Source organism: Primorskyibacter aestuariivivens (assembly GCF_028023675.1).
In the GTDB taxonomy this organism is placed as follows: Bacteria; Pseudomonadota; Alphaproteobacteria; order Rhodobacterales; family Rhodobacteraceae; genus Marinovum; species Marinovum aestuariivivens.
Window position 1 is genome coordinate 167,989 of sequence record NZ_JAQIOZ010000007.1, and the last position, 55,645, is coordinate 223,633.

The 55,645-nt window shown below is 62.8% G+C and carries 55 protein-coding genes and 1 pseudogene (2 of these 56 running past the window's edge); 22 read left to right on the top strand and 34 right to left on the bottom strand.

Annotated features, from left to right (window positions below; genetic code table 11):
• The 3 genes in view from tatC to PGB28_RS09865 are tightly spaced (at most 19 nt apart) and all read left to right on the top strand, a layout consistent with a single transcriptional unit that may run on beyond the window.
• Positions 1-821: the 3' portion of a twin-arginine translocase subunit TatC gene (gene tatC, locus PGB28_RS09855; RefSeq protein WP_271421346.1), read on the top strand. Its footprint begins 112 nt before the window's first position; the window shows 821 of its 933 coding nt (coding positions 113-933); its start codon lies beyond the left edge, outside the window; it ends in the stop codon at positions 819-821.
• Positions 821-1,672, top strand: a complete 852-nt coding sequence (locus tag PGB28_RS09860; RefSeq protein WP_271421347.1) for an ATP-binding protein — start codon at positions 821-823, stop codon at positions 1,670-1,672. The genes tatC and PGB28_RS09860 overlap by 1 nt, the downstream gene beginning before the upstream one ends.
• A 19-nt stretch (positions 1,673-1,691) precedes the next feature.
• On the top strand, positions 1,692-2,177 hold the full coding sequence (locus PGB28_RS09865) for a GNAT family N-acetyltransferase (protein WP_271421348.1): 486 nt from the start codon (positions 1,692-1,694) through the stop codon (positions 2,175-2,177).
• A gap of 24 nt (positions 2,178-2,201) precedes the next feature.
• Here PGB28_RS09865 and PGB28_RS09870 read toward each other — a convergent pair whose 3' ends face one another.
• The 8 genes from PGB28_RS09870 to PGB28_RS09905 form a co-directional block, all read right to left on the bottom strand.
• The gene (locus PGB28_RS09870) at positions 2,202-3,095 is read right to left on the bottom strand and encodes a 2-oxo acid dehydrogenase subunit E2 (protein ID WP_271421349.1); all 894 of its coding nucleotides are present in this window, start codon (positions 3,093-3,095) and stop codon (positions 2,202-2,204) included.
• A gap of 5 nt (positions 3,096-3,100) precedes the next feature.
• Complete coding sequence (locus PGB28_RS09875; protein WP_271421350.1) at positions 3,101-4,525, bottom strand: NAD-dependent succinate-semialdehyde dehydrogenase; 1,425 nt, start codon at positions 4,523-4,525, stop codon at positions 3,101-3,103.
• Positions 4,526-4,540: 15 nt separating this feature from the next.
• Positions 4,541-5,869 (bottom strand): biotin/lipoyl-containing protein, encoded by a 1,329-nt coding sequence (locus PGB28_RS09880; protein WP_271421351.1) that lies wholly within the window; start codon positions 5,867-5,869, stop codon positions 4,541-4,543.
• A complete protein-coding gene (locus PGB28_RS09885; RefSeq protein WP_271421352.1) occupies positions 5,859-6,854 on the bottom strand; it encodes an alpha-ketoacid dehydrogenase subunit beta in 996 nt (331 codons plus the stop codon). Before PGB28_RS09885 ends, PGB28_RS09880 begins: the two co-directional genes overlap by 11 nt.
• 11 nt (positions 6,855-6,865) lie before the next feature.
• Positions 6,866-7,873, bottom strand: coding sequence for a thiamine pyrophosphate-dependent dehydrogenase E1 component subunit alpha (locus PGB28_RS09890; protein WP_271421353.1), 1,008 nt, complete (start codon positions 7,871-7,873; stop codon positions 6,866-6,868).
• Between the two features lie 87 nt (positions 7,874-7,960).
• The gene (locus tag PGB28_RS09895; protein WP_271421354.1) at positions 7,961-9,271 is read right to left on the bottom strand and encodes a M24 family metallopeptidase; all 1,311 of its coding nucleotides are present in this window, start codon (positions 9,269-9,271) and stop codon (positions 7,961-7,963) included.
• Positions 9,272-9,335: 64 nt separating this feature from the next.
• Positions 9,336-10,145 (bottom strand): SDR family NAD(P)-dependent oxidoreductase, encoded by an 810-nt coding sequence (locus tag PGB28_RS09900; protein WP_271421355.1) that lies wholly within the window; start codon positions 10,143-10,145, stop codon positions 9,336-9,338.
• A 17-nt stretch (positions 10,146-10,162) separates the two neighbouring features.
• Positions 10,163-11,911: an ABC transporter substrate-binding protein gene (locus PGB28_RS09905; protein WP_271421356.1), complete on the bottom strand. Its 1,749-nt coding sequence runs from the start codon at positions 11,909-11,911 to the stop codon at positions 10,163-10,165.
• 304 nt (positions 11,912-12,215) lie between these two features.
• Here PGB28_RS09905 and PGB28_RS09910 point away from each other — a divergent pair, with 304 nt between their 5' ends.
• The 7 genes from PGB28_RS09910 to PGB28_RS09940 all read left to right on the top strand — a co-directional run bounded on the left by PGB28_RS09910 (position 12,216) and on the right by PGB28_RS09940 (position 19,137).
• Positions 12,216-13,163, top strand: a complete 948-nt coding sequence (locus tag PGB28_RS09910; RefSeq protein ID WP_271421357.1) for a sugar ABC transporter substrate-binding protein — start codon at positions 12,216-12,218, stop codon at positions 13,161-13,163.
• 77 nt (positions 13,164-13,240) lie between these two features.
• Positions 13,241-14,038 (top strand): SDR family oxidoreductase, encoded by a 798-nt coding sequence (locus PGB28_RS09915; protein ID WP_271421358.1) that lies wholly within the window; start codon positions 13,241-13,243, stop codon positions 14,036-14,038.
• Between the two features lie 35 nt (positions 14,039-14,073).
• Positions 14,074-15,048, top strand: a complete 975-nt coding sequence (locus PGB28_RS09920) for an ABC transporter permease (RefSeq protein ID WP_271421359.1) — start codon at positions 14,074-14,076, stop codon at positions 15,046-15,048.
• Positions 15,049-15,060: 12 nt separating this feature from the next.
• The gene (locus PGB28_RS09925) at positions 15,061-16,062 is read left to right on the top strand and encodes an ABC transporter permease (protein ID WP_271421360.1); all 1,002 of its coding nucleotides are present in this window, start codon (positions 15,061-15,063) and stop codon (positions 16,060-16,062) included.
• Positions 16,059-17,570 (top strand): sugar ABC transporter ATP-binding protein, encoded by a 1,512-nt coding sequence (locus PGB28_RS09930; protein WP_271421361.1) that lies wholly within the window; start codon positions 16,059-16,061, stop codon positions 17,568-17,570. Before PGB28_RS09925 ends, PGB28_RS09930 begins: the two co-directional genes overlap by 4 nt.
• On the top strand, positions 17,570-18,436 hold the full coding sequence (locus PGB28_RS09935; RefSeq protein WP_271421362.1) for an NAD(P)-dependent oxidoreductase: 867 nt from the start codon (positions 17,570-17,572) through the stop codon (positions 18,434-18,436). Before PGB28_RS09930 ends, PGB28_RS09935 begins: the two co-directional genes overlap by 1 nt.
• Complete coding sequence (locus tag PGB28_RS09940; protein WP_271421363.1) at positions 18,433-19,137, top strand: ThuA domain-containing protein; 705 nt, start codon at positions 18,433-18,435, stop codon at positions 19,135-19,137. Before PGB28_RS09935 ends, PGB28_RS09940 begins: the two co-directional genes overlap by 4 nt.
• A 33-nt stretch (positions 19,138-19,170) precedes the next feature.
• Here the strand turns inward: PGB28_RS09940 and PGB28_RS09945 are convergent, their stop codons facing one another.
• From PGB28_RS09945 to surE, 3 genes are read right to left on the bottom strand one after another with little or no spacing between them, the layout of a single operon-like run.
• On the bottom strand, positions 19,171-20,352 hold the full coding sequence (locus PGB28_RS09945) for a LysM peptidoglycan-binding domain-containing M23 family metallopeptidase (protein WP_271421364.1): 1,182 nt from the start codon (positions 20,350-20,352) through the stop codon (positions 19,171-19,173).
• Between the two features lie 42 nt (positions 20,353-20,394).
• Positions 20,395-21,042, bottom strand: coding sequence for a protein-L-isoaspartate(D-aspartate) O-methyltransferase (locus PGB28_RS09950; protein WP_271421365.1), 648 nt, complete (start codon positions 21,040-21,042; stop codon positions 20,395-20,397).
• Positions 21,039-21,836, bottom strand: a complete 798-nt coding sequence (surE, locus tag PGB28_RS09955; RefSeq protein ID WP_271421366.1) for a 5'/3'-nucleotidase SurE — start codon at positions 21,834-21,836, stop codon at positions 21,039-21,041. Before surE ends, PGB28_RS09950 begins: the two co-directional genes overlap by 4 nt.
• A gap of 301 nt (positions 21,837-22,137) precedes the next feature.
• Between surE and PGB28_RS09960 the strand changes: the two genes are divergently transcribed.
• Positions 22,138-22,977, top strand: a complete 840-nt coding sequence (locus PGB28_RS09960) for a crotonase/enoyl-CoA hydratase family protein (protein ID WP_271421367.1) — start codon at positions 22,138-22,140, stop codon at positions 22,975-22,977.
• 269 nt (positions 22,978-23,246) lie between these two features.
• On the opposite strand, the gene PGB28_RS09965 is transcribed toward PGB28_RS09960, so the two are convergent.
• Positions 23,247-23,885 (bottom strand): SDR family NAD(P)-dependent oxidoreductase, encoded by a 639-nt coding sequence (locus PGB28_RS09965; RefSeq protein WP_271421368.1) that lies wholly within the window; start codon positions 23,883-23,885, stop codon positions 23,247-23,249.
• 121 nt (positions 23,886-24,006) lie between these two features.
• Here PGB28_RS09965 and PGB28_RS09970 point away from each other — a divergent pair, with 121 nt between their 5' ends.
• Complete coding sequence (locus tag PGB28_RS09970) at positions 24,007-24,228, top strand: tautomerase family protein (RefSeq protein ID WP_271421369.1); 222 nt, start codon at positions 24,007-24,009, stop codon at positions 24,226-24,228.
• A gap of 134 nt (positions 24,229-24,362) precedes the next feature.
• On the top strand, positions 24,363-24,956 hold the full coding sequence (locus PGB28_RS09975; protein ID WP_271421370.1) for a biotin transporter BioY: 594 nt from the start codon (positions 24,363-24,365) through the stop codon (positions 24,954-24,956).
• A 161-nt stretch (positions 24,957-25,117) separates the two neighbouring features.
• On the opposite strand, the gene PGB28_RS09980 is transcribed toward PGB28_RS09975, so the two are convergent.
• From PGB28_RS09980 to PGB28_RS09995, 4 genes are all read right to left on the bottom strand, one after another.
• Positions 25,118-25,519 carry a DUF1284 domain-containing protein gene (locus PGB28_RS09980; protein ID WP_271421371.1) on the bottom strand — a complete coding sequence of 134 codons (402 nt, stop codon included), beginning with the start codon at positions 25,517-25,519 and terminating at the stop codon, positions 25,118-25,120.
• Between the two features lie 32 nt (positions 25,520-25,551).
• Positions 25,552-25,815, bottom strand: a complete 264-nt coding sequence (locus tag PGB28_RS09985) for an amidophosphoribosyltransferase (RefSeq protein WP_271421372.1) — start codon at positions 25,813-25,815, stop codon at positions 25,552-25,554.
• Between the two features lie 161 nt (positions 25,816-25,976).
• The gene (purF, locus tag PGB28_RS09990) at positions 25,977-27,431 is read right to left on the bottom strand and encodes an amidophosphoribosyltransferase (protein ID WP_271421454.1); all 1,455 of its coding nucleotides are present in this window, start codon (positions 27,429-27,431) and stop codon (positions 25,977-25,979) included.
• Positions 27,432-27,679: 248 nt separating this feature from the next.
• Positions 27,680-27,856: a hypothetical protein gene (locus PGB28_RS09995; protein ID WP_271421373.1), complete on the bottom strand. Its 177-nt coding sequence runs from the start codon at positions 27,854-27,856 to the stop codon at positions 27,680-27,682.
• A gap of 144 nt (positions 27,857-28,000) precedes the next feature.
• Here PGB28_RS09995 and PGB28_RS10000 point away from each other — a divergent pair, with 144 nt between their 5' ends.
• Positions 28,001-29,176, top strand: a complete 1,176-nt coding sequence (locus PGB28_RS10000; protein ID WP_271421374.1) for an alpha/beta fold hydrolase — start codon at positions 28,001-28,003, stop codon at positions 29,174-29,176.
• A gap of 25 nt (positions 29,177-29,201) precedes the next feature.
• On the opposite strand, the gene PGB28_RS10005 is transcribed toward PGB28_RS10000, so the two are convergent.
• The 9 genes from PGB28_RS10005 to PGB28_RS10045 form a co-directional block, all read right to left on the bottom strand.
• Entirely contained in the window at positions 29,202-29,765 is a 564-nt protein-coding gene (locus PGB28_RS10005; RefSeq protein WP_271421375.1) for a CvpA family protein, read from the bottom strand.
• Positions 29,766-29,796: 31 nt separating this feature from the next.
• The gene (gene radA, locus PGB28_RS10010; RefSeq protein ID WP_271421376.1) at positions 29,797-31,161 is read right to left on the bottom strand and encodes a DNA repair protein RadA; all 1,365 of its coding nucleotides are present in this window, start codon (positions 31,159-31,161) and stop codon (positions 29,797-29,799) included.
• A gap of 3 nt (positions 31,162-31,164) precedes the next feature.
• Positions 31,165-31,614 carry a paraquat-inducible protein A gene (locus tag PGB28_RS10015; protein WP_271421377.1) on the bottom strand — a complete coding sequence of 150 codons (450 nt, stop codon included), beginning with the start codon at positions 31,612-31,614 and terminating at the stop codon, positions 31,165-31,167.
• Positions 31,615-31,701: 87 nt separating this feature from the next.
• Positions 31,702-32,097, bottom strand: a complete 396-nt coding sequence (locus tag PGB28_RS10020) for a hypothetical protein (RefSeq protein ID WP_271421378.1) — start codon at positions 32,095-32,097, stop codon at positions 31,702-31,704.
• Positions 32,094-32,840, bottom strand: a complete 747-nt coding sequence (locus PGB28_RS10025) for an ABC transporter ATP-binding protein (RefSeq protein WP_271421379.1) — start codon at positions 32,838-32,840, stop codon at positions 32,094-32,096. Before PGB28_RS10025 ends, PGB28_RS10020 begins: the two co-directional genes overlap by 4 nt.
• The gene (locus tag PGB28_RS10030) at positions 32,837-33,622 is read right to left on the bottom strand and encodes an MlaE family ABC transporter permease (protein WP_271421380.1); all 786 of its coding nucleotides are present in this window, start codon (positions 33,620-33,622) and stop codon (positions 32,837-32,839) included. The genes PGB28_RS10025 and PGB28_RS10030 overlap by 4 nt, the downstream gene beginning before the upstream one ends.
• Entirely contained in the window at positions 33,619-34,656 is a 1,038-nt protein-coding gene (gene alr / locus PGB28_RS10035; protein ID WP_271421381.1) for an alanine racemase, read from the bottom strand. Before alr ends, PGB28_RS10030 begins: the two co-directional genes overlap by 4 nt.
• A gap of 164 nt (positions 34,657-34,820) precedes the next feature.
• Positions 34,821-36,314, bottom strand: a complete 1,494-nt coding sequence (locus PGB28_RS10040; protein ID WP_271421382.1) for a replicative DNA helicase — start codon at positions 36,312-36,314, stop codon at positions 34,821-34,823.
• A gap of 203 nt (positions 36,315-36,517) precedes the next feature.
• Positions 36,518-37,198, bottom strand: a complete 681-nt coding sequence (locus tag PGB28_RS10045; protein WP_271421383.1) for an orotate phosphoribosyltransferase — start codon at positions 37,196-37,198, stop codon at positions 36,518-36,520.
• Positions 37,199-37,319: 121 nt separating this feature from the next.
• Between PGB28_RS10045 and PGB28_RS10050 the strand changes: the two genes are divergently transcribed.
• Positions 37,320-38,477 carry an alpha/beta fold hydrolase gene (locus PGB28_RS10050; protein WP_271421384.1) on the top strand — a complete coding sequence of 386 codons (1,158 nt, stop codon included), beginning with the start codon at positions 37,320-37,322 and terminating at the stop codon, positions 38,475-38,477.
• On the opposite strand, the gene PGB28_RS10055 is transcribed toward PGB28_RS10050, so the two are convergent.
• Positions 38,462-38,932: a hypothetical protein gene (locus tag PGB28_RS10055; protein ID WP_271421385.1), complete on the bottom strand. Its 471-nt coding sequence runs from the start codon at positions 38,930-38,932 to the stop codon at positions 38,462-38,464. The genes PGB28_RS10050 and PGB28_RS10055 overlap by 16 nt on opposite strands.
• Before the next feature lie 221 nt (positions 38,933-39,153).
• On the opposite strand from PGB28_RS10055, the gene PGB28_RS10060 reads away from it, so the two are divergent.
• The gene (locus PGB28_RS10060; RefSeq protein WP_271421386.1) at positions 39,154-40,338 is read left to right on the top strand and encodes a winged helix-turn-helix domain-containing protein; all 1,185 of its coding nucleotides are present in this window, start codon (positions 39,154-39,156) and stop codon (positions 40,336-40,338) included.
• A gap of 3 nt (positions 40,339-40,341) precedes the next feature.
• Positions 40,342-40,632 carry a hypothetical protein gene (locus tag PGB28_RS10065; RefSeq protein WP_271421387.1) on the top strand — a complete coding sequence of 97 codons (291 nt, stop codon included), beginning with the start codon at positions 40,342-40,344 and terminating at the stop codon, positions 40,630-40,632.
• Here PGB28_RS10065 and pyrC read toward each other — a convergent pair.
• Positions 40,613-41,650: a dihydroorotase gene (gene pyrC / locus PGB28_RS10070; RefSeq protein WP_271421388.1), complete on the bottom strand. Its 1,038-nt coding sequence runs from the start codon at positions 41,648-41,650 to the stop codon at positions 40,613-40,615. The two genes, PGB28_RS10065 and pyrC, sit on opposite strands and share 20 nt — an antisense overlap.
• A gap of 43 nt (positions 41,651-41,693) precedes the next feature.
• Positions 41,694-42,623 (bottom strand): phosphoadenosine phosphosulfate reductase, encoded by a 930-nt coding sequence (locus tag PGB28_RS10075; protein ID WP_271421389.1) that lies wholly within the window; start codon positions 42,621-42,623, stop codon positions 41,694-41,696.
• A 218-nt stretch (positions 42,624-42,841) separates the two neighbouring features.
• Here PGB28_RS10075 and trkA point away from each other — a divergent pair, with 218 nt between their 5' ends.
• The 4 genes from trkA (at position 42,842) to hflX (ending at position 47,399) form a co-directional block, all read left to right on the top strand.
• Positions 42,842-44,221 (top strand): Trk system potassium transporter TrkA, encoded by a 1,380-nt coding sequence (trkA, locus tag PGB28_RS10080; RefSeq protein WP_271421390.1) that lies wholly within the window; start codon positions 42,842-42,844, stop codon positions 44,219-44,221.
• A 3-nt stretch (positions 44,222-44,224) separates the two neighbouring features.
• Positions 44,225-45,739 (top strand): TrkH family potassium uptake protein, encoded by a 1,515-nt coding sequence (locus PGB28_RS10085; RefSeq protein ID WP_271421391.1) that lies wholly within the window; start codon positions 44,225-44,227, stop codon positions 45,737-45,739.
• 149 nt (positions 45,740-45,888) lie between these two features.
• The gene (hfq, locus tag PGB28_RS10090) at positions 45,889-46,128 is read left to right on the top strand and encodes an RNA chaperone Hfq (RefSeq protein ID WP_271421392.1); all 240 of its coding nucleotides are present in this window, start codon (positions 45,889-45,891) and stop codon (positions 46,126-46,128) included.
• Between the two features lie 17 nt (positions 46,129-46,145).
• On the top strand, positions 46,146-47,399 hold the full coding sequence (gene hflX, locus PGB28_RS10095; RefSeq protein WP_271421393.1) for a GTPase HflX: 1,254 nt from the start codon (positions 46,146-46,148) through the stop codon (positions 47,397-47,399).
• Positions 47,400-47,457: 58 nt separating this feature from the next.
• On the opposite strand, the gene PGB28_RS10100 is transcribed toward hflX, so the two are convergent.
• Positions 47,458-49,926: a penicillin acylase family protein gene (locus PGB28_RS10100; protein WP_271421394.1), complete on the bottom strand. Its 2,469-nt coding sequence runs from the start codon at positions 49,924-49,926 to the stop codon at positions 47,458-47,460.
• An 85-nt stretch (positions 49,927-50,011) separates the two neighbouring features.
• Between PGB28_RS10100 and PGB28_RS10105 the strand changes: the two are divergent.
• A pseudogene (locus tag PGB28_RS10105) lies at positions 50,012-50,890 on the top strand (NAD(P)-dependent oxidoreductase); the annotation flags it as partial.
• Between the two features lie 167 nt (positions 50,891-51,057).
• Here the strand turns inward: PGB28_RS10105 and PGB28_RS10110 are convergent.
• The 5 genes from PGB28_RS10110 to PGB28_RS10130 all read right to left on the bottom strand — a co-directional run.
• On the bottom strand, positions 51,058-51,837 hold the full coding sequence (locus tag PGB28_RS10110; protein WP_271421395.1) for a citryl-CoA lyase: 780 nt from the start codon (positions 51,835-51,837) through the stop codon (positions 51,058-51,060).
• On the bottom strand, positions 51,834-53,063 hold the full coding sequence (locus PGB28_RS10115) for a CaiB/BaiF CoA transferase family protein (protein WP_271421396.1): 1,230 nt from the start codon (positions 53,061-53,063) through the stop codon (positions 51,834-51,836). The genes PGB28_RS10110 and PGB28_RS10115 overlap by 4 nt, the downstream gene beginning before the upstream one ends.
• Entirely contained in the window at positions 53,053-54,567 is a 1,515-nt protein-coding gene (locus PGB28_RS10120; protein ID WP_271421397.1) for a tripartite tricarboxylate transporter permease, read from the bottom strand. The genes PGB28_RS10115 and PGB28_RS10120 overlap by 11 nt, the downstream gene beginning before the upstream one ends.
• A gap of 14 nt (positions 54,568-54,581) precedes the next feature.
• On the bottom strand, positions 54,582-55,064 hold the full coding sequence (locus PGB28_RS10125; RefSeq protein WP_271421398.1) for a tripartite tricarboxylate transporter TctB family protein: 483 nt from the start codon (positions 55,062-55,064) through the stop codon (positions 54,582-54,584).
• A gap of 139 nt (positions 55,065-55,203) precedes the next feature.
• Positions 55,204-55,645: the 3' portion of a Bug family tripartite tricarboxylate transporter substrate binding protein gene (locus PGB28_RS10130; RefSeq protein ID WP_271421399.1), read on the bottom strand. It continues 542 nt past the right edge of the window; the window shows 442 of its 984 coding nt (coding positions 543-984); the start codon falls outside the window, past its right edge; it ends in the stop codon at positions 55,204-55,206.

The following is a 55,645-nucleotide window of genomic DNA, read 5'->3' on the forward strand; positions in this document are numbered from 1 at the left end:
TGATCTGTTTCACCGTGGCGACGCCGATCTTCAATTTCCTGACCGCGCCGCTGTGTCAGGTGTTGGGCGAACGCGGGCAGGATTGCGACCTGATCTTCATCTCGCCTCAGGAAGGCTTCTTCGTCGCGATCAAGGTCTCGCTTCTGGGCGGCTTCATCCTTGCTTTTCCGTTTATTGCCAACCAGATGTGGCGCTTTGTTGCGCCCGGTCTCTACAAGTCGGAAAAGGGTGCGTTCCTGCCCTTCCTGATTGCCTCGCCTTTCATGTTCTTCCTTGGTGCGGCGTTCGCGTTCTACGTCGTCACGCCGCTGGCTTATGACTTCTTCCTAGGCTTCCAGCAATTTGGCACCGAGGGCGAGGCCGTGGTGGGCGAAGAGGTCGAACAGGGCCTGTCCGTGGTCTTTCAGGGTTCTGCGCAGGAATACCTGAATCTCACCATCAAGTTCATCGTGGCCTTTGGTCTGTGCTTCCAGCTTCCCGTTCTGCTCACGTTGATGGGCAAGGCCGGGCTGGTGAGCGCCAAGGGGTTGGGCGAGGTGCGCAAATACGCGGTGGTGGGCATTCTGGTGCTGGCCGCGCTTGTGACGCCGCCGGATGTGATCACCCAGATCATCCTCTTTGTCGTGGTCTACGGTCTGTATGAGGTGTCGATCTTCCTTGTCGGGCGGGTCGAGAAGAAGCGCGAAGAAGAGCTCAAGGAACAGGGCCTGTGGTTCGAGGATGAACCGGACACAGACAACGACCCGATGATGGACGAATTCGACGAGGATGAGGCCGATATTGCCGACGCTGAAGATGGCGGTAAGGCGGACAAGTCCTGATGGGCAAGAAGACCCTGAAACGGATTGCTGCGGCGCTGGAGCGAATGGCCCCGGCGCCGCAGGAAGCCCCCGATTTCGACGCTGCCGACGCCTTTGTCTGGCATGTGGAACCTGACCGTCTTGAACCTGTGCCTCAGGTCAGTCGTGTGGGCATCGAGCTTTTGGTCGGCGTGGACCGGTCGCGCGACACGCTTCTCGCCAACACGCTGCAATTCGCACGCGGTCTGCCCGCCAATAACGCGCTTCTCTGGGGTGCGCGGGGGATGGGGAAATCCTCGCTGGTCAAGGCTGTCCATGCCGATGTGATCCGGCAAGGCGCGCCGCTCAAGATCGTGGAGTTGCAGCGCGAAGACCTGCCCTCGGTGGGCCGCTTGCTGAACCTGCTCAGGGGCCGCGCGGAACGGTTTCTGCTGTTCTGTGACGATCTCAGCTTCAGCCATGACGACCAGCATTACAAATCGCTCAAGGCGGTGTTGGACGGTGGCATCGAGGGGCGGCCCGACAACGTGGTGTTCTATGCCACCTCCAACCGCCGCCACCTGATGCCCCGTGACATGATCGAGAATGAGCGCTCAAGCGCCATCAACCCGGCCGAAGCGGTCGAGGAAAAGGTCTCGCTGTCGGACCGGTTCGGGCTGTGGCTTGGCTTCCATCCCTGCTCGCAGGATGACTACCTGTCGATGATCCGCGGCTATTGCGATGCCTATGGGGTCGAGATTGATGACGAGACCCTGCGCGCCGAGGCCATCGAATGGCAGGCGACGCGTGGCTCGCGATCCGGTCGGGTGGCGTGGCAGTTCTTTACCGACCTTGCCGGGCGCAAGGGCGTGACGCTGGGGCTGTCCGGCTGACCGCGTTGAGGATGGTCACATGACACGGACAATCCGCGATCTCGATGCGATAACCGACCTCGACCTTGTTCGTGCCTTCTATGCGGAAGCGCCGGATTACTGGCTTCTGGCCGAAGGGCAGGCACCGGATGAAAGCAAGATCAGGGGATTCTTCACCGATGGCCCGCCCGGCTGTGACCCGGCGGCATCCCATCGTCTTGGGCTGTTTCTGGACGGTCGGCTGTCGGGTTTGGCGGAGTTGTCCTTCGGGTTCCCTGAACCGGGGGACGCCTATCTTGGCCTGATGATCCTTGGCCCCTGGGCGCAGGGCGCGGGGCATGGCCGGGCGTTTCTGGCCCATGCCGAGGGGCTGGCCCGGGCGCGCGGCGCGGCTGCGCTGTATCTGGCGGTGTTCGAGGCCAATTCAGGCGGGCGCGCTTTTTGGGAGCGCGAGGGATTTGCGGCCACCGGGGTCAGCGGCCGCAATGAGCATCATGTCCTGCACCGGCTGGTCAAACACCTGTAGAGTGCCGGGCAGGGGGCGTGCGGATCAGACCATGATGCGCCGGGGATCGGCGATCAGACCGGCCAGATAGGTCACGAAACGCGCCGCATCCGCGCCATTGATCACCCGGTGATCATAGCTCAGATCCAGCGGCACCATCGGCACCGGGCGCGGTGTGTCGCCGTCCCACACGGTCACGGTCTCGGTTCGGGTGATACCCAGGATGGCCACCTCGGGCGGGTTGACGATGGGTGTGAACCCGATACCGCCGATGCCGCCAAGGTTCGAGATCGACATGGACGCGCCGCCCATCTCGTCCGGGCCGACCTTGCGGTTCTGTGCGCGCGAGGCAAGGTCGGTGATTTCCGCCGCGATCTGCCACAGGCCCTTTTTGTCCACGTCACGGACCACCGGCACCATAAGCCCATGCGCGGTGTCCACGGCGATGCCGATATGCACATAATCCTTAAGGATCAATGTCTTGCCATCGGGCGAGAGCGAGGCGTTGAAGCGTGGGAACTCGCGCAGCGCCCGCGCCAGCGCCTTGGCCTGAAACGCCAGCGCGGTGAGTTTCACAGCGCGCGCCTGTGCTTCGGACTTCAATGATTTGCGCAGCGCCTCGATGGCGCTCACATCGGCGCGGTCATGATGTGTGACCTGCGGGATCAGCGTATTGGCCGCCGCGAGGTTGGCCGAGGCCACCTGTGCAAAGCGGCTCATCGGCTCCTCAGATACCGGGCCATACTGGCTGTGATCCACATCCCAATAGGAGGTGTCACCTGCCGGGCCGGAGGCGGCAGCGGCAGCGGGCTTTGCGCCCGCCTCCAGATCTTCGCGCCCGATGGTGGTCCGGCCCAGCGATTTGGCCAGCGCGTCGATGTCGATCCCTTTCTGCAGCGCCAGCGCGCGCACGGACGGGGCGGCTTTGACCTCACTCATCGCGCTCACCATGCCGCCGAGATGTACTGGGTTTCCATGAATTCCAGCATGCCCTCATGCCCGCCTTCACGGCCCAGACCCGACTGTTTCACGCCGCCAAAGGGCGCGGCGGGGTCGCTGACCAGCCCGCGATTGAGCCCGACCATGCCGTATTCCAGCCGCTCGCAGACCTGCAGCGCGCGTTTGAAGTCACCCGAAAAGACATAGGCGACAAGCCCATATTCGGTGTCATTGGCGCGGCGGATGACCTCTTCCTGATCCTTGAAAGTCTGGATCGCGGCCACCGGTCCAAAGATCTCGTCGCGCACGCATTCGGCGTTTTCCGGCACGTTCGACAGCACCGTGGGCGGGTAGTAGAACCCTTTGCCTTCCGGCACCTTGCCACCACATTCGACCGACGCGCCCTTGGCCACCGCGTCGGCAACAAACTCGGCCACCTTGTCGCGCGTGTCGGCATTGACCAGCGGGCCGACATCGACGGAGGGATCGGTGCCGTCGCCCACCTTGAGCGCGGACATCGCGGCGGTGAGACGTTTGGTGAATTCATCGGCGATGTTTTCATGTACATAGATGCGGTTCGCCGCTGTACACGCCTCGCCGAGGTTGCGCATCTTGGCCAGCATCGTGCCCTCGATGGCAACATCCATATCGGCATCGTCGAACACCACGACAGGCGCGTTGCCGCCCAGTTCCATCGCCGGTTTCAGCACCTGATCGGCAGCACCCTTAAGCAGCTTCTGGCCCACGCCGGTGGAGCCGGTGAAGCTGACCACGCGCACGCGCGGATCATGCATCAGGTGATCGACCAGCGCGCCGGTGCGGCGCGAGGGCAGCACGTTGACCAGCCCCGGCGGCACGCCCGCTTCTTCAAGCAGCGGCATCAGCGCCAGCATGGTCAGCGGGGTTTCCGAGGCCGGTTTGATGATCACCGCGCAGCCTGCGGCCAGCGCGGGCGCAATCTTGCGGGTGCCCATCGCCGCCGGGTAGTTCCACGGCGTCACCAGCACGGCAAGGCCCGCGGGCTTGTGCTGCACGACAATCCGCGCGCCAGACGCGGGGGCATGGGTGATCAACCCGTCGGCGCGCACGGCTTCTTCCGCGAACCAGCGGAAAAATTCGGCGGCATAGGTGGCTTCGCCCTTGGCGTCCGCGCCCGCTTTGCCGTTTTCCAGCGTGATCAGGTTGGCAAAGTAATCGAGCCGGGCGGTCATCAGTTCCCACGCCTTGCGCAGCACTTCCGAGCGTTCGCGCGGTGTGCGCGCGGCCCAGTCGGCCATCGCCGCCTCGGCGGCGTCCAGCGCGGCATCGGCATCAGAAATATCGGCAGACGCGACCGAGGCCAGAACCTCTTCGGTGGCCGGATTGATCACGTCAAAGCGTTCCGACGTCTTGCGCCATTCGCCATTGATGTAGAGATCGGTGAATTCCATAATATTCTCCATGGGCTAGAGCAGGTGGCGGAGCGGTTGCTCCATGCGGCCCGCGAATTCCGAGATGAGGCCGACGGCCTCGGTGGCGCTGAGTTGGTGGCCCGCGCATTCCAGCGTGACGCACAGCCCAACATCCCTGCGCGTCAGGGTCAAGACCGGCGCGGTTTCCGCACCAAGGGACACCGTGCTGACCCGGCTCATGCGCAGGTCGCGCAGGATCAGGTCGGGCGCGCTGTCGTCTTCGGCGTCGGTGATGGCACCGAAAGGCCCGGCAGGGACGTAATAGGCGTGGCTTTGGCCGAAACGTTCGACCGACACGGTTGCCATTTCCCGCCCAAGGCTGGCTGCGGCAAGTCCCGCAAGCAGCGCATTGGTGTCGCTCAGACCCGATGTCTCTGCGGCCCAGGCGGCGAAGGCGTCAAAGCCGTCACTCGGCAGGTCCGCCGTCAGGTGGCGCGATGCCTCTGCCGCTCCTGTCGACGCTTGTGCGGAGGGCAGCGCCTTGAGCACCTCGATATCAGCGACGTGGAACGGCTGCGGATGTCCCGCCTCAACCAGCCGGTTCAGGTCAAGCCCCTGTTCCAGCGCCAGACGCCGCGCCTTGGGCGAGGCGAGAATGCGGCCATCAGCGCGTGCCGGCGCGGGCGCCTTGGTGGCGGCCGGTTTCGGTGCGGGCTTGGTCTCTGGCTTTGCGGCAGGGGCGGTTTCGGCCTTGGGCGCGGAGCTTGGGGCGGCTTTGGCCCCGGATTGGCTGCGCTGCACGGGCGCGTCTGGCTTCTCGGTCGAGATGATCGCGATGGTGTCGCCCACCGGGGCCTCTTCGCCCGCCTCGGCCAGAAGCGCTGCGACGAACCCGTCATGCCCCGCTTCGACCTCCATGGTGGATTTGTCGGTTTCCACCTCGAACAGGATGTCGCCAGCCGCCACCGCATCGCCCGGGGCCTTGTGCCATGCGACAAGCAACCCGGTGTCCTGGGCCATACCAAGCGCGGGCATGATGACTTCCTTGCCATCGGGCAGGGCGGTGTCGTCTGCGCCCGCATCGTCCGCTGCGGCCTCGGTCGAAGCCGCAGGCGCGGCATGCGCGATGCTGCCGCTATCCTCGGCACTGTCCGAAATCAGCGCAATGACATTGCCCACCGGAACCTCGGCCCCGGCCTCGGCCTGCACATCGGTGAGGAAGCCATCGGCGGGGGCCTCGACCTCCATCGTGGCCTTGTCGGTTTCCACCTCGAAGAGCGCATCGCCCGCCTTGACCGCGTCGCCGGGGCTTTTCAGCCAGCTCACGATCAGACCGGTGTCCTGCGCCATCCCGAGGGCGGGCATGATCACCTCATGCGGCATGGATCATCTCCCCGGACATGAGTTTGCGGGCGTTCTCTGCCACCGCTTCGGGCGTGGGCACTGTGATGTCCTCAAGCGCCGGGCTGAAGGGCACCGGCACATCCATCGCGCCCATGCGCAGCACCGGCGCGTCGAGATGGTAAAAGGCTTTCTCGTTGATGCGGCTGGCAATTTCGCCAGTGATGCCAAAGCTTTGATGGCCTTCGTCCACGACAATCACGCGGCTGGTCTTTTTCGCCGACTTGAGCAGCGCGGCCTCGTCCAGCGGCACGATGGTGCGCGGGTCGATCACTTCGGCCTCGATGCCTTCCTTGGCGAGGATTTCGGCGGCTTTTTCGCAGACCTGCACCATCGACGAGGTGCCGATCAGGGTGATGTCCGCGCCTTCGCGCTTGATATTGGCCTCGCCAAAGGGGATCAGGAACTCCTCTTCGGGCACCGGGGCCTTGTCGTTATACATCAGCTTGTCTTCGAAGATCACCACCGGGTTGTTGTCGCGGATGGCGGTCTTCATCAGGCCCTTGGCCTCATAGGCCGAGGAGGGCATCGCAACCTTGAGACCCGGGATATGGGCCACCAGCGCATGCAGCGATTGCGAGTGTTGCGCAGCAGAGCGGCGGGTCGCGCCGAGATTGGTGCGCAGCACCAGCGGCACGCTGAGCTTGCCGCCGGACATGTAATGCGTCTTGGCGGCCTGGTTGCAGAGCTGATCCATGATCAGGTAGATGAAGTCGCCGAACATCAGGTCGACCACGGGGCGGGACCCGGTCATGGCGGCGCCGACGGCGATGCCCATGAAACCCGGCTCGGCAATGGGCGTGTCAACCACGCGCTCGGTGCCGAATTCCTCGACCAGACCGGAGAGCACCTTGAACGGCGTGCCCGCCTCGGCCACGTCCTCGCCGATGATGAAAACGGTCTCATCCCGGCGCATCTCTTCGGCGAGCGCTTCGTTCACCGCCTGGGACAGGGTAATATTTCGCATGATGTGTCTCCTCAGGCCGTGTCGCGCAGCAGCGCATGGGGAATGTCGGTAAAGACGTGCATGTCGACTTCGGATTCGTCCGGATACTTGGCGTTCAGCGCGTATTCGACGGCGTCCGATGCATCCTTCTTGATCTCTTCGTTCATCGCCTCGATCTCATCTTCGGAGGCAATACCTTCCTCGACGAGCCAGGAGCGGAAGCGGATGATCGGATCCTTGTTTTCCTTCCAGTCCTTTTCCTCGTCCTTGGAGCGATAATATTCGCGGTTGATGTCGCCCACATGGTGGCCGTGGTAGCGATAGGTCATCAGTTCCATGAAGAACGGGCCTTCGCCCTTGCGGGCGCGTTCGACCAGTTTCTGGGTCAGCGCATTGACGGCAAGCACATCCTGCCCGTCCACCTGATGCGCCTCGATGCCAAAGGCTTCGGCGCGGGCGGTGATGGAGCCGGCGGCGATTTCCTCGGTCTTGGTATACTCAGAGTAGCCGTTGTTTTCACAGGCATAGATCACCGGCAGGTTCCACAGCGCGGCCATGTTCATGACCTCGTACATCAGGCCCTGTGCGGTGGCACCGTCGCCAAAGAAGCAGACGGTCACGTCCTGTTTGCCCAGCAGTTTCGAGGTAAAGGCCGCGCCGGTGGCGATGCCCATGGAGCCGCCGACGATGGCGTTGGCCCCAAGATTGCCGTTGGACTGGTCGGCGATATGCATCGAGCCGCCCTTGCCCCGGCAATAGCCTTCTTCCTTGCCCAGAAGTTCGCAGAACATCTCCTTGAACTCCGCGCCTTTGGCGACGCAGTGGCCGTGACCCCGGTGGGTCGAGGTGATCTTGTCATCCTTGGTGAGCGCTTCGCAGATGCCCACGGCCACGGCCTCTTCGCCGGAATACATATGGGTCAGCCCCGGCATTTTGGCCGAGAGGTAAAGCTGGTTGGCATTGTCCTCGAAGGTGCGGATGCGCACCATCTGGCGGTACATGCGCAGATAATCTTCGGTGTTAGTCTTGGCTTTGGCCATAGCGGGTTTCCCCCTTGAACGGGCGCCGGGCAAAAGCCCGGCCTACATCATCGGCGGTTGGCCGGGCAGTGCGCCCGGCCTTCCGTCTCAGTAACGGTTTGCGATCGGCAGCTCTTCGGCCGGGAAGAGCGAGATGACCTCGCAGCCGGTCTCGGTCACCACCACCTCTTCTTCGATCCGTGCGGCTGAATAGCCGTCCGTCGCAGGGCAGTAGGTTTCCAGCGCAAAGACCATGCCGGTCTTGATCTCCATCGGGTGCTCCATGCTCACCGCGCGGGAGATGATCGGGCGTTCGTGCAGCGCCAGACCCAGCCCGTGGCCGAATTGTAGACCAAAGGCCTGATCCTCGTTCGCGAAACCAAGCGATTGCGCCGTCGGCCAGACCTCGGCCACCTTGTCGGTGGTCACGCCCGGTTTGATCATCGCGATGGAGGCGTCGATCCATTCGCGCGCCTTCACATAGGCGTCGTTCTGCGACGGTGTCGCGCGGCCCACGTTGAAGGTCCGGTAATAACAGGTACGATAGCCCTGATATGACTGGAGAATGTCAAAGAAAGCCTGATCGCCCGGCCGGATGAGCCGGTCGGTGAAGTTGTGCGGGTGCGGGTTGCAGCGTTCGCCGGAAATGGCGTTGATCGCTTCCACATCGTCCGAGCCCATCTCGTAGAGCAGCTTGTTCGACATGGCGACGATGTCGTTTTCGCGCACGCCGGGTTTCAGCTCTTCGTAGATCATGTGGTAGACGCCATCCACCATCGAGGCGGCCTGGGTCAGAAGCTGGATTTCGTCCCAGTTCTTGATCTCGCGCGCCGCCAGCATGATCTGCTGACCGTCGACGACGTGAATGCCCTCTTCCTGCAGCGCATGGAACATCGCCGTTTCGGCATAGTCCACACCCACCGGCATATCGGCCATGCCCGCATCCTTGATCAGCTGGGCGATCATCTTGGCGTATTTTTTCATCAGGCCGAATTCCGGCGGGATGGTGCCGCGCATGCCGACAACACCGGCAAGACAGTGATCGGGCTCAAGCCAGTCGGAATAGCGCTGGTGATGCACCGCCGCCGAGCCGAAATCCCAGACATAGGGGCTGTCATCGCCGGTGAGCAGGCAGAAACGGCACATCTTGTCCCGTTCCCATTCGCCGATCTTGGTCGAGGTCACATAGCGGATGTTGTTCACGTCAAAGAGCAGCAGCGAACCGGCAGGCGAGTTCTGCAGGCTCTGCCGCGTGCGGGCGAGACGGTAACGGCGCAGGCGGTCATGGTCGACGCGGCGCTCGAAATCGACCGACGAGTGACCCCAGGCTGGGATCTTGTCGCGCCATTCCCAGTTGGTTTCAAGGTCCTGCGGGGTGAGCAGGTTGGGCATAAGGGCATTGCCGGGACGTTCTGACATTGGAAACTCCTTTCGGGTGCGGCCATGCGCACCCGCATTTTGCTGAAAAATCTGCGGTTGCGGCCTATTTCGTCACCCAGCCACCGTCGATCGAGATCATCTGACCGGTCATGTAGTCGCTGTCATCCGAGGCCAGGAACGAGGCGGTGCCGACGATATCCTTGGGATAGGAGACGCGCTTGATCACCAGGTTGTTCTCGACGATATCGTCATAGGCCTGACCTTCGCGCTCCTTGAAGCCAATCTCGATCAGGTCCTTGTCAAGCTGCTCCCAGAGCGGCGTGATCACGACGCCCGGTGCATAGCCGTTCACGGTGATGTTGTGCTCGGCCAGACCCAGCGCGCCGCATTCGGTGAGCGCGAGACAGCCGTATTTCGAGGTGCAGTAAACCGTCACATCGACCAGCGGCTTGCGCGAGGCAATCGAGCCCACATTGATCAGCTTGTAGGGATGATCTTCCATCGGACCCTGGGCGATCATCTGGCGGGCCACTTCCTGCATGCCCAGCCACATCGCCTTGGTGTTGACGTTCATGATCATGTCCCAGTTGTCTTCATCGATATCCATGAAGAACCGGGGCTTGTTGAGACCGGCGTTGAACAGACCCACATTGATCGAGCCAAACGCCTCGACCGTGGCGGCGACGGCGGCGGCGTTGTCTTCGCGGCTCGTCACGTCCATTTTGACGGCGATCGCCTTGCCGTTGCCCGCCGCGTTGATGGCGTCAGCGACTTTCTGCGCCTCGACGCCATCGAGATCGCCAATGCAGACATTGGCACCCTGGGCGGCAAAAGCCTCGGCATTGGCCTGACCCATGCCGCGAGCACCACCGGTGATCAGAATATTCTTACCTTTCAGGCGATTGGGGTCCATTGTGTCTCCTCCTCAAGTCACAGTGTTCTGTTTGGTATTATCAAGGCATCCGCCCGGGACTGGGCGGCGCGCAAGGCTTCGCGCGGGGTCGTGAAGCCCCGCAGCATGTCGTGAAATTCTTCGCCGCAGATCTGGATCAGCCCGCAGAATTCGGGAACCGGCGGGCGCGGCCAGAATTGCAGCTCGTCGCGCCAGGACATGGCGTCCACGGCCTCGAAAATCGGCGAGGCGCGGCGCACCTCCGGGTCGGAGCCGACGGAATAACGCGGATTGGTGCGGCTGCCGTTCTGGACATAGAGTTTCTGCGCCTCGGGTGATGTGAAGACTTTGAGCGCCTCGACCGCCGCAGGCACCCGTTCGGGGGCAAGGTTGGCGGGAATGCCCATGGCATATCCACCGACCGGGGCCACCTGTTTCGCGCCGGGGCCCGAGGGATGCGGCAGGTATCCGGTCTGGCCATTGGCGGGCGAATTTTCGTCCAGTTCGAAATAGGGGGCCAGAAGCGTGTAGCCATAGGCCATCGCGATCTTGCCCGCCGCGTAGGGGCGGACCCGCTCATACCATGACATCGACAGGATATCGGGCGGTGAATATTTCAGAAGCTCCAGCAGGAACTCAGCCGCCCTCAGACCCGCTTCGGTATCTATGGTCGCGTGGTAATCGCGATCGGCCAGATGATCCGTTTCAAACCCACCGGCGATTTCAGGCAGGTTGACCACGGGCTGGCCGAAATCCGCCATGGTCATCAAAACCGTATGGCCAAGCGCCGTGCCACGCGCGGCGTTCCATGCAATGCCATAGCGCCCATGGCGCGGGTCATGCAGTGTCTCGGCGGCCTGCAAGAGCGCGTCGGTCGTGGCGGGCGGCTCCAGCCCGGCCTCGGCAAACATGTCCCGGCGATAGAACAGCAGCTCCGGCGTGGTTTGCGCCGGCACGCCATAGGGACGTCCGCCCCAATGCGTGGCTTTCCAGCCAGCGGTGTGAAAGTCCGCCGGGTCCAGCCTGGCGAGGTCCATGACCTGATCCAGCGGCATCAGCACATTCTTGTCAGCGAATTCGCCAACCCACGGCAAATCCACCGCGATAATATCATATTGGCTGTTGGGGCGTTCGGCGTTGCGCAGCGCTTCTTCGCGCAGCCGGTCGATGGAAAAGGCGCGCTGGCTGATCCCGGTGCCGATCACCTGCTCGAACTGGCGCTTTAGATTGTCCATCACCATGAAGGTCGGGTCGCCATGCACCAGCACCCGCAGCCCGCCCGAGACCTTGAGCGGCTCCGAACGCACGCTCAGCGGCGGAATGGATTTGGCGGCGGAATAGCTGCCGCCAAAGTAATAGTCGCGGCCTTCCTGCGTCCCCGACAGGCCCGCGAACCGCGTCTGGGCAAGGCGCTGCACGCGGCCCGACAGCTGCATCCACTGCGCCAGGAGCTTGTCGCTGGGATGCATGGAAAAGCTTTTGCCGGTCTTGGTGCGCGGGCGCTGTTCGATCAATCCCGCCTCGATCATCTCCTTCATCCGGCGATTCGCCGTGGCATAGGGCACACGGCTTGCCCCGATCAGGGAGGTGGGGGTGATGGTCTTGGCTTCGAAATGCCCCTCGATGAGATGCAGAGCCATGCGCAGATGCGCGTTGGGCGCAACAATATCCAGCGAGGATTCCAGCTCGTCACTCAAATCTTCCAGAAAGGACAATATCGCCAGCGGCTCGGCATTCGCCTGTGGCGACCCCTTTGCGCTTTGCTTATGTCCTGCCATGGCGTTCATGAGTGAATGAGACCTTCCGCCAGTATGGCGCGTTATGGATGGTGGGTTCCTGTCCGATCTGGATGAATTGGAATCGTTCACATCGGCTCCTTCCGAAAATGTCCAAAGTGACAGCCAAAGGGTATGCCCTATGCATCCAAAATGGATATATAAAAGTTCATATCGGATATATTTTGTACATTTTGGGCGGGCGGGAGTCGGCACTCTACATGCAATCGCCCGGTATATCGGGGGATGAAGCGGCGCCCGGGAGGGGCGTCCGGGAGATCAAGACCAACACGTCATTATCTGGGAGGAAACCCGAATGAAACTGCGTATGACCCTTGCTGCGACCACCGCCATGTTCCTGGCTGGCGCGGCGACTGCCGAAACCATGACCATCGGCATCACGCAAAACAACGTCGGTGTGGACAGCTATCAGACCACATACGAAAAAGCCTTTATCGAAGCCGCTGAAGCCAACGAGAATGTCGAAGCGGTTGTTCTGGACGCCGGTGGCGACGTTGCCCGTCAGATCGCGCAGATGGAAGACCTCATCCAGCAGGAAGTTGACGCCATCATCATCTGGCCGACCAACGGCGAAGCGGTGATCCCGGCGGTGCGTAAAGCGCATAATGCGGGCATTCCGGTCATCGTGACCAACTCGAACATTGCCGAAGCGGGCTTTGACTTTGTCGCGTCCTTCTCCGGTCCCGACAACATCACCCAGGGCAAGCGCTCGGCCGAAATCATGTGCGACAAGTTCAAGGCCATGGGTATCGAGAACGAAGCCAAGGTTGTGCACATCACCGGCCAGCCCGGCTACACCACTGCCATCGAGCGTGCCAAAGGCTTTGACGACCGTCTTCCCGAGGTCTGCCCGAACGTAGAGCAGATCGACAAGCAGCCCGGCGACTGGAACCGCGAGAAGTCGCAGAAAGTCATGGAAGCCTTCCTCGTCAAGTATGACGACATCGACGGCGTCTATGCCGGTGACGACAACATGGGCGTTGGCGCTCTGAACGCCGCCAAGGCCGCGGGCCGCGAAGGCATCATCTTTGTCGGCGCGACCAACTTTGCCGTGGGCTACGAGGCCATGGAGCGTGGCGAATACTGGGGGTCGATCTACCAGTCGCCCGTGGATGACGCCAAAGCGGCTCTGAAAACCGCCATCGAAACCCTCGAAGGCAAGGAACTGCCCTTCCTGAACTACTTCGACACGCCGAAGATCACCCAGGACAACATGGGCGACTTCACCAAGCCGGTCTTCTAAGACACGCTTGTTACGACGGGCGCGGCATATGCCGCGTCCGTTTTTTCTTGATTTGTCAAAAAACTGGGGAGGGCGTCATGTCCCGTGTTGCCGGTCGTTCCTGCATTGTTACGGGCGCTGCCCAGGGTATTGGGCGTGCCATTGGCGAGGCACTGCTTGATGAAGGTGCCGATGTCTGTTTCGCGGATATCAATGGCGACAAGGTCGCCGAAGTGGCCAAGGCGAATGCCGAACGTGCCGCGCAAGGAGGTGGCAAAGTCACCCATTTCAAAGTGGATGTAACCGACCGGGCGCAGGTGCGCGCGATGATCGACCACACGGTCGGACAGTTCGGCAAGCTGGATGTGAAATTCAACAATGCCGGCGTGAACAAGCCGATGAACTTTCTCGATGTGACCGAAGAAAACTGGCGCTTTATCAATGATGTGAACGGACTGGGCTGTCTCATCGGGATGCAGGAAGCCGCCCAGCAGTTTATTCGTCAGGGCACATTCGGCAAGATCATCAACACTGCATCGATTGCCAGCCGACAGGGCTTTGACAATGTGGCACCGTACTGTGCCTCGAAATTCGGGGTTGTCTCGCTGACGCAATCGGGCGCGCGGGATCTGGCCAAACATGATATCACCGTGACAGGCTTTGCGCCGGGCGTGGTGGCCACAGAGATGTGGGAACAGGTCGATCAGGACCTGATGGCCATCGGCGCAGCCGAACGACCGGGGCAGGCAATGGAAGAGTTTTCCGCCGAGATCCTCAAGGGCCGCGTGGCCCGGCCCGAGGACATCACCGGCACGACGACCTTTCTGGCGTCGAAAGACAGCGATTACATGACAGGTCAGATCGTGATGATCGACGGCGGCATGACGCTGGTATGATATGCGCCCGAAGGGGCGAAAGGGGAGGTACATTCATGGCAGGGTTGACCAAGTCACAGATCGGCGGGTTCCTGGCGCGGCAAGGCATTCTTGTCGCCTTTGCGCTGTTCATCATCGGTTTCACGATCGCAAATCCGCGCTTCATTGATCCCGACAATATCATGGGCGTCGTACGCTCATCCGCGATCCTCGGGGTCATGGCGCTTGGCGTGACCTTTGTGGTGATCAGCGGCAATCTCGACCTTTCGGTGGGGTCGATGATGTCCTTTTCGACCATCGTGGTCCTTGATCTGCACGACAAGATCGGGCCGACACTGGCCATTCCGACGATGTTTGCCATGACGCTGGCACTGGGGGCCTTCATCGGCTTCCTTGTGGCGTTCCTGAAGCTGAACTCACTGATCGTCACGCTCGGCATGCTGTCGGCCATTCACGGCCTGACGCTGACCTATTCGGGCGGCAAGAACATGGATATCGCCGACAAGGAAGGAACGTGGTTTTCCGTCTTCGGCCAGGGGGACATTGCGGGCATCTCGGTGCCGATCCTGATCTTCCTGCTTCTGGCGCTCGTCCTTGGCGTCGTGCTGGCCAAGACGCCGTTTGGCCGCAAGGTCTATGCGGTGGGTGGTAATGGCACGGCGGCGACATTCTCGGGCGTGCGTCGCGCGCGGGTGGTGTTCATGTGCTACATCATCAGTGCCTTCTGCGTGGCCACCGCGGGCCTGCTTCAGGCATCCCGCTCGCTGGGTTCGCAAAACACCGTGGGACAGGGGCTTGAGCTTGAGGTTCTGGCAGCGGTCATCCTTGGCGGCGCGTCGCTTCTGGGCGGCTCCGGCACCATCTTCAAGACCGTCATCGGGGTTCTGATCCTCGGTTTCATCACCAATGGCCTGCTGCTGGTCGGGTTGCAGTTCTATGTCCAGTTCGTCGTGACCTGGGTCATCATCATCCTTGCTGTCTGGCTCGATATCGCAGCCAAGCGCGGCAAGCTTTGGTCGCCGATCGCGTAAGGGGGAAAGACAATGCAAGCAGGGCAGCTTTCAAAATATCTCAAGGGCGGTGCCATCTGGGGCTTTATCGTCTTCGAGCTGATCTTCTTCTCGGTCGCGGGTGAATTCCTGTCGGTGAGTGACAAGGCCTTCATGGATGCTGACAACATGCTGTTGTTGTTCAAGCAATCCGCCCCGATCGGCATCATCGCCATGGGCATGACCATCGTCATGATCAACGGCAATATCGACCTGAGCGTGGGCGCGATCTATGCCATCGCCGCCATCGTGCTGCTCGACAGCATGACATGGCCGGCCTTTGAGGGCCTTGGCGACATGGTGATCCCGGTGGCATGGGCTCTGGCGCTGCTGAGCGGTGTGGTGCTGGGGGCAATCAACGGGCTGATCGTGTGGAAAACCGGTGTCGACGCCTTCATCGTGACGCTGGGGGCCATGCTGGGCTATCGCGGTTTGGTCTTCATGTATAATGGCGAGCAACCCACCAGCCACCTGAACTGGACGCTGGTCGATTTCGCCGAGGCGCAGTTCCTTGGCCTGCACACGGCGACATGGTTCCTTCTGGCGGTCACGCTGGCGATCTGGTTCCTGATGACGCGCACCGTGCATGGGCGCAACGCCTATGCCATCGGCAACAACCGCGAAGCGGCGGTCAATGCCGGTATCCGGGTCGGGCCGCATATGATGATCAACTTCATGATCATCGGCTTTCTGGCCGCGTTGTCGGCAATTGTCTTCTACTCGGAAAGCGGTTCGGTGAACCCCAATGACGGTGAACTGTACGAGCTGTGGGTGATCACGGCGGTTGTGCTGGGCGGCACCAAGCTGACCGGCGGGGCGGGGTCCATCATCTCGACCTTTGGCGGCGTCGTTGCCATCCAGCTCTTGCGCAAGGGTCTGGCCCATCTGGGTGCGGACACCTCGACCGTGAACCTTGTGATTGGCCTGATCCTGATCGCGGTGCTGTTCCTTGACCGGCAGCTCAACGTGAAAGGCAAAGAGGAGTTGAAGGTATGAGTGATCCAACACCCGTTCTGCGCCTGGAAGGCATCGTCAAGACCTTCCCCGGTGTGCGCGCCCTTGATGGTGTGTCCCTGACAATCCTGCCCGGCGAGGTTCATGCGCTCATGGGCGAAAACGGTGCCGGGAAATCCACCCTGATGAAAGTACTGGGTGGCATTCACCAGCCCGACGAGGGCCAGATCATCGTCAGCGAAGAGCCGGTCGTCATGTCCGGCCCGCTGGACGCCAAGGCCAAGGGCATCGTCTTTATCCACCAGGAACTGAGCCTGGCCGATGAGTTGAGCGTCGCGGAAAACATCTATCTGGGTGAGTTGCCGCGCAAACGTTTCGGGCTGGTCGATTGGGCCGAGCTTGAGGCCAAGACCAACGCGATCCTTGAAAAGCTCAAGGTGGGTTTCAACGCCAAGACGCGGGTCGGCGATCTTTCCATCGCCAATCAGCAGATGGTCGAGATCGCTCGCGCACTGACCGTGGACGCCAAGGCGGTGATCTTTGACGAACCGACCGCGTCGCTGACCGATGCGGAAAAAATCGTGCTCTTCGAAGTGATCGCGGACCTTCAGGCGCAGGGTGTGGGCATCGCCTATATCTCGCACCGGATGGAAGAGATCTTCAAGATCACCGACCGGATCAGCGTTTTGCGCGATGGCCAGTATCAGGGCACCGTCAACACCGCCGACACCAACGAAGAGGGCGTGACGCAGATGATGATCGGGCGCAAGCTCGACCTGTCGCGCAATGAATCCCATCATGAGCTGGGCAATGTGGCACTGGAAGTGCGCGACCTGAGCTGCGGCAAGCTGTTCCAGAATGTCAGCTTCGAAGTGCGTCGCGGCGAAGTCGTGGGCTTTTACGGGCTGGTTGGCGCGGGAAGGACCGAGATTGCCGAAACGCTGTTCGGGCTGCGCAACCCCACCGGGGGCACGATCCTTCTGGACGGTGAAGTGGTGTCCATCAATTCGCCCTATGATGCGATTGAAAAGGGCATTTCTCTGGTCCCCGAGGACCGCAAGGGGCAGGGGCTGGTGCTGGGCATGAACTGCCGGGACAATATGACCCTGCCGCAGGTCGATGACCTCAAGGCCGGGCCTTTCGTGGCAGACGGCGCGGAAATCGCGATCTTCGATCTCTATCGGGATAAGCTTGATATCCGCACACCGGGCTGGAAACAGCAGGTCGGCAACCTGTCGGGCGGCAACCAGCAAAAGATCGTCATTGGCAAATGGCTGTCGATGCATCCCAATGTGCTGATCGTGGACGAACCCACGCGCGGCATCGACGTGGGTTCCAAGGCCGAGATTCACAACCTGCTGCGCGAACTGGCCGCGCAGGGCTATGCGGTGATCGTGATCAGCTCGGAAATGCCCGAAGTGCTGCATGTCTCCGACCGCATCGTGGCGATGTATTCGGGCCGGATCACCCGGACCTTTACCTCCGAGGAAGTGACCGAGGACAACCTGATCCAGGCGATTTCCGGCATCGGCGGCGACAAGGTCGCCTGATGCGCGCAGGCTTTGCCGGGCTGGGGCGGATGGGCGCGCATATGGCGCGCAACCTGTCACGTGCCGGGTTTGAGCTGACGCTGTGGAACCGGACGCCTGACAAGGCGCGGGCCCTGGCGGATGAGCTGGGCTGCGCGGTGGCGGAGAGCCCCCGCGCGCTCTCGGACGTGGCGGATGTGGTCGTGACCATGCTGGCCGATGATCCGTCCTCCGAGGCGGTGCATCTGGGTCCTGACGGGCTTTTCGCAGGTGGCACGCGGACATTCGTGGAAATGGGCACGATGAGCCCCGATCACATCGCCCGTCTGGTGGCAGAAGCGCCCGCCGGGACGCGCGTGATCGACGCACCCGTGTCCGGCGCGACACAGGCGGCGGCACAGGCGCAGCTGATGATCATGGCGGGCTGCGATGCGGTCACTGCCGCACCGCTGAAACCGCTCTTTGACGCCATGGGCAAACAAACCATCTGCCTTGGCGCCAGTGGCGCGGGTGCGGTGATGAAACTTGCAGTCAACTCGCTGATCCATGGCATCAACCAGACCCTGGCCGAAGCGATGACGCTGGCCGAGGCAGCCGGTATCGCGCCCGAGGCCGCCTTTGACGTGATCGAGGCCTCTGCCGCCTGTGCGCCGATGCTGAAATACCGCCGCCCGCTCTATCTCGACGAGGCGGGGCATGAGGTGACCTTTACCGTGGCGCTGGCGCGCAAGGATATGGAGGTCACCGCCGATCTGGCCCGCAGGCTGGGCACCGACATGCCGCAGGGGCTGAGCACATTGGACATTCTCAAACAGGCCGAGGCAAAGGGATTTGGTGCCCGCGACATGGCCTCGATCCTGAATTACATGCGAGGGGAAAGCTCATGAAAGCAGCACTTTTTGTCGGAGGCTGGGAAGGCCACAACCCCACCGCCTTTGCCGATTGGTACAAGGACCTGCTGGAGGCCAACGGCTTTACGGTCGATGTCTATGACACGCTGGAACCGCTGGAGCGGCCCGAGGAGCTGGCCGATCTCGACCTGATCACACCGATCTGGTCCTCGGCCCGGTCCGGGCATCGCGAAGAATTTGGCAACATGACCAAGCCGCAGGAAGACGGGCTGCTGAAGCTGATCGGCGAAGGCTGTGGTCTTGCCGGGTGGCACGGGCATATGGGTGACGCGTTCCGCGACCGGCCCACGTATCATTTCCTGATCGGCGGGCAATTCGTGGCGCATCCGCCGGGCTGGCCTGACAATCTGCAACCGGTCGAGGATTACATCGACTATGACGTCACGATCTGTCAGCCCGATCATCCGCTGGTCGAAGGTATCCGCAGTTTCCGCATCCGGTCCGAGCAATATTACATGCTCACCGATCCGTCGAACAACGTGCTGGCCACCACCACCTTTTCCGGTGATCACCTGTGGTGGATCGAAGGCACGGTGATCCCGGTCACATGGACACGGCGCTGGGACAAGGGGCGGGTGTTCTATTGCTCCATCGGGCACGAGCTTGACGACTTGAGAGTGCCGCAGGTCACCGAAATGATCCGGCGCGGCGCGATCTGGGCGGCGGGCGGCATGTAACCGCCCGACACGGGTCTCGCGGGGGCGTGCGCCTTAGCGCAGGTAGGGCATCGGATCGACGCTTTCGAACCCTTCGCGCACCTCGAAATGCAGGTAGGACGCGTCGCCCGCGCGCAGCTTGGCGATGGTCTGGCCACGGCTCACGGACTGGCCTTTCTTGACTGAGATCGCGTCCACATTGGCATAGACCGTCAGCACATTGTCGGGGTGCTTGATCACGATGATCGGCACCTGATCCGCGTCGGCAGTGATGGCGGCCACGGTTCCCGCAGCGGCGGCCTTGACCGCGGTTCCGGCGCTGGCGGAAATGTCGATCCCGTCATTCCTACCCTTGGAATATTCTCGGATGATCGTGCCGGTCAGGGGCATCTGCATCCGTGCCGAGCTGGCCGGTTTGGGCTTTTGCTCCTTGCCCAGATCGGGCGAGGGCGGGGTCGCGACCGGGGTCGCCGCCGGTTGCGGCGTTTCCGTGGGCAGGGGTTGCGCCGCGCTTGGCGGGGTCGGCGTGGGTGATCCTGCGCCCGGCTCGGAGGTGTTGGCCTCGTCAATGGCGGCGCTCTGGCGCACCGTGGGGATCAACAGGTACTGCCCCTCGCGCACGGTAAACTCGCGGTCCAGCCCGTTCCAGTCGGCCAGCGCCCGCACGGAGACGCCATAGAGACGCGCGATGGTATAGGCCGTCTCGCCACGTTCGACCTTGTGGCGGACCGGTTCCGCGCCGGTCTGTACCGGCGGAAGTTCGCTTGTTTCCACCGGCGTCGCGGCGGCGTTGTCGATGGCGGCCCCGGCAATCTCGGTGATGTCCACCTCGCCCTCGGGACGGATCGGCCCACCGGCAGGTTCGGCGACCTTGTAGGGCAGGGCGACAATCTCGCCCGCGCGCAGCGGATCGTCCGGCTGCATCCCGTTGAAGCGTGCCAGATCGGCGGGGTTGATGCCGATGCGCGTGGCCAGCCTGCCCAGCGTGTCGCCCCGGCGCGCCACCGCAACCTGATAGGAGGGATAGGAAATTATCCCGCGTTCATCGGGTCTTGGCCGGTTTGCGGTGGCGTTTCGGGCGGCCTCGGAGGTGTCAAAGCGGCTGCCCATCTTGCCACGCATGTCGAAATCCAGCGTGCTGGTGTTGCATGCCGTCGTCAGGACCAGCGCGGACAGCGCCACGACAAAGGGTTTGCGGGGGACAGAAAACAACATCTCGACTTCCTCAATATCCATCCGGTTGACCCGGATTTACAGATTGCAGGGGTTATACACGACTCATCCGTCGCGCCCAAGTCCTTCGACCAATGGAACAAAGCGCACCGGGCGCAACTCGTCATAATGCAGCCCATCTTCGGCGCGGCGCACACGAATGAGGCTTTGCACCGCGTCGGACTGGCCCACCGGCACCACCATGATGCCGCCCACGCGCAGCTGCGCCAGCAGGGGGCCGGGCGGGTCTTCGGCGGCGGCGGTCACGATGATGCGGTCAAACGGGGCCTGATCGGGCAGGCCAAAGGAGCCATCGGCGGTAAAGGCGGTGATATTGGTCAGGTCGAGCTTGTCGAATATGGCGCGCGCGCCCTGCACCAGCCGTTTATGGCGGTCCACGGTATAGACCCGGCGCGCAAGGTGGCTGAGGATCGCCGCCTGATAGCCCGAGCCTGTGCCCACCTCCAGCACCTTGTCCCGCGGGGTGACCTCCAGCGCCTGGGTCATCAGCCCCACGACCGAAGGTTGCGAGATGGTCTGTCCGCAGGCAATCGGCAGCGGCATGTCCTCATAGGCGCGGTCGGCAAAGACACCGCCCTGAACGAATTCGGCGCGGTCGGTCTTTTCCATGGCGGTCAGCACACGGGCATCGGTGACACCCTTGGAACGCAGCGCGTAGAGAAACTGCATCTTGCGTTCGGCATCGCTGCTCATGCAATGGTGCCTTTCAGCCCGTCCTGAAGCGCGGCCAGCGCATCATGCGCCGTCAGGTCCGCGCGCATCGGCGTGACCGAGATATAGCCATCGAGATTGACGCCCGCATCGGTATCCGCGCCAACCGGCGCGCGCTGGTCGCCGCCCCGGATCCACATGAAGCGGCGGCCCGAGGGCGACAGATGCGGTTCGACCGAGAAACTGGTGCCCCGGCGGATGCCCTGCGGTACGGCGCGGGTGCCGCGCACATTGGCGGCGGTCTCGGGCGGGAAGTTGATGTTGTAGAACAGCTGGTAATCCGATCCGTTTTCCAGCCCCGCATCAAGCACCGCGCGCACCGTGGCCGCGCCATGGACACGGGCGGCTTCGAACGGATCTGCCGCGCTCACGTTGCCAGGGCCGTAATATTGCGACAGCGCCATCGCGGGCAACCCCTGCAAGGCCGCTTCCATCGCACCGCCCAAGGTGCCGGAATAGAGCGCGTTTTCGGCCGAATTGTTGCCCCGGTTCACACCCGACAGCACCAGATCGGGGCGCGCGTCCTTCATCACGTCATGCAGGCCCACCAGAACGCAATCGGCCGGGCTGCCCTCGGTCGCAAAGCGGCGTTCGTCCATCTGCGAGACCATCATTGGGTGGGTGTAGGAGATGCAATGCGCCACGCCCGATTGCTCGAATGCGGGGGCCACCACCCAAACCTCGCCCGTCGGTCCGGCAAGCTCTGTCGCGATCTCTTCGAGCACCTGAAGCCCGGGCGCGTTGATGCCGTCGTCATTGGTGATGAGAATGCGCATGAAGCCCCCTGATTGCTCCGGCCCTGATTACGTCAGCACGGGGCGGGGGGCAAGTCGCCGCCACCTGGAAAGCGGGTTTCGCGGGTTTTCGGCGCGCCTCGGGGCCGGGCACCGGAGAAGTCCGGGCCGAGTGTTGGCAATGCGGTGCGAAACTGCCCTCTGCGCCAAGCGCCCGGGGGCAGAATCGACGCCGGTTCGTGGCCACTGCCCCATGAGTATGCACATCAGGTGGACATTCACCGATGTGCAGGGTCCAATGTTATGACCGAGACGGACCTACTGAAAGTTGACGGAGCGCCCCATGTCCGACCTTCCCCCAAGCAGCTATTTCAATGTCTCGCTGAGTGACGGCATCGCGCATGTCGAGATGAACAATCCTGACATGGCCAACAGCATGACATCGGCCTTCTGGGAAGACTTGCCGGTGATCGCCGCGGCACTTGACGCAGATCCGGGCGTGCGGGTGATGGTGCTGTCTGGCCGTGGCAAGCATTTCACCAGTGGCATGGATCTGGCCGCGTTCGAGGGTATTTTACAGCTGACGCGCGAGGAACCGGGGCGCGCGGCCTATGCCTTGCGCAATTTGGTGCTCAAGCTGCAGAGGTCGCTCAACAGTCTTGAAACCGCCCGTGTTCCGGTCATCGCTGCCATTCACGGGGCATGCCTCGGCGGTGGGGTCGACCTGATCAGCGCCTGTGATATCCGCATCGCCAGCGCCGACGCCTCTTTCGGGATCGAGGAAATCCATATCGGCATGGCCGCCGACGTTGGCACGCTGCAACGTCTGCCCAAACTGATGGCGCCCGGGGTTGTGCGCGAGTTGGCCTATACCGGGCGGCGGTTTTCAGCAGAAGAAGCGATGGGCTGGGGCGTCGTCAATGCCGTGCATTCCGGTCGCGAGGCCACCATTTTCGCGGCGATGGAGATGGCGCGCGACATTGCCGCGAAATCGCCTCTCGCCATCGCCGGTATCAAAAAGGCGCTGACCTATGCGCGCGACCACACGGTCGCCGACGGACTTGACCAGATCGCAACCTGGAATGGTGGCATGCTGCGCCCGGAGGATCTTATGAAGGCGATTCAGACGAAGATGGAGAGCCAGCAGGCCGTGTTTGACGATCTACCGGCAGATGCGGGTTGAGAACGAAACACTAAGCGTTGCGTGCAATGTCGTTTCCGTTTTCTGGACGCAGCCTGCAACATGACATGCCGGATGTTTCGTGATCGGCTGACGGGGCAGGTTGCTCGCATCCTCCGCCCCGCAGCGAAATCAAGTCCGGTCGAGGCCGAAATCGCGGTTTTGCCCGGACGCGCCACATCTGAGCGCCCATGGCCGGATCTCCGGTACGTCCCGGGGTTATTCCCTATTCAATAAAGCAGTTCCAAACCGGCAAGCCCTGGCGCGGCGTATCAGAGCAGGGCAAGGACCTTTTCCGCCTCTGCCTTGGCACTGGACAGTTCGGACGCGACCTGACCAGGGAAGAACCGCGCGCGGGTGCCGGTGGGCATCTGGTCGGGTTGCACCACGTGCACTTTCGGCCCGCTGTTTTCGGTCTCGGTGGCCCAGGACCGCGCCAGCGCGATCTGGGCCGCCTTGGTCGCGCCGTAGGCACCAAAGAATTTTTCACCCGCGCGGGGGTCGTCAAAGAACACTGCCTGACCCTCGGTGCCCAGAAGCGGCGCGACAAAGGGGATCAGCCGACCGACAGCAGTCACGTTCACGTCGATGCTTTTCTGCCAGTCCTTCATGTCCAGATGATCGGCAGGGGTCAGAGGAGCCGCGTGAATGGCGGTGTGACACCAGATATCGAGCTTGCCCCAGCGGTCAAAGATCCCCCGGCAGAGCTGCGCCATCGCGGCCTCGGTCGTGATGTCCATGGGCGCGAGCGTGGCCTTGTGGCCCTCCGCCTGAATACGGTCATCCAGTTCCTCAAGCGCGCCGGTGGTGCGCGCCACGGCGATCACGTGATGGGTGGGGGCTAGTTTTTCGGCCAGGGCGGCGCCAAGCCCGCGGGAGGCACCGGTGATGAGGGCTGTTTTCTCGGTCATGGGCCGGGTTTGTGCCGCTTTGCCAAAAAGGTCAATGGGGGGCGGTGGAAAACTGGCTTTGCCGATGGCTGGCGCAGGCGCTAGTCTGGTGCCTGACGGACAGGGAAGGACAGCAGGCCTCATGCCCTCGATAATAGACATTCAGGTGCTCGAAGGTGTTTTTTCCGACGGGGAAAAGGCGCAAATCATCCGCAATGTCACAAAAGCATTTGGCGACGTGGCGGGCGAGACGATCATGGGCGGGACCTCGGTGCGCATACACGAGGTGTGCAGCGGGTCCTGGGGCTATGCGGGCAATGTGTTGACCACGGCGGATGCGCTGGCGATGCGGGACCGGGGGTGAGGCGATTTGCGCCCGCAAATTCCGGGCTTGGCGGGCGGCGTGAGCGCTCACAGTCGGGAAGCCCGCTTGACTTGAGCTTCGCTGCACCGCAAAACAACCGGTAATTCAAGAGACACTTGCAAAGGAGTGCCCCAATGACTCTCACTCAAGCCACACTTGGCCAACGCAGCCTGCTGACCAATGCCGCGCTGGTTCTGGGCGGTTCGCTGTTCATCGCGATTGCCGCACAGATCTCGGTGCCGTTCTTCCCGGTGCCGATGACGCTGCAGACGCTTGCCATCCTGATCGTGGGGCTGACCTTTGGGTCGCGCCTTGGTGCGCTCACCCTGATGGCCTATCTGGCCGAGGGCGCGATGGGCCTGCCGGTCTTTGCCAATGCCATGAATGGCGCGGCCTTCTTTGGTCCGACCGCCGGTTTCCTGATCGGCTTTGTCGGTATGGCCTGGATGGTGGGCTTTGCCGCTGAAAAAGGCATCGCGCGCGGTGTTGTGTCGACCGCTCTGGTCTGCGTCGCGGCCGCGGCTCTGCTCTATGTTCCGGGTCTGGCCTGGCCGATGGCCATCGCCGGTCTGACCGGTCTCGAAGGCGGCTGGGTCGCACAGGATTTCGGCAGCTACTACTGGGCCTATTTCGTGGCACCCTTCCTGATCGGCGACGCCGTGAAGGCCGTGATTGCCGCGCTGGTCGTGACCGGTGGCTGGGCGGCGCTGAAGGCGCGCAAGGGCTGATCGCTTTCCCGATCTCGGGTTGTGACCCCGTCCGGTTCTGTCCGGGCGGGGTTTTTCTTTGTTGGATTGAGCGCCTGTCGGCGCGCTGTTCTGAGCCGCTTCGCGGCGGATTTTGGGGGCTCTGCCCCCAAGCCCCCGGGATACTTGCGAGCCAGAGAAGATCAGGACTGGAGCACGTGGAGCGCGGCGGCGCAAAACCCGAGCTCTTTCCATTCGCAGCCCGTGCAGATCTGGTCATGGATATCGGCGGGCAGGGATTTCATACGCGCCTGTGCCGTGCCCCATGTCAGCCGGTCGCCGGGTTGAAGGCCGAGCGCCTGTGCATGGGCGGCGTCGAGCCGGGCGATCTTATCCTGCGCGGTGCAGAGTGTGCCCCGCCGTTTAGGGCAGGGCGCACAGATGTCATCGGTGGCACCGATCACTTCGATCAGGGTCGCGTCACCGCCCGGGGCGCGCAGGGTGCCCTGCACCAGCCGCGCCATATTGGCGGTGAAGCTGTCGGAGTAACCCTTGCCCTGAAAACCCAGCGCGCAGAGGAAGTGATGCGGTCGAAAGCGGATCATGGCCGCGTTGCTCTCCGATCCGCTGGCCGGGGTCAAGAGCCGGGAATGGTCATCTTGTGGCCGCGCCCGCCGCGCGAGAGATAGAGCGCATCGTCGCGGATGGCCGTCACCTCGCCGCCATTGATGTAGCTGCCGACGCCGACGGTTTCGACGCCGCCAAAGCCGTTGCGGATAATGGCGCGCGGACCTGATGGCCCGTCCATCGTGCCCAGAAGCACGGTCTGCATCAGCGGCAATTCCGCCTTTTGCGTGGCCGCCGCGCGTGTCTCGGCGGTGATTTCGATTGTCTGTGCCATATGGCGATCCCCAATTCTGTCGCGCAGCAGCCCGGTGAGTCGCCGGGCGGCAATGCTGCGGTGCGGCATCTAGCAGGGGGGATGGGGGTCAGAAAGGTCTGTTTTGCAGGGTCAGCGGGAAATTGCTGCAACGCAGAAAGGGCGGGCGGAAACTGGCTGATCTATTCCGCCGCCTTCATCTCGAAGCCTTTTTCGATCATGTCGGCCGGGGTGATCGGGTATTCGCCGGAGAAACAGGCATCGCAATATTGCGGGCAGTCTTTCTTGCGGCCCTCAGCCTCGCCCACGGCGCGGTAGAGCCCGTCCAGCGTGATGAATTTGAGGCTGTCGACATTCAGATGATCGCGCATTTCCTCTTCGCTCATGGTCGCGGCAAGGAGTTTTTCGCGCTGCGGCGTGTCCACACCGTAGAAACAGGGCCAGGCGGTGGGCGGGCTGGCGATGCGGAAATGCACCTCTTTGGCCCCGGCATCGAGTATCATTTCCTTGATCTTGCGCGAGGTCGTGCCACGCACGACCGAGTCGTCGACCAGCACAACGCGCTTGCCCTCGATCAGGGCGCGGTTCACGTTCAGCTTGAGCCGCACACCCATATTGCGGATCTGTTCGGTGGGCTCGATGAAGGTCCGACCCATATACTGGTTGCGGATGATGCCCATGCCAAAGGGAATGCCGCTCTCATGGGCAAAACCGATGGCGGCGGGCGTGCCGCTGTCGGGCACCGGGCAGACCAGATCGGCCTCGACCGGTGTCTCGCGGGCCAGTTCGACACCGATCTGGCGGCGGGTTTCATAGACCGAGCGGCCGCCGATGATCGAATCGGGGCGCGAGAAATAGACATGTTCAAAGATGCAGAAGCGTGAGGATGCATTGTTGAACGGGCGGTGCGAGGTGATCTTGCCCTCTTCGATCACCACCATTTCGCCGGGCTCGACCTCGCGGACCAGTTCGGCACCGATGATGTCGAGCGCGCAGGTCTCGGACGAGAGCGCATAGCCATCGCCCACCTTGCCGATGACCAGCGGGCGAACCCCCAGTGCGTCGCGCACGCCGATCAGCTTGGTGCGGGTCATGGCGACGACGGAAAACGCCCCTTCGACCCGGCGCAGCGCGTCCTGCATCCGTTCGGGGACCTTGCGTTGCAGCGACCGCGCCATCAGGTGGATGATGCATTCGCTGTCGCTTGAGCTCTGAAAGATCGAGCCGCGCTCGATCAGTTCGCGGCGCAGCGCGTCGGCATTGGTGATATTGCCGTTATGGGCAATCGCCGCGCCACCCATGGAAAACTCGCCAAAGAACGGCTGCACATCGCGGATCGCGGTCTGGCCTTTGGAGCCTGCGGTCGAGTAGCGCACATGGCCGATGGACAGCGCCCCGGGCAGGGTCTCCATCAGGCTGGCCTTGGTGAAATTGTCGCGCACATAGCCGAAGCGGCGGGCGGAGTTGAAGCCGTGGTCGGGATGGTAGGAGACGATCCCGCCGGCCTCTTGCCCGCGGTGTTGCAGGGCGTGTAGCCCCAGCGCCACGAAATTGGCCGCATCGGTGACACCGATCACGCCAAAGACGCCGCATTCTTCGCGCAGCTTGTCATCATCGAAAGGGTGGGCGGGGGGCATAAGAGCGTCGGTCAAGGAGGTGGTCCCGAATCCGTGGCAGCGTTAGCGCCTTACTTAATCACTCGATTGGAATATGTCACGGAACTATCACAATTGATTTCGGGCCGTATGGTCGCGGCAGGGCGCGGTTTTTCGGCGGTGAAGGCCGCAGTTCAACCCTGACATGCAAAAACCGCCGCACCGGAGAAACCCAAAGGGCTTTTCGGCGCGGCGGGCAAGGCCGGAACGCGGGTGCTCGGCCAGATCGGTTAGAATGAAAACAGCGTGCCCAGGAATGAGCGGCGTTCGCGTTTCTCCGGCAGGCAGGACTTGGCCAGCCGATGGGCCTGCTGGCTGCGTTCGCGGCGGCCGCGTGCCATGTAATAGGCGGTATCGATGGAGCCGTCGGGGCGCAGGCGGATGTCTTCGTCGGGGTGGATGGTCATGGCGTGTCTCCTCATCTGATCTGTCTCCAGAGTGCCAAAGCCAGATGGGTTGCGCTTGAAGAGCGGCTTTTGATTTCCTTGGGATTGTCTTGGGATTTGCCTTTTGGCTTTGAGAAAGCCGCGAAGGCCCGTTTAATGCGGGGTATGAGATATGTGTTTGCCAATTGCGTGCTGGACACCGAGCGTCATGAATTTCGCCGCGAGGGCGCATTGTGCCATCTGGAGCCACAGGTGTTTCGCTTGCTCGAAATGCTGCTGGAACGTGCCGGTGAGGTGGTAAGCCGCGACGAGATCATCGACACCGTCTGGAACGGGCGCATCGTGTCCGAGGCGACGATTGCCGCGCGGATCAGCGGCGCGAGGGCGGCGGTGGGGGACACAGGACAGGCACAGGAGGTGATCCGCACGGTCACGCGGGTCGGGCTGCAATGCGTGGCCGAAGTCAGCATTGAGGCGCCGGAACCGGTTGCGGCCAAAGCCACGCCCGGGCCGCTGGCTTTGCGCATGACGGCCTCAGAGGACGGTTCGCTTATTGCATGGGCAGAAGAGGGCGAGGGGCCGCCGCTGATCCGGGCGGGCCATTGGCTGACCAATCTGGACCGCGACCGCACATCGGCGATTTGGGGGCCGTGGCTGGCGCGGCTGGGGCGCGGGCGGCGGCTGATCCGCTATGACAATCGCGGCACGGGCCTGTCGGATGTGGATTGCGGCGCGCCGTCGCTGGAGCGCTATGCGGAGGATCTGCTGGCCGTGGCGGATGCGGCGGGGCTGGAGACATTCGATATCTTTGCCGCCTCGCAAAGCCTTGCCGTGAGCTGTGTGGTGGCCGCACGCCATCCCGACCGGGTGCGGCGGATCGTGAGTTATGGCGGCTATCCACAAGGAAGTGCCGTGCGCGCCGACGCTGGCAGTGCCGCCATGGCCGAGGCGATGGGCACCATGCTGCGGCTGGGCTGGGGGCAGCCCGATGGCGGGTACATGAAATCCTTCTTGTCGCTCTTCATGCCGTCTTCCTCGCCCGAACAGGCAGCGGCCTTTGCCCGGCTGCAGCTGGCCTCGGCCACGCCGGACCGAGCGGTGGAAATCCGCGACGTGATTTCCCGGTTTGATGTGGTGGCGTTGTTGCCCGAGGTCACAGCCCCGGTTCTGGTCGCCCATTCCCGGGGCGACAGCCTTCACCCGTTTTCACAGGCGCAACTGCTGATGCAGCACCTGCCCGATGCGCGGCTTTTGCCGCTGGACAGCGACAATCACATCCTGATGCCGGATGAACCGGGGTTCGAGATGTTGATGGAAGCGGTGGACGGGTTCCTTGCGTGACCCCGACGCGCAGACGCGCTGAAGATTACTCCGACCCGTCGTCGCAGACACCCACGAGCTGCTCATATTGCTGGGTGATCCAGCCGAGCGCGGCTTCGGGGTCCTGTTCCTCGATCGAGGCGGTCATGCGGCCGAATACCTGTGCCGAGCGGGAATCGTCGATCATCGCAATATCCTGCGTGGTGATCACCGTCTCATAGACAAAGAAGACGATTGCCACGAGCAGGATGCCGCGCGCCACGCCGAACAGGAACCCAAGCCCCTGATCGAGCCCCCCCAGCGCCGAGCGCTGGACGATGGAGGAAAACAGCGGCGTAAAGAGCGACACCACGACCAGCGCAGCGGCAAAGACGGCGGCAAAAGCGGTGATGATGCTCAGCTCACAACTGTCGCGGATGAAATCGCCTACGACGGGGATTTCCTTGACCAGCGGATCGACCTGCGGGGCAAAGATAAAGGCGAGGATCGCGGCGGCGATCCAGCCACCGATTGCCATCAACTCGCGGACCAGCCCGCGCGAATAGGCAAGCAGCGCCGACAGCACGATCACAATGGCAACAATGCCATCTACCAGTGTGAAACCTTCCATGTCCTGCCCTTCTTGTCCCTACTTGCGGCGCTTATCCCGCGCCAAAAACTTCACCCACAAAACCCGTCAGATCACCCATGCGGTTGAGCGAGAGACCGGACGCACCGGACATCTTGCCCCCTTGCGGCACAATCGCGGTTGTAAAACCAAGTTTGGCCGCCTCTTTCAACCTGTTTTCGCTCTGACCCACGGGTCTGAGCGCGCCGGACAGGCTGATTTCGCCAAAAACCACGGTTTCGGCTGGCAAGGCGGAGTCTTCCCGCGCGGAAAGCAGCGCGGCGGCCACCGCCAGATCGGCGGCAGGTTCGCTGACTTTCATGCCGCCCGCCACATTGAGGTACACATCAAGCCCGGCAAAGGGGATGCCGCAGCGCGCCTCCAGCACGGCAAGAATCATCGCCAGCCGCGATCCATCCCAGCCCACCACCGTGCGCCGCGCCTGCGCATGGGGCGAGGGGGCGACAAGCGCCTGCAACTCCACCAGAACGGGCCGCGTCCCTTCGATGCCGGAAAACACCACCGAGCCGGGGGCAGGGGTGCCGCGTTCGGACAGGAACAGCGCCGAGGGGTTGGTCACCTCGGACAGCCCCGCGCCGGTCATCTCGAATACGCCGATCTCATCCGCCGGGCCAAAGCGGTTCTTGACCGCGCGCAGGATGCGGAACTGATGGCCGCGCTCGCCCTCGAAATAGAGCACGGTATCCACCATGTGCTCGACCACGCGCGGCCCAGCGATCTGCCCGTCCTTGGTCACGTGGCCGACAAGGATCACCGACATCCCGCGGCGCTTGGCAAAGCTGGTCAGTTCATGGGCGGCCGCACGCACCTGCGACACCGATCCCGGCGCGCTGCCCACATTGTCGGCCCACATGGTCTGGATCGAATCGATGATCGCCAGCTGCGGTTTTTCCTGTTCCAGCGTGGTCAGGATATCGCGCAGGTTGGTTTCCGCCCCCAGTTTCACATCGGCCTGTTGCAGCCCGAGACGCTGGGCGCGCATGCGCACCTGTGCGCTGGCCTCCTCGCCCGAGATATAGACGGTTTTTAGCCCCGAGGATGCAAAGCGCGCGGCGGCCTGCAACAGCAGCGTGGATTTCCCGATCCCCGGATCGCCGCCCACCAGGATGGCCGACGCAGGCACCAGCCCGCCGCCCAGCACGCGGTCCAGCTCTCCCATGCCGGAATGGGTGCGCGGCGGCGGGGTTTCTTCACTGGCCAGATCGGTCAACGTGACCGCACGGCCCCGCGCCTGTCCCAGAGAACTGGACTTGGGTCCCTCGCTGATCCCGGCATCCTCGGAAATGGTGTTCCATTCCCCACAAGCTTCGCAGCGGCCCGACCATTTGGTGGTGACATTGCCGCAGGCGGCACAGGAGAAGCTTTTGGATTTGGCCATGGCTTATTCAGTGCCTGATGCGGCGGGCTTTGCCAAGCGGCTCTCGGCAATCGAGAGGACCAGCGACACAAGAATGCAGGCGGTGAAGAGATACAGTCCCCAGGCGGTTTCGATCTTGCCCACGCCGATCCCCTTGGACACCGTGATATAAAGCGCGATCAGGAAGATATCCGCCATGGCCAGCTTGCCAAGGATGGTCAGCACGGGCAGGGCGCGGCGATCCAGCAGGTGAAACTGCACCAGAGCGAGGCCAAGAGTTTTCAGATAGGGGGCAAAGAGCGCAAAGGCGGTCACGATGAGCGCAAGGATCACGTCTGTCCCCCAGAGCGATTGCAACCCGGTGATCACGCTGATCTCGTTCATGCCGAAAAGCGGCAATAGTGCTGCACGCAGAAGCGGCGCGAACCACGCCACGGGAAATAGGATGAGCAGCGACAGGTTGATCCAGCGCATGTCAGTCTCCCTGTAGGGTGGGCAGTCTTGCCCACCTGACCCCGGCGCAACGGTGGGCAGAAATGCCCACCCTACAGCAGCCCTGCATCAAAACACCCGCGTCCAGCCCCAAAGGCCCAGCAGCGCCGCGATCAACAACCAATGCGCCCAATCCACCCATTTCCAGCGCCGCCCGCTTACAAAGCCCGACAGCAAAAGCGGCAGCGAGGCCGCGAGGGGCAAGACCATCCCGCCGCCCGCCTTGGTGATCTGGCTCGCATAGATCGGGAGCGGCCCGTCGTAAATTCCCAGCATGGGCGGGCCGAAATGGGCCGCCGTGCCAAGCGCGGCGAGAACAGCGCAAAACAAGCCCAGCCAACGCGCCGCGCCCTTTGCCGCACCGGTTCGGAAGAGGGCCAGAACGAACAGGATCGGCAGATAGAAAAAGGTTTGCAGGCTCAGGAGCGCCAGCACCACCGGAGAGGGCTGAAAGAACCCGCTCACCGGACCGCCTCGATCGGCCCCTCGGCACGGCCATGGATGAACTGTTGCAGGTAAGGATCGTCCGCTGCATCCATCTCGCCAATCGGGCCTTCCCACTGGATCACCCCGTCATGCAGCATGGCAACCCGGTCGGCGATGGTGCGAACGCTTGTCATGTCATGGGTGATGGTCATGGTGGTGGCGCCCATCTCGGTCACGATCTCGCGGATCAATTCGTTGATGACGCCGGACATGATCGGGTCAAGACCAGTGGTGGGCTCGTCGAAAAAGATGATTTCCGGCTCGGCGGCAATGGCACGGGCCAGCCCCACGCGTTTTTGCATGCCGCCCGAAAGCTCCGCCGGAAACAGATCGGCAGTCTCGGGTTTCAACCCGACGCGGCGCAGCTTTTCAATGGCGATCTCGCGTGCCTCGGGCCTCGGGCGTTTGAGCGCGCCGCGCAGCAGGCGGAACGCCACGTTTTGCCATACGGGCAGCGAGTCAAACAGCGCGCCGCCCTGAAACAGCATTCCAAAGCGGGCAAGGAACGCATCACGGTCGCCTTGATGCACATCGCGTCCGTCCACCTCGATCTGGCCCTTGTCCGGTTCCACCAGCCCCAGCACCGATTTGATCGTCACCGATTTGCCGGTGCCCGAGCCGCCGATGATCACCATCGACTGCCCCTTGGGCACATGCAGGGTCACGCCGCGCAGCACGTGGTTGTTTCCAAAGGATTTATGGACATCGGTGAGTGTGATCATGCCGCGAAAAACACCTCTGTCAGCATATAGTTCGCAGCCAGGATCATCACAGAGGCGGCGACCACAGCGGCCTTGGTCGCGCGACCCACGCCCTGCGCGCCGCGGCCCGAATTCATGCCAAAGAAACAGCCGCAGATCGCGACGATAAAGCCAAAGACCGCACCCTTGATGAGGCCAGACACAACATCCCACAATTCAAGGAAATCGACCGTGTTCTTCAGGTAAGCGGCGGCGTTGAAGTCCAGCCGGTTCACACCGACCAGATAGCCGCCAAAAATGCCGATGGAATCGCCCACACCCACCAGCACCGGCACTGCCAGCGTCGCCGCGACCATACGCGGCACGGTGAGATATTTCATCGGATGGGTGGAAAGCGTGACCAGCGCGTCGATCTGTTCGGTGACTTTCATGGTGCCGATCTCGGCGGCAATACTGGACGCCACCCGCGCCGCCACCATCAGCCCGCCCAGAACGGGACCAAGCTCGCGCACCATGCCGATGGCGACGATGGAGGGCACCGCAAACTCGGCCTGAAAACGCGCGCCGCCGTCGTAGATCTGCAGCGCCAGCGCACCGCCGGTGAACAGCGCTGTCATGCCCACCACCGGTAGCGACAGCCAGCCGATCTGGATCAGCGCATTGCCAAACTCGCGCCAGTAAAACGGCGGGCGCAACAGATGGCTCACCGCCTCAATCGCAAACAGCGCGATCCGCCCGACATAGGCCAGGATCGCCAGTACCGTGCGCCCAAGCGCGGCGAGGGGGGAAAGGACCGCGCTCATCCGCCGCGATAGACCCGGTTGTACCGCGCGCCCAGCGAAGTGAGGATTTCATAGCCGATGGTGCCCGCCCAATCGGCCAGCGTGTCCACCGATTGATGCTGCCCCAGAAGCTCCAGCGTATCCGGCACCTCCGGCGCGTCGGTCACATCGACGCCGATCAGGTCCATGGAAATGCGCCCGGCGATGGGGCAGCGCGTCTCGCCTGAAAAAAGGCTGGCCCTGGGGCCCATGATGCGGTGGATGCCATCCGCATAACCGCCCGCGATGGTGGCCAGACGAATAGGGCGGGTGGCGGTGAAACTGTTGCCGTATCCCACGGTTTCGCCCGGCTCCAGATCGCGGATCTGGATCACCGGAATTTCCAGCGTCACCACCGGCTGCGCGTCCACAAAGGGCAGTCCGCCATAAACCCCGATGCCGGGGCGGGTTACGTCGAAATGATAGTCCGGCCCCAGCAATATGCCGCCGGTCTGGGCGAGCGAGCGGGGCGCGTCGATCCCGTCGGTCATCTCGCGGAAGGCGCGCAGTTGCTGCGGGTTCATCTCGTGATCCGGCTCATCGGCACAGGCCAGATGGCTCATGATCAGCACCGGGTTCTGCGCCAGTGCAATATCGCGCAGCGCCGACCATTCGCCCGGCTCCATGCCCAGCCGGTTCATGCCGCTGTCCAGCTGGATGCCAAAAGGCGCACCGGGCAGCGCCTCGACATGGCGCAGCATCTGGTCGATGGAATTGATCATCGGGGTCAGGGACAGGTCGTTGATCATATCCGTATCGCCCGACATATGGCCGGAAAAGACGCAGATCTCGGGGCCGGGACCCAACGCCTCGCGCAGGCTGGCGCCTTCCTCGGCAATGGCCACGAAAAACCGCCGCGCGCCTTCACGGGACAGCGCCTTGGCCACGCGGGCCGCGCCCAGCCCATAGCCGTCGGCCTTGACCACGGCGGCGGTCTCGCAACCGGTCATGTCATTGAGCGCGCGCCAGTTGCCGCGCAGCGCGTCGAGATCAATGGAAAGCTTTGCCTGTGCCATTCCCGCTTAGTCAGACGCGCGCGCGCGGAGGTCAAGGGGGAAATGGTATGGCGATGCCCCGGAAAGCCCGGTGGGCAGAATTGCCCACCCTACATTGAATGAGGCCGGATGCGTCGCGCGCATCCGGCCTCCTGCCTGTCCTGCCCATCTGCTCAATTATCCGGTCAGAAGTTTTGCTCGCCGCCGCCGCCCTGTTGCCAGGGTTTCACAAGATTGCCGAAGCGGGTGAACTGGCTCTCAAAGGACAGCTCCACCGTACCGATGGGACCATGCCGCTGTTTGCCGATGATCACCTCGGCCTTGCCATGCAGGCGCGACATGGCCTCCTGCCATTCGGCCATCTTGTCCAGTTCGTGATCGCCGGGTTTTTCACGTTCCTTGTAGTATTCTTCGCGGAACACGAACATCACCACGTCGGCGTCCTGTTCAATCGTGCCCGATTCCCGCAGGTCCGAGAGCTGCGGGCGCTTGTCCTCGCGGCTTTCCACCTGGCGCGACAGCTGCGAGAGCGCAATCACCGGGATGTTCAGTTCCTTGGCAATCGCTTTGAGGCCCATGGAAATCTCGCCGATCTCCTGCACCCGGTTGTCGGATGTGCCGCGCACAAGCTGCAGGTAGTCCACGATCAAAAGATCCAGCCCATGGGTCCGCTTGAGCCGCCGCGCGCGGGCCGCGAGTTGGGCAATCGGAATCGCTGCGGTGTCGTCGATGAAGAGCGGGCAGGCTTCCAGCGCCTTGGCGGCCTCGACGAAACGGCGGAACTCGACCTCGTCCATGTCACCCTGGCGGATCTTGTGCGAGGAAACCTCCGAGGCTTCGGCCAGGATCCGGCCTGCCAACTGCTCGGCGCTCATCTCAAGCGAGAAGAAGCCGACCACGCCCCCATCCACCGCGCCCTCGGAGCCGTCGGGTTTCTTGCCGCGCTTGTAGGCCTTGGCCACGTTGAAGGCGATATTGGTCGCCAGCGAGGTCTTGCCCATCGACGGACGCCCGGCAAGGATCAACAGGTCGGACGGGTGAAGGCCGCCCAGCTTGGTGTCCATGTCGATCAGCCCGGTGGACACACCGGCCAGCCCGCCCTCGCGCTGATAGGCGGCATTGGCCACGTTGACCGCATCGGTCACCGCCTTGAGGAAGGAGGTAAAGCCGCCCTCGCTCTGGCCCTGTTCGGCCAGTTTGTAGAGCTGCTGCTCGGCCTCGACGATCTGTTCACGCGGCTCCGAGGCCACATCCATCCGCGACGCCTTGGCGCTGATGTCATGGCCCAGCCGGATCAGGTCGCGGCGCACCGCAAGGTCATAGATCATCTGCGCGTAATCACGCACCGCAAAGGCGGAAATGGCCGCGCCCGCCAGACGCGCCAGATAGGCCGCGCCGCCCAGTTCCTTGAGCCCCTCGTCATCCTCCATGAACGCCTTGAGCGTCACCGGAGATGCGAGGTTGTTCTTGGCAATGCGCGCGGCGGCGATCTCGAAGATGCGGGCATGCACCGGGTCATAGAAATGCTGCGGCCCGATGATCGACGCCACCCGGTCATAGACGTCGTTATTGGTCAGGATCGCACCCAGAAGCTGCTGCTCGGCCTCGGTGGAATGCGGCATCGTGTCTTCGGACTGGATGTCGAGCCCAGTCGCATTGATTGCGGCGATTTCGTTCATGTCCGTCCCTTTGTCGCGCGGCTAATTTGACCGTCGCGCTGTCCCCGCGGCAGGACATAGCAAATGGCCTGCGCCAAGGGCAAATTGTATATCCCTGTGGACAAACTGTGGATGTGGTTCATCCACCGCATATTGGCACAATTCAGAGATTTGCGCCAATATATTGTGCCGCACTCTAGGAAAATTCTCCGCTTGACCTTGGGTCAGGCAGGTTTGTTTTCTTCTTGCCACTTACGCGGGTTTTTCAGGAATGTTTCGACCTCGGCAAGCGTATTGGCACTGAATTTGCCCTGCGCTTTTGCCTCCGCCAGAACGTCCCACCAGGTGCACAGCGCATGCAGGGCAACGCCGTGGTCGCCAAGGGTTTTTTCGGTCTCCGGGAAGATGTCGTAATAGAAGATCACGGCAGTGTTTCCACAGCTGGCCCCGGTCTCGCGGATGGCATCCACAAAGCTCAGTTTCGAGCCGCCATCAGTGGTCAGGTCCTCGACCAGCAACACCCGCTGCCCCTCGGACATCGCACCTTCGATTCGCGCGTTGCGGCCATAGCCCTTGGGCTTCTTGCGCACATAGGTCATGGGCAGCGCCATGCGCTCGGCCACCATTGCGGCGAACGGAATGCCCGCCGTCTCGCCACCGGCGATATTGTCGAACGCCTCGAATCCGGCCTCACGCATCACGGTCACGGTCAGGAAATCCATCAGCGTCGACCGGATGCGCGGGTAAGAGATCAGCTTGCGGCAGTCGATATAGCTGGGCGAGGGCAGGCCGGAGGCGAGGATATAAGGTGCGTCCGTGTTGAAATTCACCGCGCCGATTTCCAGCAGCATACGGGCGGTGAGGCGGGCGATTTCTTCCTTGGCGGGGTAGGTCGAGGGGATCATCGGCATATCTTTCGCTGTGCGGGTTCGCGTTCGGATACTGGATTTGTCCCAGCAAGAGAAGCCCGTGTATCGAATTGCATTCATAGTTGTTCTTCATAAGATGAATGCGGAGGGCGGCATCATGACAGTTGAAATCGATCGCGAGTTGGAAGCCGCCTGCGCGAAAATGCGGCCACACGCGGCGCGGCTTGTTGAGGTGTTGCGCGGAGCAGGTGGTGAGCTCGTGCCCAAGAATGACATCCTGTCCGCGGTCTGGGGCGACATTCATGTGTCAGAAGACTCCTTGTTTCAGGCAGTGCATGGTGCGCGCAGGGCACTGGAAGCGTGCCAGGGGTACAGGATCGAGACCGTCCATGGGCGTGGCTACCGCTGGCATTCACAAGAGAAAGCGGGCCCGTCGCCACTTGAGCAGGCACCGGTGCGCTTTGCCACCAGCCGCGACGGGCTGCGTATTGCCTGGACGGAGTCCGGGGCCGGAATTCCGATCCTGAAATGCCCCAACTGGATTTCGCATATCGGGATGGAGCGGGACAGTTCACTGCATTCGCCATTCCTGCGGGGGCTCAGCCGGATCGGGCGTCTCGTGCGGTTTGATCAGCGTGGCAACGGGCTGTCGGATTGGGACATTTCGCGCTTTTCGGATGAGGATGCGGTGGCGGATATGGAAGCGGTTGTCGAGGCCGCTGAACTGGACCGGTTTTTTCTCTATGGGGCCAGCCAGGGTGTATCGGCCTCATTTGCTTACGCGGCGCGTCACCCGGAACAGGTGCTCGGCATCATCGGGCGAGGTGGATATGTAGTGGGCGCACAGGTTGGCGGAGACCCCGTGCGCCAGAAAAACTACGAGGCGCGATGCGCGGTCGTGCGTGCCGGTTGGGACAGCGACAATGCGGCGACACGGGCATATCTGAGCAATCTCATCATCGCCAATGCGCCCGACTCGGTCCGGGCCTCGTTCGACGCCTTGCAACGGGCCTCTATCGCGCCGGAGCGCATTATGATCTTTATGGACTATTTTGGACGGGTGGATGTGCGCGAGCAAGCAGCGGCCTGTTCGGTGCCGGTGTTGCTGCTGCATGCAGAAGACGATCCGATGGTGCCCGTTGCGGCAGGTCGGCAGATCGCCTCCATGGTTCCTAGGGCAACCCTCGTAACGCTTCCCGGCGCGTCTCACCTGCCGGTGCCGGGCACCGAAGATTTCGAACGCACGCTCGAATGCATCGAATCTTTTGTCTCGGCACATGGCATGGCGCAGGGCGCATCTCAGCAGCGGGCATAAATCCGGCCCCAGAAATTGCGGTTCGGCAAGGGATCGGTGGTGCCGGTCTGTTTCAGGTAGCGCCCGCCAAGCTGGTAGGCCTCGGGTTCGCCAAGCGCGAGGCAGTCCCAACTGGCCGAGGCCCCGGCCTGCCATTGCACGTGATGCACCAACTCATGCAGCAGAATTTCGCGAAACAGCGGATTGTCGGTCGGATGGTCGAACTCTGCCGCGCCGTCCACATATTTTGCTGCCATGATATAGATTGTCCCATGCGGGCCATCGGTCTGGGCAAAAAGCGCGTTGATCCGTTCATCCACCCCGTCATCGGGCATGAGATGCGCCACGTCACTGTAAAACTCGCGGGTCAGCGAATGTGGAGACAGTTGGCGGACGATGGGATGGGGAATGTCGTGCGTTTCGTAATCCGTGTTGTCGCCGATCCAATCCAGCAATGCATCGATAAGTAATTCCATTTTCGCACCCAATTTGTAATCATGAGATCTGCGACCAAGGTCGTAACAAGGGTGTGGTTTTGTCCTGAATTGATGTCTGAAATTGTCTGAAATCCCTTGAAATGCCTGATTTTAAGGCGGGGAGTACGCTAATGGTTGATATTGGACTTGGCCGATCAGCCGATGGTTTTGAAACGGCGCGGAATTCGATCCGCGCCGGATAACGCCCACACAGCGCGGCGGTGTTCGATCATCTGCTGGCCCACCGTGGAAAGGTGGTCTCGAAAGACGATCTGATGGATGCGGTCTGGCCGGATGTCGAGGTCACGGAAAACTCGCTATATCAATGCATCGCCGAGATCAGAAAGCAGCTCGGACCCGAAACGGGGCTGACGCTCAGCAATGTGCCGGGGCGGGGCTATGTGCTTGAGCAGACCGAAGCGACCGAAAGGCCACGGGCGCGGTGGCGGTGGGTGACTGCAGCGGCAGTTGCCGTCGCAACCGCCATGGTGCTGGGGGGATGGCTCGCTGTGTGGAACAATCCCACGGGCGATAACAGCGCACCATCAATTCACATTGAACCATTTGAAAACATGAGTGACAACTCGCACTGGTCACGCCTGGGTCAGGCATTGGCTGCGGATATCGCAGGTCAACTTGCGCTCAACGCATGGCTGGACGTGACATCGAAGCGGACGGCAAGCGCGATTGAGGCCCGCTACGTGTTGTCCGGCGACATTCAGGAACAGGCCAGCGAAATACAGGTTCAGGCCCGCTTGAGCTCCAGCGATACCGGGGTAATCGTCTGGGCGGACAAGTGGCGCGGCGCAGAAAGCGACTGGTTTGACATGCAGGATGCGATTTCCACGGCGGTCAGTGGGGCGTTGGGCGCGGAGTGGAGCGGCGCAATTGCCCGAAGCGACCGAAGCGCGGCGCATCTGCGGGGGACAGACGATCTGGATGCGTATGAACACTTCCTGATCGGCACCGAGTACAAGCACCGGTTTACGCCTGCAGCCTATCTCAAGTCGGCCGAGCATCTCCGCCGAGCCATCGAGATAGACCCTTCGTTTCACAAGGCTTGGTCAACGCTGGCTGTTGTTCATGCTTTGCAGGGCAGCAATGCAAGCACACCATCGGAATTGCGCCCGATCATGGAGGCGCGGATCGCAATCATCGAAGAGGCAATGCGCCTCAAGCCTGACGACCCGCAAACCTTGGTGCAACGTAACTGGCTGGAAGGGCATCGGTGGGATTTCGATCGGGCGGAAAAGGTTATCCGGCGCGCGGTGGAACTGGCCCCGGCCAATGCCGATGTTCTGGCCGAGGCTGCCTGGGTCGGAAATTGGCGCAACGTTTTGGGCGAAAGCTCAGTCGAATGGTCGGATCGGTCGAAAGCGCTGAACGAGACCTGGCCGGAGTGGTAAGCCGTGGGCGCAGGGATTTCACGTTTCAATCTGGGACGCTATGAAGAGGCGGTCACAGCGCTTAGCGAAGCACCGGAATTCATCGAACGTCACCTCTACACAGCTGCTGCACAGGCCCATCTTGGCAATCAAGACGCCGCGGCGGATGCCACTGAGCGTCTGCTTCGGCTGAAAGCCGATTTCAATCTTGCGACCTATGTCATGGCCCGGGCTATTCACTTACCCGAGGTGCGCACGCGGTTGTGGAGCGGGGCCGAACGTGCAGGCGTTCCGCTCAGGCCACCCGCCAATTGAGCGGCAGGCCCGGATCAAACACGGTGACAGTGTGGTCGCCTGCGGGCAGGGTTTTCGGAATTTCCAGCGCGTCGCCCTTGCTCAGCGTGATCGTGTCGTCATTCACCGGCAGGCCGTAAAAGGCCGGACCGTGGAGCGAGGCAAAGCCTTCGAGCTTGTCCAGCGCGCCCGCCTCTTCAAACACATGCGCCAGACAGGACAGCGCGATGGGCGCGGTGAAACAGCCCGCGGCGCAGCATTCGGCCTCTTTGGCGTGGGTCGGGTGCGGGGCCGAGTCGGTGCCGAGGAAATAACGCGGATCGCCCGAAGTGGCGGCGGCCAGAAGCGCCTCGCGGTGTTCGCGGCGTTTCAGGATCGGCAGGCAGTAGTAATGCGGGCGCATGCCGCCCACCAGCATGTCATTGCGGTCGAACATCAGGTGCTGCACGGTGATCGTCGCGCCCAGATCCTCGGGGGCAGAGGCGACGTAGTCTGCGCCGTTCCTGGTGGTGATATGTTCCATAATCACCCGCAGCCCCGGCGTGGTGCGGCGGATCGGGTCGAGCACCCGGTCGATGAACACCGCCTCGCGGTCGAAAATGTCGATCTCGCGGTCGGTGACCTCGCCATGCACACAAAGCGGGCAGCCGATCTCGGCCATGCGCTCCAGCACCGGGCGGACCTTGTCGAAATCCTTGACGCCGCTGGCGGAGTTGGTGGTGGCCCCGGCGGGGTAAAGCTTCACGGACGTGATCAGGCCAGAGTCATGCGCGGCGGCCAGATCGTCGGGATCGGTGTCCTCGGTCAGGTAAAGCGTCATCAGCGGGGTGAAATCCGCGCCCTCGGGCATCGCATCCATGATCCGGTCGCGATAGGCGGCGGCGTCGGCGCTGGTCACCACCGGCGGCACGAGATTGGGCATGATGATCGCGCGAGCGAAATGGCGCGCGGTTTCGGGCAGGACGGCGCGCAGCATTGCGCCATCGCGCAGATGCAGGTGCCAGTCATCGGGGCGGCGGATGGTGAGGCTCTGGGTCATGCCCTGTCGATTACACCAGAGCGCGGGGCAGGGCCAGAGGTGTTCAGCCCGCCTTCTGCGCTTCCATCTGGTCCAGACGGCGCTGGAATTTCGGCGCGTTGTGGCGCGAGACCACAAAGCGGCATAGCTGCTCGGCCATCTCGGTGCGACCGTCGCGGTCCAGCACAGCCAGCAGATTGCGCAGATACGGGGGATGTGCACGGCGCGCGCGCATCAGCCGGGCAAAGCTCTGGGTATCGAGCTTGCCGGTGCCTGCCTTGGCCAGCACCCGGTAGAGCACCGCCATTTCAAGCAGATCGCTCTGCACGGTGTCGCCCAGAAAGGGGGTGGGCAGCATGGTGACATTGTCGGCAGTGAACAGCGCCGCATGCATCGCATCCAATGTCTCCTGCGGGTCATAGATCACAAAGGCGTGGTCGGCCCCTTGCACCATGTCAGGCGCATAGCCGTAGCGCGAGGTGAAATCCATCCGCCGCAGATCGGTAAAGCGATCATCCCAGCCGGCGACGCGCGGGTTCAGCGTGGCTTGCGGCTGGACGGCGACGACGGTGGCACCGGGGGCGGCCACGGAAAACGCGGCGGCGGCATAGCCACAGGGGCCCGCGCCGTAAAAGATGACCTTGTCGAATTCGTCGAAGAACCCGTCATCGGTCAGTTCGTCAAAGAAACGGTAGATGTTTTCGTCGCGGAACCAGGTTTCGCCATCGGAAATCACACCCAGATGCGACCATCCCATCGCCCGCACGAGGTCAAAGCCCAGCGGTTGACCGGCATCGGACAGGGTCTGGATGCCCTGATAGCTCTCGAATGTGACCAGCAGCGTGTCGCCTTCTTCGACAAAGGCAGCGGCGTGTTTCGGGCCGAGACCGGTATAAAACCCTTCTTCCTCGGCAATATCCCTGAGCGCGGCAAACCACTCCGCCTTGGGCAGATCGGCCATCGGCGTGTCAAATGTGTTTGGCGTATCCTGCATCGCGACATCCTCAATCGCCCTTGAACGGGCGGCATTTGGGTCAGGGTATCGGAAGATTTAGGCGAAAATTGGAAACAATCCCGGGCAATCTGGGCAATTTGTCGGCAGGAGGCCCCCGCCGGGGTGGGGCGCGGGCTTGGCATCTGGCCCGCATTGACCGTTCCGGCTGCATCTGCCAAGGATAACCCTCGCGACAAAGGGGCAGGGGAGCCTGGGCCATGAAGGTCATCATTTGCGGTGCCGGTCAGGTGGGGTGGCAGATCGCCCGCCATCTTTCGGGCGAACGCAACGACGTCACGGTGGTGGACAACAACCCCGACCTGGTGCGCCGTGCCACCGATACGCTGGACGTGCAGGGCATTGCGGGCTTCGCCTCTTATCCGGATATCCTTGACAAGGCGGGCGCGCGCGATGCCGACATGATCATCGCCGCCACCTATTCGGACGAGGTCAACATGGTGACCTGTCAGGTGGCGCATTCGGTCTTTGCCATCCCGCGCAAGATCGCGCGGCTGCGCTCGCAATCCTATCTCGATGCGATCTATTCCGACCTGTACCGCCGCGATCACATGCCCATCGACGTGGTGATCAGCCCCGAAAAGGAAGTGGCGGATGCCGCGCTTCAGCGCCTGTCGGCCCCGGCGGCCTTTGACACGGAAAGCTTTCTGGAGGGTCAGGCCCAGTTCCTTGGTCTTCGCCTGACCGAAGACTGCCCGGTGCTGAACACGCCGCTCAGGCAGTTGACGGACCTGTTCTCGACCCTGCGCTCGCTGGTGGTCGCCGTGCGCCGCGAAGGCACGCTGTTTGCGCCCGAGCCGGGGGACCAGCTTTTGGCGGGCGATGATTGTTACATCATGTGCCATGTCGAGGACGTGACCCGCACGATGGAGATTTTTGGCAAGGACCAGCGCAAGCAGGAACGCGTTGTGCTTGTGGGCGGTGGCAATGTCGGCCTGGCCGTGGCCATGGCACTGGAGGGCCGCGCCGACCGCATCCGCGCCAAGGTCATTGAGAAAAGTCGCAAATGCGCCGAACACGCCGCCGACCTACTGGAGCGCACCATCGTGCTCAATGGCGACGGGCTGGACAGTGCCCTGCTGGCCGAGGCGAATATCAGCCGCGCCGACGCGGTGCTGACCGTGACTGACGACGATAAGGTCAACATGCTGGCCGCCGTGCGCGCCAAATCCGAAGGCTGCCCCTATGCCATCGCGCTGATCAATGACCCGACACTGGTGCCGCTGATGGGGCCTTTGGGCATCGACGCCTATATCAATCCGCGCGCCACAACCGTAAGCTCGATCCTGCGCCATATCCGCCATGGCCGGGTGCGTGGCGTCTATTCCGTGGGTGATGCCGAGGGCGAGGTGATCGAGGCCGAGGTGCTGTCGACCAGCCCCATCGCGGGCCAGCGCATCCGCGACATCGACTTTCCCGAGGGCGTGCTGGTGGGCGCGGTCATGCAGGAAGGCGGCAAGGTGGTGCGCCCGACCGGCGGGCTGCGCATCGAAGAGGGCAACGTGATCGTGCTCTTTGCCCTGTCCAAGGATGTGCCAGAGGTGGAGCGCCTTTTGCAGGTCTCCATCGACTTCTTCTGAGCCATGCTGACGCGCCTGCATGACCTGCCGCTTTTTCTGCAGCTTCTGGGGTTGGTTGGCCTGTCGATGCTGGTGCCTGCAGGCCATGCGCTCACCATCGAAAACTTCCATGAGATGCGCAGTTTCTTTTATGCCGGGGTGCTGATCCTCATTCTGGTCAGCCTGATCGGCATTGCCATGTCCAACCGGGTGCATAACCGCTCGGGGCTGCGGCAGTTGCTCGCACTGCTGGGCGCGTTCACCGTGTTGCCGCTGGCCATGGCCGTTCCGTTTTTCGAGGCGCTGCGCACCACATCGTTTCTCAACGCCTATTTTGAAATGGTGTCCAGCTTTACCACCACCGGGGCCACGCTGTTTCCCGCTGAACGGCTGAGTTCCACCCTGCATCTGTGGCGCGCGCTGGTGGGCTGGATGGGGGGGCTGCTCATGTGGATCGCGGCCGCCGCCATCCTTGCCCCGCTGAACCTTGGCGGGTTCGAGGTCACCGCAAGTGCCGAGCCGGGCCGGGGTGAGGCGCGCGTTGCCATGATGGACGGGGCCGACCCCATGACACGGGTGTTGCGCACCTCCTGGCGGCTGATCCCGGTCTATGCGGGGCTGACGCTGGCGCTTTGGGTGACGTTGCTGATCAGCGGAGAAGGGCCGCTCGTGGCCTTCTCACACGCCGCGTCGACCATCGCGACCTCCGGAATCTCTCCGGTGGGCGGGGTACAGAACGGCGCGGCGGGCTTCGTGGGCGAAGTGCTGATCTTCCTGTTCCTGCTGTTTGCGCTTTCGCGCCTGACCTTTTCCAATGACACGGTCACCGGGGCGAGCGGCGATCTGCGCAACGATCCTGAATTCCGCATCGGGCTTTTGCTGGTGGTGATGGTGCCCGGTTTCCTCTTCCTGCGGCATTGGGCTGGGGCGCTGGACGTGGACGAGGTGAACAATTTCTGGGCTGCGCTCAAGGCGCTGTGGGGCAGCATCTTTACGGTGCTGTCCTTCCTGTCCACCACCGGGTTCGAAAGCGCCGACTGGGCCGAGGCGCGCGGTTGGTCGGGGCTCGACAATCCCGGCATGATCCTCCTGGGCCTTGCCATGATCGGCGGCGGGGTTGCGACAACGGCGGGCGGGGTCAAGCTGCTTCGGGTGTTTGCGCTCTATCTCAACGGTATGCGCGAGATCGAGCGTCTGGTGCATCCCTCCTCGGTCGGCAATGCCGGCGCGCTGAGCCGCCGCATCCGCAGGCAGGGGGCATTCGTGGCTTGGATATTCTTCATGCTCTTTGCCATTTCGCTGGCCTCGGTGACGATTGTTCTGGGCGGGCTGGGCGTGGATTTTGACGCGGCGCTGGTGCTGGCGATTTCGGCGCTGTCCACGACCGGGCCGCTGACGGCGGTGGCGCTGGACGCGCCGATCGAGCTGGTCGAGCTGTGGCCCGCAGCCAAGCTGGTCTTTGCCGCCGCCATGGTGCTGGGGCGCCTGGAGACACTGGCCATTATCGCGCTTTTGTCTCCCAACCTGTGGCGCGACTGAGTGACGCCGCGCTGCAGCATTGACTTTTGCTGCAGCGCGGCATAACTTTAGGAAATTAAGGGTGGAAAGTCACTTGCACACGCTACATACTCAGCTCTCAGCGAGGGGGCCGATCCGCGGCAACAGCGTAAGAACAAAGGCAAATTGGTATGGCTTCGGACAGACAGAACCTGCAGGACGCATTCCTGAATCACGTGCGCAAGACCAAGGTTCCGGTGACGGTATTCCTGATCAACGGCGTGAAACTGCAGGGCGTGATCACATGGTTTGACAATTTCTGCGTGCTCTTGCGCCGCGATGGTCAGTCGCAACTTGTCTATAAACATGCGATCTCGACGATCATGCCGGCCCAGCCGATTAATCTTTATGACGGTGAAGACAGCGCTTGAAAGAGCATGACACGCATGTGACCCGTGCCTGGGTCCTGCATCCCGACATCACCAGCGACAAGCATCGTCGGGCGGCAGGTCCGGCGCTTGAAGAAGCCGTGGCTTTGGCCGCAGCCTTGCCCGATCTCGAGGTGATCGGCGCCGATGTGGTGCGCCTCAAATCCGCCCAGCCCGGCAAGCTCTTTGGCAAGGGCAAGATCGAAGAACTGGCCACGCGGTTCAAGGCCGAAGAGGTCGAGCTGGTGCTTGTGGACGGCGCGGTGACCCCGGTTCAGCAACGCAATCTTGAGAAGGAATGGGGCGTGAAGCTCCTCGACCGGACCGGGCTGATCCTGGAGATATTCTCGGACCGTGCCGCCACCCGCGAAGGTGTGTTGCAGGTCGAGATGGCGGCGCTTTCCTATCAGCGCACGCGGCTGGTCCGCGCCTGGACCCACCTTGAGCGCCAGCGCGGCGGGTTGGGCTTTGTCGGCGGTCCCGGCGAAACCCAGATCGAGGCCGACCGGCGTGCCATCGACGACCAGCTTGTGCGCCTGCGCCGTCAATTGGACAAGGTGGTCAAGACCCGCGACCTGCACCGCAAGGCGCGCGCCAAGGTGCCGTTCCCGATTGTCGCGCTGGTGGGCTACACCAACGCTGGGAAATCCACGCTTTTCAATCGGTTGACCGGCGCGGACGTGATGGCCAAGGACATGCTCTTTGCCACGCTGGACCCGACGATGCGGGCGGTAAAGCTTGAGACCGGGCTGGACGTGATCCTGTCCGACACGGTGGGCTTTATCTCGGACCTGCCCACCGAACTGGTCGCCGCCTTCCGCGCCACGCTGGAAGAGGTGCTGGCGGCGGATGTGATCTGCCATGTGCGCGACATTTCCCATGAGGGCACCGAGGAACAGGCCGAGGATGTGCGCGCCATTCTGGATGGTCTGGGTGTGCCGGAGGACACGCCGCAGCTGGAGATCTGGAACAAGATCGACCGCCTGCCGCCCGATGAGCACGAGGCGCTGCTGACCCGCGCCGCGCGCGAAGACGGCATCGTCGCCATGTCGGCAGTGACGGGCGAGGGGATGGCGGAGTTCCTCACTGCGGTCACCCGCGCGCTGGACGCTGAAAAGCACGAAGCGGTGCTCACCCTGCGCTTTGACGAGGGGCGCAAACGCGCCTGGCTGTTTGAAAGGGGCGTGGTGACGGGTGAGGCGCAGACCGAAGAGGGCTTCCGCCTGACGGTGCAATGGACGCGCATGCAGGAGGCGCAGTTCGCGCGGCTTTAGGGTGGGTTGTTAACCCACCACCCCTTTCCGCCAGAAGCGGTGGGCAGAACTGCCCGCCCTACGGGCGCGGCACCAGCGTGGTGACCCCGGTCGCCGCCGCGCGGGCCAGCTCTTCATCCAGCGACATCGGGATATATTCTCCGCGCCGCCACAGGCTGCCCAGATCGTCGTAATGGCGTGACAGGAAATGCCCCGATTGCCCGGTCGCGTTGATGAACACCGAACTATCCGGATCGGCAAAGTCATACACCCCTCGATATCCCGCGCCATGCACGTTCTGAAACGGCGCAGGGTCCGTGCCGCTGGTGCGGCCCCGTTGCAGCGTGTGATCGCCGCCCGAGGTGGACTGGCGGATATTCACGAAATAGCGCAGCACCGGAACCTCCCCCAGCACCGGGTGATCATGGGTCGCCTGATGCGCATCGCCCCAGCGCAGCGCCGCCAGATCGCGGCCGTGGTTTTCCTCCAGCCAGATGATCGCATCCTCCAGCGCCATCCGGGCGATATCCACGCAGGTCTCGACCGGGGAGGACTGGATGATGTCACACCATGCGCTGGCCCCGTCGATATCGCGATAGACCCGCTCGATGAACAGCGGCTCCACATGTTTGAACTCATCCGCCAGCGGCCCAAGGTCATCGCGGATCAGCCGGTCCTGCAACGCGCGTAGCCACGCCGCATAAATCAGCGGCTCGGGCAGATGTTCATTCATCTCGCCGTTCCATTCCGCCAGAAGCGCCAGCGCGCGCTGCCGTTGCCGCTCGATCGTGCCGTCCGGCGCGGCCTCGCCGGTGAACCACAGATCCGCGCCAATCAGCGGCAGGAGCGAGCGCGCGGCAAAGCTCACCGTGTCAAGCTGCGCCTCGACAAAACTGTCGCGCGTATGCACCTGCCGCCCCTGCATGAGCCGCTGCCAGCGCTGCACCCTCTGGCTGTCACCCCAATCGAATGAGACATGTTCCGGGAAGGGGCGGTCCACGGTCTTGTTATTGGTGTTGCCCACGATGCCGCCGTCGGGGCGCAGGAATTCGGGATTGTCGGCAAAGGGCAGGGTGCCCTGCCAGCGGTTCTCGGCCATCCAGCCCTTGGTGGGCAGGCGGCCTTTGCTCTGATGCTGGGCCGACCGGCGCGGCATCGCGCCCACGGTTTTCATGGCGATGCTCTCGCGGTCCACCAGCGTCAGGTTCTGGCTGGGCGCGATATAGCGCGCGCCCGTGGCAATCGCTTCGTCCACGTTCTGCGCGTACATCAGGGCCATGGCGGCGCTCAGGGATGTGTCCTTGTCCGACAGCGCGGTCCAGGCCAGCGCGGCGACGTGACCGGGCGGCGTGATCTCGCCCAGATCATAATGCGATCCGGGCAGCACCGGGCCATTATCCGTCCAGCGCAAGGTGACTGTGACCGGGCTTTCATCCTTGATTTCGATGATCGAGCGGCGCGTCTCGAATGCCTTGAACCCGCCCGGGGTGCGGTATTGCTGCGGGTTCTCGGGGTTGAGCTGTTCGATATAGAGGTCCTGATCGTCGAGATAGGACGAGGTTACGGCCCAGCCGAGATTGGGGGTCTTGCCCGCGGTGACCACGGGCAGGCCCGGAATGGTCCCGCCGATCACCCCGCCCGAGGACAGTTCCAACCGCGCCAGATACCAGGTGGAGGGCGCGGAAAAGCCCAGATGCGGGTCATTGGCCAAAAGCGTCCCGCCCGAGGTCGAGCGCGAGGGCGCGGCGGCCCAGGCGTTCGACGCCCCCGCCAGCCCGCGCGGGGCAAAGGGCGACAGCCTGTCCTGTGATGCGCGGGCAAAGCGCTGGTGGCCCTTTTCGATTTCCGGCACCAGCGCCGCATATTCCGGCAGCGCCGCCACGCCCGCGCCCGGCGCATCGGGCAGGATATCGGCCAGCCGCGCGTCATCCGGCACCATCAGCGAGGTCCGCGCGCGCAGCACTTCCTCGCTCAGATGGCCTGAGAGCTGCACCGCCATGAGCTTGAGAATGGCCAGCGAATCCGCCGGCTGCCAGGGCGCGATGGGCGCGTCGAACAGGAAGAATTCGGGCGCGCCCCGGCCCAGCGCGTCGCGGTTGATCTCGTCCAGCCGCGCATTCACCCCGGCGCTGTAAGCCTTGAGCGCCTCCAGCGTGCGGGCGTCCTGCGAGGCCACGGATTTGACCGCCAGCGGATAGAGATCCAGCCGCCGCATCAGCGTATCTGTGGTGAGCGTGCGCCGCCCGAATTCCTCGGACAGGCGTCCCTGTGCCGTGCGGCGCAGCGTGACCATCTGCCATAGCCGGTCCTGCGCATGGGCATAGCCCAGACCAAAGAACACGTCGGGATCCGACGCGCCGAAGATATGCGGGACATTGGCGTTGTTGCGCACGATCTCGACCGGCGCGCTCAGCCCCGCGACCTCAAGCGTCTTGTCATATTCGGGCAGCGAGCGCGACGCGAGATACCAGACCGCCACAACCCCCAGCGTGACCAGCACCACCAATGCGGTCGCCAGCCGCAGCAGCCATCGAAAAACCAAGCCCATCACTTTCTGCCTTGCCCCTTGTCAACCCGGCCTGCACGGGTGAGAACCTGTAACGGAATTACATGCAAGACAAAAGCGGGGAGGTCGCGTCATGGCAAAAGTTGCATTTCTGGGTCTGGGGGTCATGGGCTATCCGATGGCGGGTTACCTGGCCAAGGCGGGGCACGAGGTGACGGTCTATAACCGCACCACCGCCAAGGCGGAGAAATGGGCGGCGGAATATGGCGGGTCCTTTGCCGCGACCCCGCGCGAAGCGGCCGAGGGCGCGGAATTTGTCATGTCCTGCGTCGGCAATGATGATGACCTGCGCTCGGTTTGCCTCGGGGACGATGGGGCCTTTGCGGGGATGGACGCAGGCAGCGTCTTTGTCGATCACACCACGGTGTCGGCGCTGGTGACGCGTGAGCTTTATGCTGCGGCAGCGGAGAAGAACATTGCCTTTGTCGATGCGCCCATTTCCGGCGGACAGGCGGGGGCCGAAAACGGCGCGCTGGTGGTGATGTGCGGCGGCGACGAGGATGCCTACGGGCGCGCGGAACCCATGATCGACGCCTATGCCAAGGCCTGCCGCCGTCTGGGCGAAAGCGGCTCGGGGCAGCTGTGCAAGATGGTCAACCAGATCTGCATCGCCGGGCTTGTACAGGGCCTGTCCGAGGGGCTGCATTTCGCCCAAAAGGCCGGGCTGGACGGGCGCGCGGTGGTTGATGTGATCGGCGGCGGCGCGGCGGGATCGTGGCAGATGGTGAACCGATACGAGACCATGCTGGATGATCAGTTCGAGCATGGGTTTGCGGTGGACTGGATGCGCAAGGATCTGGGGATTTGTCTGTCGGCGGCGGATGAGGTGGGCGCGAGCCTGCCGGTCACGGCGCTGGTGGACCAGTTCTACAAGGATGTGCAGAAGCTGGGCGGCGGGCGCTGGGATACCTCCAGCCTGATCAAGCGGTTGAACACAGTGGGATGAGTTTCTTGTTTCGTCGCAGGCTGCGCCTGCGCCGACCGGCCGGGGGCTTTGCCCCCGGACCCCCAGGATATTTTTGAGCCAAAGAAGGACTGGACCCGTCCCTCGCTTCTCTGGTTTGAGAAATATCCTGGGGTGAATTGGCCTTGGGCCAAGAGGGGCAAAGCCCCTTACTCGCCAGAGTGTGACCCTGTATAGGTCCAGCGATATTTGGGCGGTGTCGGTCCCTTGTTGCGCCCACCTTGCTCCATTTGCTCCCAGGCATGGGCGAGGATGCCCACCGAGCGCGACAGGCAGAACAACCCGCGCGCCAGTGGGGCGGGAAAACCCAGCTCGGCGTAGATCACCGCCGTGGCTCCATCGATATTCATCGGGATGGCACGGCCCTTGCGGTGGTTGAGCTCTGCCTCGATGGCCTGTCCGATGCGGGCAAAATCTCCGGAGCAGGCCCCGGCCTCTACGGCCTCGGAGACCAGTTGCATCAGGCGCGGCGCGCGCGGGTCCACGGGATCGTGAAAGCGGTGGCCGAAGCCGGGGATGATCTTGCCCTGCGCTGCGATCCAGCCATCGAGCGCGGCGGCGGTTCCGCCGTCGAACCCGGCAATGTGGTGATACAGTTCCACCGCCTGTTCGCCCGCGCCGCCATGCACGTCGCCCAGCATGTTCACCGCGCTGGCCATGGCGTTGTTCAGCCCCACGCCGCAGGTCACCGCCATGCGTGCGGCGGCAATCGAGGGCGCTTGCGGGCCATGATCGACGGCCGAGACCAGCGCGGCCTCGAAGAGGCGCGCCTGCGCCGGGGTGGGGCGATCGCCCCGGACCATGAGCCAGATCATCTCGGCAAAACTGACATTCCCGATCAGCTCCTGAACCGGCGTGCCGCGCAGATGGATGCTGCCCGGTTCCATGTCGATGATGGCGGTGCGCCACCAGTCGGAAACATCGCTCATATCACGTCCTCCTGTTTCAGCCGCGTCAGGTCAGCTTCATTCAGCCCCAGATCGCGCCAGATGCGGTCATTGTCCTGGCCCAGTGTCGGCGGGGGCAGGGTGGCATGGGCTCGTGCCCCATCGGCCATGACCGGCGCGCCCAGCAGGTCAATGTCCTCGCCATTGGCCAGTTTGGTGGCGCGGATCAGGTCGCGGCCCCGGGTTTGTTCGCCCTCCAGCACCTGTGGCACGCTCAACACCGGGCCGGTGGGCACGCCCAGCCGGTTGAGCGGATCGACCCAATGAGAGGCGGGCCGGGTCGTCAGGACGGTTTCCAGCGCCGCGCGCAGCGCATGGCGGTTGGTCTTGCGGTCCTCGCGCGTGAGAAAACGCGGATCGTCGAGTAGCGCCTCCAGACCCAGATGCCGCGCCAGCGCCTGCCATTGCTCATCGCGATTGGCGGCGATGTTGATCGGTTGGTCGGCGGTGGCAAAGGTGCCCGAGGGGGCGGAGGTGGTGTTTTCATTGCCATGCGCGCCGGGGGGGACGCCGCCAATCAGGTGATTGGACACCACCCACCCCATGGTCGAGATCACCGCTTCGGTCATGGAAATATCGAGGAAGATGCCACGCGGGGTGGCGTTCAGCGCCGCAGCCACGGCAAAGGCTGCTGTCATGCCGCCGACGGTATCGGCCAGCGGATAGCCCACCCGCAGCGGTGCGGACCCGGCGTCGCCTGTGATCGACATCACGCCGGAAATCCCCTGCACGATCTGGTCATAGGCGGGGTTGTCTTTCCACGGGCCGTCCTGACCAAAGCCGGAAATGGCGCAGTAGATCAGCCGTGGATTAACCTCTTTGAGCGTTTCATACCCCAGTCCCAGCCGGTCCATTACGCCGGGGCGGAAATTCTCGACCAGCACATCCGCCCTAGCCACCAGCCGTTTCAAAAGGGCCTTGCCTTCGTCCGCTTTCATATCCAGCGTGACCGAAGATTTCCCGGCGTTCTGCGCGAGGAAGCTGATCCCCATGCCTGCCGCGTTGCGTGCCGGGTCCGCGCCCAGTTGGCGCGCCAGATCGCCGGAACCGGGGCGTTCGACCTTGATCACCTCGGCCCCCATCAGCGCCAGTTGGTAGCAGCAGAAGGGACCCGCCAGCACATTGGTCAGATCCAGAACCCGCACCCCGGCCAGGGGCGCGGGCGTAGGGTGGGCAGTTTGCCCACCAGCCCTTGTCTCAGTCGCCATCGGCGATCCCCTTGGCCCGTGCCTTGGCCCGACGCGCGCGGTAGCTGGGAACCACCACCAGAAGCGCGGCGATCACCAGAAGCCCCAGCGTCATCGGACGGTCGATCAGGAAGCCCATCCCGTCATAAAGCTGCATCGAGCGGGCGAAATTGTCCTCGAGCATGCGGCCCAGGATGAAGCCAATGAGCAACGGTGCCAGTGGATAATCGGCAAAGCGCAGGATTGTCGCGCAGACGCCCATGCCGACCAGAAGCAGCAGTTCGGTGGCGTTGTTCTGGCCGATATAGCTGCCCATCAGCGTGAAGAAGAGGATGAAGGGGATCAGGTAATTGCGCGGGATCGTCAGGACCTTGGCGATATAGGGGATCAGCGGCAGGTTCAGCACCAGCAGCACCAGGTTGCCGATATACATCGAGATGATCACCGCCCAGAAGATCTGCGGCTCGTCGATCATCAGGCGCGGACCGGGCGTCACGTTCAGCGCGATCAACGCGCCGAGCAGGATCGCCGTGGTGCCCGAGCCGGGAATGCCCAGCGTCAGGAGCGGCACGAAAGACCCGGTGCAGGCGGCGTTATTGGCGGTTTCCGGTGCGGCCAGCCCCTTGATGGAGCCATGGCCGAATTCCTTTTGCTCTTCCTTGGAGGCGATGTTGCGTTCCACCGCGTAGCCGAGGAAGGAGGCGATGGTTGCACCTGCCCCGGGCAGCACGCCGATAAAGAAGCCCTGAATGGACTGGCGGCCGATCACGGGCGCGATCTTGCGCCCCTCTTCGCGGGTGATGCGCAGCCCAGTGATCTTGCCGCCGTCGCCCTGTGCGGATCGCGCTGGGTTCATCACCAGAAACAGAGCTTCGGGCAGGGCAAACATCGCCATGGCCAGGGTGATGAAGCTGAGACCCGATTGCAGGTCCATGATGCCCATGGTGAAACGCGGCAGGTTGAACAGCGCGCCTTCGCCCACCGTGGCAAGGATCAGTCCCAGCAGCGTCATCAGAACCGCCTTGGCCACATTGCCGGTCCCGGCAAAGGCCGCGATGGCCGAGAGGCCCACCACCATCAGCGCGAAATATTCCGCCGAATGGAACAGGAGCGCCACCGTCGACAGCATCGGCGCAAAGATCATCAGGAGCAGCGCGCCAATCGAGCCGCCCGCAAAGGATGAGATCGCCGCGATGGTCAGCGCCTTGCCCGCCTGGCCCTTGCGGGCCATGGGGTAGCCGTCGAAACTGGACGCCACAGTGCCCGCCACGCCGGGCGCGTTGAGCAGGATGGACGACGTGGAGCCGCCGAAGATGGCCCCGTAATAGACCCCGGCCAGCAGGATCAGCGCGGCAGAGGGGTCGCCGATTGTGATGGCCACGGGGATCATGATGGCGATGATCGACATCGGGCCAAGCCCCGGCAGCATGCCGATAAAGGTGCCGATCAGGCAGCCAAAGATGACCATCAACAGGTTTTGCAACGAGAAGGCGGCGCTGAGGCCGATCATGAGACCTTCGATCATGGCTCAGGCTCCTTTCAGAAGAAGATGGGGAGGGGGCGCAGGAAGATGCCCAGCACGCCTTCGACGAGATACCAGACGATACCGGTGGCCAGAGCGGTGATGGGGATGAGGTAATGCAGCTTGCGTTCGCCTAGGATCATCGCCCCCACGGTCAGAAACCCCACGGTCGAGAGCAGGAACCCGGCAGGACGCAGAAGCAGCGCGTAAGCCACCATCAGCCCCAGAAGCAGCAGCGCCTGTCCGATATTGTACTCGCCCAGGCGGCGGTAATCGATATCGGCGGGCTTCTTGTCCGCGTCAGCTTTCTCCAGCCCCAGCAGGATCACCAGCGAAGTCAGGATCGCCAGCACAGCCAGAACCTTGGGAAAGGTCGAGGGCCAGATCGGGTTGCGCTGCATGAAGGGCGGCAGCAACTGGTCCATGGTGAAGAATGCGGCGTAACCATAGGCAAGCGCCACGCAGAGGATGACAAAGGCAATCCAGCGATCGAGGGCCATGAGCGGGCCTCCCTTGCGACAGGGGTAAGTTTTGGGGTGACGATTTCTTTTGAAGAAATCGGACCGAAATCTTTCGAAGATTTCGGGGGCCCTGCGCGAGAGGGTAGGCCTCTCGCGCAGGATTTGGGTCATGTGGACCTTAGAGGAAGCCCAGCTTCTTCATCAGATCGCCGATGACCTTTTCCTGATTTTCCAGGAAGGCTTTGAAGTCATCACCGGAGTTGTGGATGTTGACCCAGCCATTGCGGGCGCGCACGGCTTCCCATTCGGGTGTGTCGTACATCTTGGCAATCGCATCCTGATAGGCGGCCAGCTGGTCCTCGGGCAGGCCCGGAGCGCCGAAGAAGCCACGCCAGTTCACGAATGTTGTGTCGATGCCCTGTTCCTTCATGGTCGGTGCATCCTCGTAAGCGCCGACGCGCTCGTCCGAGGTCACGCCGAGGATCTTGACTTCACCGGCCTGTGCCAGCGCCACGGCTTCCGAGAAACCGGTGGAGAGCGCCTTGATCTCGCCCGAGAGCAGCGCTGCCATGGCCTTGCCGCCTGCGTCATAGGGGATGTATTTCACTTCGAGCGCATCC

Bases quoted from the DNA above. Each gene is read 5' to 3' on its own strand.
- PGB28_RS09860 (WP_271421347.1), top strand. From the start codon at position 821: ATGGGCAAGAAGACCCTGAAACGGATTGCTGCGGCGCTGGAGCGAATG.
- PGB28_RS09865 (WP_271421348.1), top strand. From the start codon at position 1,692: ATGACACGGACAATCCGCGATCTCGATGCGATAACCGACCTCGACCTT.
- PGB28_RS09870 (WP_271421349.1), bottom strand. From the start codon at position 3,095: ATGAGTGAGGTCAAAGCCGCCCCGTCCGTGCGCGCGCTGGCGCTGCAG.
- PGB28_RS09875 (WP_271421350.1), bottom strand. From the start codon at position 4,525: ATGGAATTCACCGATCTCTACATCAATGGCGAATGGCGCAAGACGTCG.
- PGB28_RS09880 (WP_271421351.1), bottom strand. From the start codon at position 5,869: ATGCCGCATGAGGTGATCATGCCCGCCCTCGGGATGGCGCAGGACACC.
- PGB28_RS09885 (WP_271421352.1), bottom strand. From the start codon at position 6,854: ATGCGAAATATTACCCTGTCCCAGGCGGTGAACGAAGCGCTCGCCGAA.
- PGB28_RS09890 (WP_271421353.1), bottom strand. From the start codon at position 7,873: ATGGCCAAAGCCAAGACTAACACCGAAGATTATCTGCGCATGTACCGC.
- PGB28_RS09895 (WP_271421354.1), bottom strand. From the start codon at position 9,271: ATGTCAGAACGTCCCGGCAATGCCCTTATGCCCAACCTGCTCACCCCG.
- PGB28_RS09900 (WP_271421355.1), bottom strand. From the start codon at position 10,145: ATGGACCCCAATCGCCTGAAAGGTAAGAATATTCTGATCACCGGTGGT.
- PGB28_RS09905 (WP_271421356.1), bottom strand. From the start codon at position 11,911: ATGAACGCCATGGCAGGACATAAGCAAAGCGCAAAGGGGTCGCCACAG.
- PGB28_RS09910 (WP_271421357.1), top strand. From the start codon at position 12,216: ATGAAACTGCGTATGACCCTTGCTGCGACCACCGCCATGTTCCTGGCT.
- PGB28_RS09915 (WP_271421358.1), top strand. From the start codon at position 13,241: ATGTCCCGTGTTGCCGGTCGTTCCTGCATTGTTACGGGCGCTGCCCAG.
- PGB28_RS09920 (WP_271421359.1), top strand. From the start codon at position 14,074: ATGGCAGGGTTGACCAAGTCACAGATCGGCGGGTTCCTGGCGCGGCAA.
- PGB28_RS09925 (WP_271421360.1), top strand. From the start codon at position 15,061: ATGCAAGCAGGGCAGCTTTCAAAATATCTCAAGGGCGGTGCCATCTGG.
- PGB28_RS09930 (WP_271421361.1), top strand. From the start codon at position 16,059: ATGAGTGATCCAACACCCGTTCTGCGCCTGGAAGGCATCGTCAAGACC.
- PGB28_RS09935 (WP_271421362.1), top strand. From the start codon at position 17,570: ATGCGCGCAGGCTTTGCCGGGCTGGGGCGGATGGGCGCGCATATGGCG.
- PGB28_RS09940 (WP_271421363.1), top strand. From the start codon at position 18,433: ATGAAAGCAGCACTTTTTGTCGGAGGCTGGGAAGGCCACAACCCCACC.
- PGB28_RS09945 (WP_271421364.1), bottom strand. From the start codon at position 20,352: ATGGATATTGAGGAAGTCGAGATGTTGTTTTCTGTCCCCCGCAAACCC.
- PGB28_RS09950 (WP_271421365.1), bottom strand. From the start codon at position 21,042: ATGAGCAGCGATGCCGAACGCAAGATGCAGTTTCTCTACGCGCTGCGT.
- surE (WP_271421366.1), bottom strand. From the start codon at position 21,836: ATGCGCATTCTCATCACCAATGACGACGGCATCAACGCGCCCGGGCTT.
- PGB28_RS09960 (WP_271421367.1), top strand. From the start codon at position 22,138: ATGTCCGACCTTCCCCCAAGCAGCTATTTCAATGTCTCGCTGAGTGAC.
- PGB28_RS09965 (WP_271421368.1), bottom strand. From the start codon at position 23,885: ATGACCGAGAAAACAGCCCTCATCACCGGTGCCTCCCGCGGGCTTGGC.
- PGB28_RS09970 (WP_271421369.1), top strand. From the start codon at position 24,007: ATGCCCTCGATAATAGACATTCAGGTGCTCGAAGGTGTTTTTTCCGAC.
- PGB28_RS09975 (WP_271421370.1), top strand. From the start codon at position 24,363: ATGACTCTCACTCAAGCCACACTTGGCCAACGCAGCCTGCTGACCAAT.
- PGB28_RS09980 (WP_271421371.1), bottom strand. From the start codon at position 25,519: ATGATCCGCTTTCGACCGCATCACTTCCTCTGCGCGCTGGGTTTTCAG.
- PGB28_RS09985 (WP_271421372.1), bottom strand. From the start codon at position 25,815: ATGGCACAGACAATCGAAATCACCGCCGAGACACGCGCGGCGGCCACG.
- purF (WP_271421454.1), bottom strand. From the start codon at position 27,431: ATGCCCCCCGCCCACCCTTTCGATGATGACAAGCTGCGCGAAGAATGC.
- PGB28_RS09995 (WP_271421373.1), bottom strand. From the start codon at position 27,856: ATGACCATCCACCCCGACGAAGACATCCGCCTGCGCCCCGACGGCTCC.
- PGB28_RS10000 (WP_271421374.1), top strand. From the start codon at position 28,001: ATGAGATATGTGTTTGCCAATTGCGTGCTGGACACCGAGCGTCATGAA.
- PGB28_RS10005 (WP_271421375.1), bottom strand. From the start codon at position 29,765: ATGGAAGGTTTCACACTGGTAGATGGCATTGTTGCCATTGTGATCGTG.
- radA (WP_271421376.1), bottom strand. From the start codon at position 31,161: ATGGCCAAATCCAAAAGCTTCTCCTGTGCCGCCTGCGGCAATGTCACC.
- PGB28_RS10015 (WP_271421377.1), bottom strand. From the start codon at position 31,614: ATGCGCTGGATCAACCTGTCGCTGCTCATCCTATTTCCCGTGGCGTGG.
- PGB28_RS10025 (WP_271421379.1), bottom strand. From the start codon at position 32,840: ATGATCACACTCACCGATGTCCATAAATCCTTTGGAAACAACCACGTG.
- PGB28_RS10030 (WP_271421380.1), bottom strand. From the start codon at position 33,622: ATGAGCGCGGTCCTTTCCCCCCTCGCCGCGCTTGGGCGCACGGTACTG.
- alr (WP_271421381.1), bottom strand. From the start codon at position 34,656: ATGGCACAGGCAAAGCTTTCCATTGATCTCGACGCGCTGCGCGGCAAC.
- PGB28_RS10040 (WP_271421382.1), bottom strand. From the start codon at position 36,314: ATGAACGAAATCGCCGCAATCAATGCGACTGGGCTCGACATCCAGTCC.
- PGB28_RS10045 (WP_271421383.1), bottom strand. From the start codon at position 37,198: ATGATCCCCTCGACCTACCCCGCCAAGGAAGAAATCGCCCGCCTCACC.
- PGB28_RS10050 (WP_271421384.1), top strand. From the start codon at position 37,320: ATGACAGTTGAAATCGATCGCGAGTTGGAAGCCGCCTGCGCGAAAATG.
- PGB28_RS10055 (WP_271421385.1), bottom strand. From the start codon at position 38,932: ATGGAATTACTTATCGATGCATTGCTGGATTGGATCGGCGACAACACG.
- pyrC (WP_271421388.1), bottom strand. From the start codon at position 41,650: ATGACCCAGAGCCTCACCATCCGCCGCCCCGATGACTGGCACCTGCAT.
- PGB28_RS10075 (WP_271421389.1), bottom strand. From the start codon at position 42,623: ATGCAGGATACGCCAAACACATTTGACACGCCGATGGCCGATCTGCCC.
- trkA (WP_271421390.1), top strand. From the start codon at position 42,842: ATGAAGGTCATCATTTGCGGTGCCGGTCAGGTGGGGTGGCAGATCGCC.
- PGB28_RS10085 (WP_271421391.1), top strand. From the start codon at position 44,225: ATGCTGACGCGCCTGCATGACCTGCCGCTTTTTCTGCAGCTTCTGGGG.
- hfq (WP_271421392.1), top strand. From the start codon at position 45,889: ATGGCTTCGGACAGACAGAACCTGCAGGACGCATTCCTGAATCACGTG.
- PGB28_RS10100 (WP_271421394.1), bottom strand. From the start codon at position 49,926: ATGGGCTTGGTTTTTCGATGGCTGCTGCGGCTGGCGACCGCATTGGTG.
- PGB28_RS10110 (WP_271421395.1), bottom strand. From the start codon at position 51,837: ATGAGCGATGTTTCCGACTGGTGGCGCACCGCCATCATCGACATGGAA.
- PGB28_RS10115 (WP_271421396.1), bottom strand. From the start codon at position 53,063: ATGGCGACTGAGACAAGGGCTGGTGGGCAAACTGCCCACCCTACGCCC.
- PGB28_RS10120 (WP_271421397.1), bottom strand. From the start codon at position 54,567: ATGATCGAAGGTCTCATGATCGGCCTCAGCGCCGCCTTCTCGTTGCAA.
- PGB28_RS10125 (WP_271421398.1), bottom strand. From the start codon at position 55,064: ATGGCCCTCGATCGCTGGATTGCCTTTGTCATCCTCTGCGTGGCGCTT.